The 57,671-nt window shown below is 41.1% G+C and carries 53 protein-coding genes and 1 tRNA gene (2 of these 54 cut by a window edge); 32 read left to right on the top strand and 22 right to left on the bottom strand.

The genetic code is table 11. The features are described from left to right. A protein-coding gene (locus B9N78_RS10030; RefSeq protein ID WP_085101808.1) for a hypothetical protein crosses the window boundary here: on the bottom strand, nt 1-1,685 show its 5' portion. Its footprint begins 961 nt before the window's first position; 1,685 of the gene's 2,646 nt are visible here — the first part of the coding sequence; the start codon lies at nt 1,683-1,685; the stop codon falls past the left edge of the window. Between the two features lie 385 nt (nt 1,686-2,070). Between B9N78_RS10030 and B9N78_RS10025 the strand changes: the two genes are divergently transcribed. The 10 genes from B9N78_RS10025 to B9N78_RS09980 all read left to right on the top strand — a co-directional run bounded on the left by B9N78_RS10025 (nt 2,071) and on the right by B9N78_RS09980 (nt 11,423). Beyond that, on the top strand, nt 2,071-2,607 hold the full coding sequence (locus B9N78_RS10025; RefSeq protein ID WP_085101806.1) for a metal-dependent phosphohydrolase: 537 nt from the start codon (nt 2,071-2,073) through the stop codon (nt 2,605-2,607). A 313-nt stretch (nt 2,608-2,920) separates the two neighbouring features. Continuing rightward, entirely contained in the window at nt 2,921-3,451 is a 531-nt protein-coding gene (locus B9N78_RS10020; RefSeq protein ID WP_085101804.1) for a GAK system XXXCH domain-containing protein, read from the top strand. A gap of 11 nt (nt 3,452-3,462) precedes the next feature. Continuing rightward, nucleotides 3,463-4,605, top strand: a complete 1,143-nt coding sequence (locus B9N78_RS10015; RefSeq protein WP_085101802.1) for a PHP domain-containing protein — start codon at nt 3,463-3,465, stop codon at nt 4,603-4,605. 152 nt (nt 4,606-4,757) lie between these two features. Continuing rightward, a complete protein-coding gene (locus B9N78_RS10010; RefSeq protein WP_085101800.1) occupies nt 4,758-5,030 on the top strand; it encodes an amphi-Trp domain-containing protein in 273 nt (90 codons plus the stop codon). A 2-nt stretch (nt 5,031-5,032) separates the two neighbouring features. Continuing rightward, a complete protein-coding gene (locus B9N78_RS10005; RefSeq protein ID WP_085101797.1) occupies nt 5,033-6,685 on the top strand; it encodes a PhoU domain-containing protein in 1,653 nt (550 codons plus the stop codon). A gap of 20 nt (nt 6,686-6,705) precedes the next feature. Beyond that, nucleotides 6,706-7,578: a GAK system ATP-grasp enzyme gene (locus tag B9N78_RS10000; RefSeq protein ID WP_085101795.1), complete on the top strand. Its 873-nt coding sequence runs from the start codon at nt 6,706-6,708 to the stop codon at nt 7,576-7,578. After that, on the top strand, nt 7,578-8,666 hold the full coding sequence (locus B9N78_RS09995) for an HprK-related kinase B (RefSeq protein ID WP_085101793.1): 1,089 nt from the start codon (nt 7,578-7,580) through the stop codon (nt 8,664-8,666). The genes B9N78_RS10000 and B9N78_RS09995 overlap by 1 nt, the downstream gene beginning before the upstream one ends. A 58-nt stretch (nt 8,667-8,724) precedes the next feature. After that, on the top strand, nt 8,725-9,912 hold the full coding sequence (locus tag B9N78_RS09990; RefSeq protein ID WP_085101791.1) for a GAK system CofD-like protein: 1,188 nt from the start codon (nt 8,725-8,727) through the stop codon (nt 9,910-9,912). A gap of 32 nt (nt 9,913-9,944) precedes the next feature. After that, nucleotides 9,945-10,250, top strand: coding sequence for an amphi-Trp domain-containing protein (locus B9N78_RS09985; RefSeq protein ID WP_085101789.1), 306 nt, complete (start codon nt 9,945-9,947; stop codon nt 10,248-10,250). 306 nt (nt 10,251-10,556) lie between these two features. Further along, nucleotides 10,557-11,423 carry a nitroreductase family protein gene (locus tag B9N78_RS09980; protein ID WP_085101787.1) on the top strand — a complete coding sequence of 289 codons (867 nt, stop codon included), beginning with the start codon at nt 10,557-10,559 and terminating at the stop codon, nt 11,421-11,423. 34 nt (nt 11,424-11,457) lie between these two features. Here B9N78_RS09980 and B9N78_RS09975 read toward each other — a convergent pair whose 3' ends face one another. After that, nucleotides 11,458-11,958 carry a hypothetical protein gene (locus B9N78_RS09975; protein WP_085101785.1) on the bottom strand — a complete coding sequence of 167 codons (501 nt, stop codon included), beginning with the start codon at nt 11,956-11,958 and terminating at the stop codon, nt 11,458-11,460. A gap of 22 nt (nt 11,959-11,980) precedes the next feature. Continuing rightward, a complete protein-coding gene (locus B9N78_RS09970) occupies nt 11,981-15,106 on the bottom strand; it encodes a PAS domain-containing hybrid sensor histidine kinase/response regulator (protein ID WP_085101782.1) in 3,126 nt (1,041 codons plus the stop codon). A gap of 277 nt (nt 15,107-15,383) precedes the next feature. Between B9N78_RS09970 and B9N78_RS09965 the strand changes: the two genes are divergently transcribed. Then, nucleotides 15,384-15,659, top strand: a complete 276-nt coding sequence (locus B9N78_RS09965; RefSeq protein WP_085101780.1) for a DUF2325 domain-containing protein — start codon at nt 15,384-15,386, stop codon at nt 15,657-15,659. A gap of 8 nt (nt 15,660-15,667) precedes the next feature. Here the strand turns inward: B9N78_RS09965 and B9N78_RS09960 are convergent, their stop codons facing one another. Together B9N78_RS09960 and B9N78_RS09955 are read right to left on the bottom strand one after the other, a co-directional pair. Then, a complete protein-coding gene (locus tag B9N78_RS09960; RefSeq protein WP_085101778.1) occupies nt 15,668-16,522 on the bottom strand; it encodes a deoxyribonuclease IV in 855 nt (284 codons plus the stop codon). Nucleotides 16,523-16,579: 57 nt separating this feature from the next. Beyond that, nucleotides 16,580-17,719: a GAK system CofD-like protein gene (locus tag B9N78_RS09955; RefSeq protein WP_085101776.1), complete on the bottom strand. Its 1,140-nt coding sequence runs from the start codon at nt 17,717-17,719 to the stop codon at nt 16,580-16,582. A gap of 235 nt (nt 17,720-17,954) precedes the next feature. Here B9N78_RS09955 and B9N78_RS09950 point away from each other — a divergent pair, with 235 nt between their 5' ends. Then, nucleotides 17,955-18,554 carry a YqiA/YcfP family alpha/beta fold hydrolase gene (locus B9N78_RS09950; protein WP_085101774.1) on the top strand — a complete coding sequence of 200 codons (600 nt, stop codon included), beginning with the start codon at nt 17,955-17,957 and terminating at the stop codon, nt 18,552-18,554. Here the strand turns inward: B9N78_RS09950 and B9N78_RS09945 are convergent. Together B9N78_RS09945 and B9N78_RS09940 are read right to left on the bottom strand one after the other, a co-directional pair. Further along, nucleotides 18,551-19,720 carry a GNAT family N-acetyltransferase gene (locus B9N78_RS09945; RefSeq protein ID WP_085101772.1) on the bottom strand — a complete coding sequence of 390 codons (1,170 nt, stop codon included), beginning with the start codon at nt 19,718-19,720 and terminating at the stop codon, nt 18,551-18,553. The genes B9N78_RS09950 and B9N78_RS09945 overlap by 4 nt on opposite strands. Nucleotides 19,721-19,769: 49 nt before the next feature. Then, on the bottom strand, nt 19,770-20,666 hold the full coding sequence (locus B9N78_RS09940) for a LysR family transcriptional regulator (RefSeq protein WP_085101770.1): 897 nt from the start codon (nt 20,664-20,666) through the stop codon (nt 19,770-19,772). A gap of 229 nt (nt 20,667-20,895) precedes the next feature. On the opposite strand from B9N78_RS09940, the gene B9N78_RS09935 reads away from it, so the two are divergent. Then, nucleotides 20,896-21,342 (top strand): iron-sulfur cluster assembly scaffold protein, encoded by a 447-nt coding sequence (locus tag B9N78_RS09935; RefSeq protein WP_085101768.1) that lies wholly within the window; start codon nt 20,896-20,898, stop codon nt 21,340-21,342. 73 nt (nt 21,343-21,415) lie between these two features. Here B9N78_RS09935 and B9N78_RS09930 read toward each other — a convergent pair whose 3' ends face one another. The 3 genes from B9N78_RS09930 to B9N78_RS09920 form a co-directional block, all read right to left on the bottom strand. Then, complete coding sequence (locus tag B9N78_RS09930; RefSeq protein ID WP_085101766.1) at nt 21,416-24,394, bottom strand: hybrid sensor histidine kinase/response regulator; 2,979 nt, start codon at nt 24,392-24,394, stop codon at nt 21,416-21,418. Between the two features lie 61 nt (nt 24,395-24,455). Continuing rightward, nucleotides 24,456-25,520 (bottom strand): ABC transporter substrate-binding protein, encoded by a 1,065-nt coding sequence (locus B9N78_RS09925; RefSeq protein WP_085101765.1) that lies wholly within the window; start codon nt 25,518-25,520, stop codon nt 24,456-24,458. A gap of 142 nt (nt 25,521-25,662) precedes the next feature. Continuing rightward, nucleotides 25,663-26,715, bottom strand: coding sequence for an endonuclease/exonuclease/phosphatase family protein (locus B9N78_RS09920; protein ID WP_085101763.1), 1,053 nt, complete (start codon nt 26,713-26,715; stop codon nt 25,663-25,665). A gap of 35 nt (nt 26,716-26,750) precedes the next feature. Between B9N78_RS09920 and B9N78_RS09915 the strand changes: the two genes are divergently transcribed. After that, complete coding sequence (locus tag B9N78_RS09915) at nt 26,751-27,533, top strand: substrate-binding periplasmic protein (RefSeq protein ID WP_085101761.1); 783 nt, start codon at nt 26,751-26,753, stop codon at nt 27,531-27,533. Between the two features lie 27 nt (nt 27,534-27,560). Here B9N78_RS09915 and B9N78_RS18155 read toward each other — a convergent pair whose 3' ends face one another. Continuing rightward, the gene (locus B9N78_RS18155) at nt 27,561-27,731 is read right to left on the bottom strand and encodes a hypothetical protein (protein ID WP_170921408.1); all 171 of its coding nucleotides are present in this window, start codon (nt 27,729-27,731) and stop codon (nt 27,561-27,563) included. An 80-nt stretch (nt 27,732-27,811) separates the two neighbouring features. Next, nucleotides 27,812-28,309, bottom strand: a complete 498-nt coding sequence (locus B9N78_RS09910) for a hypothetical protein (RefSeq protein WP_085101759.1) — start codon at nt 28,307-28,309, stop codon at nt 27,812-27,814. 83 nt (nt 28,310-28,392) lie between these two features. On the opposite strand from B9N78_RS09910, the gene B9N78_RS09905 reads away from it, so the two are divergent. Beyond that, the gene (locus tag B9N78_RS09905; protein WP_085101757.1) at nt 28,393-28,956 is read left to right on the top strand and encodes a hypothetical protein; all 564 of its coding nucleotides are present in this window, start codon (nt 28,393-28,395) and stop codon (nt 28,954-28,956) included. A gap of 113 nt (nt 28,957-29,069) precedes the next feature. Continuing rightward, nucleotides 29,070-29,408: a hypothetical protein gene (locus B9N78_RS09900; protein ID WP_085101755.1), complete on the top strand. Its 339-nt coding sequence runs from the start codon at nt 29,070-29,072 to the stop codon at nt 29,406-29,408. Here B9N78_RS09900 and B9N78_RS09895 read toward each other — a convergent pair. Further along, nucleotides 29,405-30,115 carry a peptide arginase family protein gene (locus B9N78_RS09895; protein WP_085102354.1) on the bottom strand — a complete coding sequence of 237 codons (711 nt, stop codon included), beginning with the start codon at nt 30,113-30,115 and terminating at the stop codon, nt 29,405-29,407. The genes B9N78_RS09900 and B9N78_RS09895 overlap by 4 nt on opposite strands. A gap of 425 nt (nt 30,116-30,540) precedes the next feature. Here B9N78_RS09895 and B9N78_RS18150 point away from each other — a divergent pair, with 425 nt between their 5' ends. Beyond that, a complete protein-coding gene (locus tag B9N78_RS18150) occupies nt 30,541-30,735 on the top strand; it encodes a hypothetical protein (protein ID WP_170921407.1) in 195 nt (64 codons plus the stop codon). A 166-nt stretch (nt 30,736-30,901) separates the two neighbouring features. Here the strand turns inward: B9N78_RS18150 and B9N78_RS09890 are convergent, their stop codons facing one another. Then, the gene (locus B9N78_RS09890) at nt 30,902-31,558 is read right to left on the bottom strand and encodes a LexA family transcriptional regulator (protein ID WP_085101753.1); all 657 of its coding nucleotides are present in this window, start codon (nt 31,556-31,558) and stop codon (nt 30,902-30,904) included. A gap of 162 nt (nt 31,559-31,720) precedes the next feature. Here B9N78_RS09890 and B9N78_RS09885 point away from each other — a divergent pair, with 162 nt between their 5' ends. Then, complete coding sequence (locus tag B9N78_RS09885; RefSeq protein ID WP_085101751.1) at nt 31,721-32,020, top strand: hypothetical protein; 300 nt, start codon at nt 31,721-31,723, stop codon at nt 32,018-32,020. Here the strand turns inward: B9N78_RS09885 and rnr are convergent. The 3 genes from rnr to B9N78_RS09870 all read right to left on the bottom strand — a co-directional run bounded on the left by rnr (nt 32,017) and on the right by B9N78_RS09870 (nt 36,324). Next, nucleotides 32,017-34,284 carry a ribonuclease R gene (rnr, locus tag B9N78_RS09880; RefSeq protein WP_085101749.1) on the bottom strand — a complete coding sequence of 756 codons (2,268 nt, stop codon included), beginning with the start codon at nt 34,282-34,284 and terminating at the stop codon, nt 32,017-32,019. The two genes, B9N78_RS09885 and rnr, sit on opposite strands and share 4 nt — an antisense overlap. A gap of 96 nt (nt 34,285-34,380) precedes the next feature. After that, nucleotides 34,381-35,487, bottom strand: a complete 1,107-nt coding sequence (lpxK, locus tag B9N78_RS09875; protein WP_085101747.1) for a tetraacyldisaccharide 4'-kinase — start codon at nt 35,485-35,487, stop codon at nt 34,381-34,383. A 102-nt stretch (nt 35,488-35,589) separates the two neighbouring features. Then, entirely contained in the window at nt 35,590-36,324 is a 735-nt protein-coding gene (locus tag B9N78_RS09870; RefSeq protein WP_085101745.1) for a Bax inhibitor-1/YccA family protein, read from the bottom strand. 555 nt (nt 36,325-36,879) lie between these two features. Between B9N78_RS09870 and B9N78_RS09865 the strand changes: the two genes are divergently transcribed. Then, nucleotides 36,880-37,089 (top strand): TOBE domain-containing protein, encoded by a 210-nt coding sequence (locus B9N78_RS09865; protein WP_085101743.1) that lies wholly within the window; start codon nt 36,880-36,882, stop codon nt 37,087-37,089. A gap of 111 nt (nt 37,090-37,200) precedes the next feature. On the opposite strand, the gene B9N78_RS09860 is transcribed toward B9N78_RS09865, so the two are convergent. Beyond that, entirely contained in the window at nt 37,201-38,142 is a 942-nt protein-coding gene (locus tag B9N78_RS09860) for a calcium/sodium antiporter (RefSeq protein WP_085101741.1), read from the bottom strand. 41 nt (nt 38,143-38,183) lie between these two features. Next, complete coding sequence (locus B9N78_RS09855) at nt 38,184-39,296, bottom strand: DUF814 domain-containing protein (protein ID WP_085101739.1); 1,113 nt, start codon at nt 39,294-39,296, stop codon at nt 38,184-38,186. 293 nt (nt 39,297-39,589) lie between these two features. Between B9N78_RS09855 and recA the strand changes: the two genes are divergently transcribed. From recA to B9N78_RS09810, 9 genes are all read left to right on the top strand, one after another. After that, nucleotides 39,590-40,645, top strand: a complete 1,056-nt coding sequence (gene recA, locus B9N78_RS09850) for a recombinase RecA (protein WP_085101737.1) — start codon at nt 39,590-39,592, stop codon at nt 40,643-40,645. A gap of 100 nt (nt 40,646-40,745) precedes the next feature. Continuing rightward, entirely contained in the window at nt 40,746-43,388 is a 2,643-nt protein-coding gene (alaS, locus tag B9N78_RS09845; protein ID WP_085101735.1) for an alanine--tRNA ligase, read from the top strand. 93 nt (nt 43,389-43,481) lie between these two features. Further along, on the top strand, nt 43,482-43,910 hold the full coding sequence (gene rplM / locus B9N78_RS09840) for a 50S ribosomal protein L13 (protein WP_085101733.1): 429 nt from the start codon (nt 43,482-43,484) through the stop codon (nt 43,908-43,910). A 20-nt stretch (nt 43,911-43,930) separates the two neighbouring features. Then, nucleotides 43,931-44,323 (top strand): 30S ribosomal protein S9, encoded by a 393-nt coding sequence (gene rpsI / locus B9N78_RS09835; RefSeq protein ID WP_085101731.1) that lies wholly within the window; start codon nt 43,931-43,933, stop codon nt 44,321-44,323. Between the two features lie 256 nt (nt 44,324-44,579). Beyond that, complete coding sequence (locus B9N78_RS09830) at nt 44,580-45,827, top strand: EAL and HDOD domain-containing protein (RefSeq protein WP_245805518.1); 1,248 nt, start codon at nt 44,580-44,582, stop codon at nt 45,825-45,827. Between the two features lie 24 nt (nt 45,828-45,851). Then, nucleotides 45,852-47,279, top strand: coding sequence for a sensor histidine kinase (locus B9N78_RS09825; RefSeq protein ID WP_085101730.1), 1,428 nt, complete (start codon nt 45,852-45,854; stop codon nt 47,277-47,279). 4 nt (nt 47,280-47,283) lie between these two features. Beyond that, complete coding sequence (locus B9N78_RS09820) at nt 47,284-48,552, top strand: radical SAM protein (RefSeq protein WP_085101728.1); 1,269 nt, start codon at nt 47,284-47,286, stop codon at nt 48,550-48,552. Between the two features lie 175 nt (nt 48,553-48,727). Further along, entirely contained in the window at nt 48,728-50,842 is a 2,115-nt protein-coding gene (locus B9N78_RS09815; RefSeq protein WP_085101726.1) for a translocation/assembly module TamB domain-containing protein, read from the top strand. 21 nt (nt 50,843-50,863) lie between these two features. Next, nucleotides 50,864-51,466 (top strand): DUF1318 domain-containing protein, encoded by a 603-nt coding sequence (locus B9N78_RS09810; protein WP_085101724.1) that lies wholly within the window; start codon nt 50,864-50,866, stop codon nt 51,464-51,466. Between the two features lie 80 nt (nt 51,467-51,546). Here B9N78_RS09810 and purM read toward each other — a convergent pair whose 3' ends face one another. Further along, nucleotides 51,547-52,593 (bottom strand): phosphoribosylformylglycinamidine cyclo-ligase, encoded by a 1,047-nt coding sequence (gene purM / locus B9N78_RS09805; protein ID WP_085101722.1) that lies wholly within the window; start codon nt 52,591-52,593, stop codon nt 51,547-51,549. Between the two features lie 300 nt (nt 52,594-52,893). Here purM and B9N78_RS09800 point away from each other — a divergent pair, with 300 nt between their 5' ends. The 3 genes from B9N78_RS09800 (at nt 52,894) to B9N78_RS09790 (ending at nt 54,438) form a co-directional block, all read left to right on the top strand. Then, entirely contained in the window at nt 52,894-53,160 is a 267-nt protein-coding gene (locus B9N78_RS09800) for a hypothetical protein (protein WP_085101720.1), read from the top strand. 12 nt (nt 53,161-53,172) lie between these two features. Beyond that, the gene (gene amrS / locus B9N78_RS09795; RefSeq protein WP_085101718.1) at nt 53,173-54,201 is read left to right on the top strand and encodes an AmmeMemoRadiSam system radical SAM enzyme; all 1,029 of its coding nucleotides are present in this window, start codon (nt 53,173-53,175) and stop codon (nt 54,199-54,201) included. A 160-nt stretch (nt 54,202-54,361) separates the two neighbouring features. Next, a tRNA-Pro gene (locus B9N78_RS09790) sits at nt 54,362-54,438 on the top strand. An 88-nt stretch (nt 54,439-54,526) separates the two neighbouring features. On the opposite strand, the gene B9N78_RS09785 is transcribed toward B9N78_RS09790, so the two are convergent. Continuing rightward, entirely contained in the window at nt 54,527-55,261 is a 735-nt protein-coding gene (locus B9N78_RS09785) for a hypothetical protein (protein WP_085101717.1), read from the bottom strand. A 397-nt stretch (nt 55,262-55,658) separates the two neighbouring features. Between B9N78_RS09785 and B9N78_RS09775 the strand changes: the two genes are divergently transcribed. Next, entirely contained in the window at nt 55,659-56,588 is a 930-nt protein-coding gene (locus B9N78_RS09775) for an ornithine cyclodeaminase family protein (protein WP_085101713.1), read from the top strand. Here the strand turns inward: B9N78_RS09775 and B9N78_RS09770 are convergent. Continuing rightward, nucleotides 56,572-57,671, bottom strand: partial view of a PocR ligand-binding domain-containing protein gene (locus tag B9N78_RS09770; protein ID WP_085101711.1) — the 3' end only. The gene runs 1,132 nt beyond the window's last position; the window shows 1,100 of its 2,232 coding nt (coding positions 1,133-2,232); the start codon falls outside the window, past its right edge; its stop codon occupies nt 56,572-56,574. The genes B9N78_RS09775 and B9N78_RS09770 overlap by 17 nt on opposite strands.

The raw sequence follows: 57,671 nt of genomic DNA, 5'->3' as shown, positions 1-57,671 counted from the left end.
TGTGAGCTTATTGTTATTCCCTTTGGAATATCCCGGGCGGTCAATTTTACTCTGCTCTTATCCTGAACATTAGATAAATTCACAGAAACTGAAGCCACTTCTTTTGGTGTATCACAAAATTTATACAGGACATTCACAGTTGAAGGATAGAGAGTTGCGGTAACATTGCGCGAGCGTTTTTCTGCTTTAATTTTAAATACATCTGATTTCAAATCAAAATATCCATGTGATACAGCTCTGATTGAAATCTCTTTTAGATCGAGAGGCCCTTTTATAGCTGAAACCTTTTGCCAATTTGAAATAAACTCACTTGCTCGATTGTCATAAGCAAATGATTCTCCGATCTTTTTCATATCACTATCGAGAACGTGAACATCGATCTTACCAGCTTGATCCTCATTAAAATTCAATGTCTGGTTACTTTTATAATCTGAAAATTTTACATGAAGCCTTATTTCATCATCTCTGCACAAATCATAACCACTATTATTCTCATTTTCTTCTTTAATTCCGACACCTTTAACCTCCAGAACAGGTTGAAAGTTTATTGATGTTTCAATCAGAAGATTCTTAACTGTATAATCTGTAAAATTACCCGGGCAGTATATTTGATAAATTCCAGCTCCCATAACTTTTTCATTGCTGCCGGCGGTAGAAATAATTCCCGTTATATCTCGCGCTTCACGGTTATCCAGCTTCTGCCCGAATAATGTGGTTATTTCAGTTTTATGAGGACTTTCAACTTCAAAATGGCTAAAAGGCGTTTCGCTTCCGTCCGGCAACCTAAGGATAGAAGGGGTGGAAAAATTCTTAATCCCTTCAATTTGCTGCTGAACACTGACACGGCGCAGTGGATATGGTGATTCAAAGTCAAATGTATCACCGCAGAAATTAGGTCTGAACTTATCCTCACCTGCATCACGACCTTCAATTATAGCTGCAACTTTTTTCATTGCATCAAGAATATCTTTACCGCCTTCTGCAGCCTGAACAGTTATTAACTCTTCCACATGCCCACCAACGGATTGCCTCCATTTACTGTAAAGACTTTCATCCGGTTTTGCGCCGATAAGTAAAAAAATTACCCTGCTATCTTTTCCTGCTTTTTCTTTATATTTCTCAATGTCTTCAGCTTTTGCCTTAGCCGATCCATCAGACATTCCGTCAAATGACCCATCAGTAATAATTATCAACCAATCCTTACGCTTCTCTTTAACTCTTCTCAGCTGATTATCATTGAACTTGCCGTGATTATTCATTTTATCTGTAGCATTAAGAAAACAATCCACCGCAAAGCTAACGGATCCATACGGAGTAGTTTTTCCGCAGCCATAGCTCATAATATCGCGCAGAGCCTTTGACACTTCAGTCCCAAGATATTTTACAACCTTTGCGGACTTTTCTTCAGATTCTGAGACCTCATTAAAGGCATTCATCCTTACGACATATAATTTGTCTTCCTTGTGCATAAGGGCTGCAAGAGTTTGAAGGGCATAATTGGCATATACCCATCGATCGGTGGGATTAGCATGGATTTTTTTATTTTTTATATTAAGAGTAAAACCGCCAAACATACTCTTAGAATCATCATAAACAACAGTAACAACTCGCGCCTGTACGGGACATGCAAATCCTAAAAAAATTATGAGCAAGAACAAACATGCATGATATTTGCTTGAATTCATCTTTCTCTCCATACAATCCCTTTATAACGTTAAGCCTATATGAAATTTCTAAAAAACATTAAGCATGTTGAAATCATAATTTAATTAACTAATGCATTATTTGTATAGCGTAATATTATCAATTAAACCTCAGGTCAACTTAAAACAACCAATTTTATTATATAGAAAAAGGTATATAATTGAAAACAAATATTAGGACAGTCAAAAATTATCCATATCTAGCCCATAAATTACGATTAATTAATCAAAAACTATCAACTCAATCTAAAGTTAATCCTTCTAATCCGGCATGTTATCGGATATTAGTTTCATAATGACTGAATTTGCTTGATAGCAGTCAATAATTCTGAGATTCTGCCACCAATCAAAAAACTAAAGGTGGAACATGAATAAAAATATCCCGAATGCAGAAGAATGCGAAAGATTGCTGACAGAAGTTTTTAAACTTCCGGCAGATCAGCTTATAAATGCCGAACTTATTTGTAAGGTAGCTTTGCGAATAGGACGCGACCTGAAATGGTTACGTGACAGCGGCCCCTACATTGCCTTGATCAGGGCCGGCGCATTGCTGAGCCACGTTGCCGGTCATGGTCCTGATCATGAGCAACTTGCCGGGGCAGCACTTAGAAAACTAGGATACTCCGAAGTAGCCACGATTGTTGAAGCACACCGGGACCTCGACTTTTCAGGAGAACAGCCGGTTTCTGAAAAAGAAATCGTTTTTATTGCAACCAAACTGGTTGAAAAGGACCAGATTATCAGTGTTGCTTATAAATATGATTTTAAAATTGAAGAGGCTAAAGACAACCCGCAAGAAGTGGCTGATCTTAAGCGCAAAAAAGAAATTGCCATGAAAATTAAAACCGCACTTGAGCACGAAACAGAAAAAAATCTGGAAGAATTAGCTATCGCAGACAACTAAACATTTTTAATCATAACATACTTAATTTATAGCTCTAAACATACCTTCAACGACCTGAATCTTCCCATAAGAATCAGGTCGTTTTTATTTACTATACTGTCATAATTAAAGCTGCCCGCCACAATATTAGGGATAGCAAACCAAGCCTTTTTCTGTGTAATATTATCGGAATTGCTTTCTGCCCCCAAATTTAAGCAGTTGCACGATTGTAACATTCCCGAAACATTTACTGAATAATGTTACCCTATAATCTATAAGATTGTAGGCAATTATCATACAAGATTACCCCGCTATCAAAAACTGGAGAATACACATGGGCAACGAAAGCAAGATTGAAAAATTTATCAAACCGGATGAACTTCCAGACTTTCTGCGCAAGATGGCAGAAGCAATTGAAACCGGAAAATCGGAAGACATGCCCTATTTCGGAGTTATAGCCGGATTTAAAAAGCTTAAAATAAATATCAGCCATAATCAGGAACAGACAACTATCAAAATTAAGGCAAAACCCGCAAAACAGTCTGAAGAACAGGAAACTCCTGACGGTCTTCCGCAAAAAATTAAATACTCCAGCTTAAAAAAAAGGATGAAAGATACTTTCAAGATCATATTCAAAGACGTTCACGCAGGGACACTCCCCCCGAAAGAAGTTGTCAGCCTGTTTCTTGAAGACTCAAAATTAATGGTAACGTATGAAGGTTACGGCGACGAATATTATGAAGAATATATTACAGCCTGTGAAGAGTTTAAAATGGCACTGGATAGCAATAACATTGAAGAAATCCATAAAACATGTGACAATTTAAACAGTATTAAAGCCCACTGCCATTCTCAACATAAATAGAGAAGATTAAAATGAAAACAAACCGTGTTTGCCTTGAAGAATTTGAAGTCACCCCGGAAATAACAGATGAAGATCGTGCTATATTCTCTGCAGTTACTTCTATTGAATTAGCTGACTGGCAAATTGAACAAATCGTAAATCCTTCTCAAATCTGCCATAGACAGGAAAAAGTTCTTGCAGTGCACTGGCATCCTGAATTTATTCCCATGGATCTTATCTCAAAGCGGATAGATATCATGTTTCCTAACAGAGAAGATGAATTATTGATCCCCACGCAGCACAATGAACTCATGAGTTACGGACCATACACAGGTGTTGAAGTTGATTGCTATGCCAGCGGTTTCAACCAGAAAATTCAACTGCTTCTTCATTTTGAAAATGAAAAGGTTGAAAAGGCCCATGTTTTGAAATCAATGCTGGCTCACACGTTCAAGTATCGCACATCACAGTTATTCGAATTTATGGATTCCATCACTAAGCCGGATGAAAAAAGGGTCCATGAGGCTGCACGCGAAACAGGAGCGGATGAGAATCTGGTTGAAATGGTAAAAGTGTATGTAACCAAAATTCAAACAATGCTTGATGAAAACTGGTCAGATATTCCAAAGGATTCAGTTAAAAACAAGCTTATCAAAAACTTCTTTGATGCACTGCGGCCTAAATACGGAGACACCTCCATAAATAGAATTCAAGCTTATCTAAAAGCGGTTAAGTCGCTTGTTAAAAAAGATTTTTCCTTGAAATTTTTCTATAGGGCCACTGAAGTAATCGAAGAAGCACGAGCTCTCGGCGGATGCGTAGTAATACCGCATCCTGAAGAATTCTGGCCCATACTGCTGGCTAAATATGATGTGGACGGAATTGAGGTATGGAATCCTCAGTCTCAGCGTTATACGGAATTTCTGATTTCAGTTGTAAACGAGCAGAACATCAACCGCCGCCCCGGTAATAAAGAAATTTTGATCTTCATGGGAGACGACTGCCACATGAGTGAAAAGACTAAATCAATCGAAACACAGGATCCGGCAAAAGCAGCTCGTGAAATTGGTATGCAACCAGCTTGGAACGACCTTAATATCAGGAAAAAACTGATCATAGCCGGAATAAACAGACAGTCTGTAATTGATGAATACAGAACAAGGCTTGCTGGGTAATTATTTTCATCTTCGTAACGGGATCATCATATAATTGCAAAGAAATGCTTACTCATCATTGATACAGTGCACCACTGTTAAAGCAATATATAATTTTATCCTGATATCTTAATAAACAATACTCACTGCACGCGGCAGAACGGAGCCAATAAATGACAGCTGAAAAAAAATTTTTGTTCGAATCGCTGCAAGATTCTGAAACAATCGGCAATTTTTTAAAATCACTTATAGAAGGATTTGAATCCGGTAAAATAAACCTTTCAACCAACGGTGATGAAATTCAATTGAGTCCACATGGACTTTTAAATTTTGCAGTTAAAGCCAAAACAAAAGGCGAAAGCAACAAAATTACTATAAAAATTGAATGGAAAGAAACAGAACCTTCTGAAGAAGCTTCTACTAAAACATTAAACATAAACTCTTAATTATGCTGACATTTGAAGGTTTAGACGAAAATTTTAAATTTCTCGTGCTCGAAGTCAAAAATCAGATTTCTGCGACTCGAAAGTTTGTCAATTCCCCATCACGCTCACTCTTTCGTAAGATAACCTCGCGTGACGATTACATTGATAACCTGAAAACAATCATCGAAAACAAAACTTATTCCCGTATAAACAAAGATACTCAACTGGACGATAAAACTCTCAATAAAATCAGAGCAATCCAGCTGGCTTCAGTCAATCTTGAAAGAATCGGTGATTACTGCGTCAACATCGTCAACCAGATGGCTTACCTTGAAGACAAGGGATTTGTTAACAGATTCGAGTGCCCGGAAGCTTTTGACATCATAGAAACAACGACCGCCTCGATTGAGAAAGGATTCGATGACAAGGATATGCCTTTAGCACTTGCAATTTGTAAGTCTGAATACAATCTAGATTCCCTTTATAAAGACAATTTCAACCGTATTATGGCTGAGATGGGAAGCGGAAAGAACATACCTGACTTAGTTACAGTCCTCTTTATATTCCGCTATCTTGAAAGAATCGGCGACTCGCTTCTTAATATAGGCGAGGCAATCATTTTCTCAATCCTCGGCGAACGCATCAAGATTGAACAATTTGAATCACTGCAACATACACTCACGGTCTCCGGGTTTGACGGTTCCTTTTCAGATATCGATTTTCAAGGAATATGGGGGTCTCGCTCAGGATGCCGAATAGGCCATGTGCAGGCAAAAGACAAAGAGAACGGTCCTCCGGTTGCACAAGGAAGTATTTATAAAGAAGGTAATCTGGCAAAGATTAAAGCTGAACGCGACAACCTTAAGCTTTGGAATAAAATGTTCCCCGGCAGAGTTCCTGACATTTTCGGCTACCATGAAACCCCTGCGGAAAATAAAGCCTCAATGCTGGTAGAATTTTTACCGGGCTGCACATTAGATACAATGATTCTAACCTCTGACGATATAAATCTTGAAAACGGCCTTTTTACACTTGAGCAGACGCTGCGCCATATCTGGACAACGACCATCAAAACAGGTCCGTTTGTAACCAATTATATGGAACAATTAAAATCCCGTCAGCCCGGAGTTTTACAGGTTCACCCTGAATTCAACCGCCATGCACGATCACTCGGAGCGGAAGAAATCACATCCTCAGCAGAGCTGATTACTGAAGCAATGTCTGTAGAGCATAGTCTGCCAGCTCCTTTCACTGTGTTCATCCATGGCGACTTCAACTGCAATAATGTTGTTTACAGCAACGCAGATGAACGGATCAGATTCATCGACCTCTACAGATCACGCAACTTTGACTACATTCAGGATGTTTCTGTTTTTCTCGTATCATGCTTCCGCATGCCTATATTCGACAGGCCGATACGGAATAAAATAAATGGGGTAATATCCAGATTTTACAACTTTGCAGAAGAGTTTGCGATGGAAAAGAACGATCCCACGTGGAAGGCAAGACTGACTCTCGCACTGGCGCGGTCATTCTACACTTCAACGCGTTTTGAATTTAATTATGGATTTGCAAAAGAGATGTTTAATCGCTCTATGTTCCTCCTTGAAAAAGTTAACCGTTACAGCGACAGCTGGGATGACTTTATTCTTCCTGAAGACATTCTTCATTATTAATGCAACATAAAGGATATACTATGAAAATAGGAGTAATCGGGCTTAAGAAAGCGTGGTCTTCCGAACAACTTGCTGATGCTGTAGCCCGCAAAACAGGTCAGAAAAAAATGCTCTTCGAGATGAAGGATGTTCGACTTGATCTTCCTTCCGGAAAAGCTGTTGTTGACGGAGTCAACCTCTCTGAACTCGACGGGATCATCATAAAAAAAATCGGCAGACAATATTCACCTGATCTGCTTGATCGCCTTGAAATGCTCCGCATGCTCGAAGGACGCGGAGTTAGAATATTCTCATCCCCTTACAGCATCTTAAGAGTACTGGACAGACTGACCTGCACAATATCATTGCAACTTGGCGATATTCCAATGCCCCCTACAACCATAACCGAAGATGTAGATCACGCACTTGCCGCAGTAGAAGAATACGGTGAAGCTGTTTTTAAACCACTGTACAGCACCAAGGCTCGCGGCATGTTTGTGCTTAAACCGAACCCGCAGGCCCGCGAGACTATCGAAAAATACAGCAAAAAATATAAAACCATGTACATCCAGAAAACTATCGATCTCAAAGACAGTGATCTCGGGATAGCTTTCTTAGGCGGAGAATATGTAACAACATATGCACGCTGTAAAACAAACAATGCATGGAATACCACTACGATAAACGGCGGAAAATACGCACCATTTGATCCTCCGCAAGAAATAATTGAACTTGCCCGCAAGGCACAGTCGCTGTTCGATCTGGACTTTACCTGCGTAGATGTGGCCTTAACTGATGAAGGCCCTTTCATCTTTGAAGTTTCAGCCTTCGGCGGATTCAGAGGACTGCTTGATGCGCGCGGGATAGACGCTGCATCCATGTACGCGGATTATGTAATTGAGAAGGTAAAATAATGAATAAAAATAGTATCACACAAGCTGAAATAGTTGAAAAATACCGCAAAGAGTTTCCAGCGGAAAAATCTCTTTTCATTGATTTCGGCGGCTGCGTTATTGAAACAAAAGTTAACAGCGAAGATCTGCTTGCAGACCTCAAAAATTATTTTAAAGAATTCCTTATTTCCAGTACAAATGGTGATATTCTTATCACTGCACACGAATGCCCTCCCGCAGATTTTGGAATTGAATATATCGTTAAACAGCCTGACCCGGGCAAAACAAAGATCAAAGAAGAGCACGCAGATCTTGCAGACGGACGAGTTGTCTACAAACGATTGACTGGAATGCTCTTCGCTTTCGGACACGGCGGAAACATCGCCATCGGTCCATGCGTTGAAAATTCCAATCAGGTCATCAACTTCATCAATAACCGCTTTATTGAATATAAACTCAATCAGGGATGTCTGCTCGGTCACGCTGCCGGAGTTATCAAAAATGGTCGGGGAATTGCCATCGCAGGATTCTCAGGAATGGGAAAATCCACTCTGGCCCTCCACTTAATGAGTAAGGGAACTACTTTTATCAGCAATGACAGAGTTATGATCGAAGACAATAATTCTGAAATAACTGTCTACGGAGTTGCAAAGCAGCCCAGAATCAATCCCGGAACGGCCTTAAACAATCCTGACCTAGCGCGCATTATTGCGGAGAGTGATAAAGAAAAATTCCTGTCCCTTACGCAAACAGAATTATGGAACCTTGAACATAAGTACGATGCTCTGATTGATGAATGTTACGGCAAGAATAAGTTTATTTTGCGCGGACCTCTGAACGGGTTAGTCATTTTAAACTGGCAGAGGAATAACAGCGAAACTGTCATCAAGATTGTCGATCCTATAGAACGTAAAGACCTGCTCCCGGCTTTCATGAAAAATACAGGGTTATTCTACCTGCCGGATTCGCCTGATAAAATGGAAGACCCTGACATTGATAACTACGCAGCAATACTTTCTAAAACAAAACTCATAGAAATCAGCGGCGGTGTGGATTTTGATAAAGCGGCTGACGCATGCCTCAAATTCATGCAGCTGGGAACACTTTAAAAACAATTTAACCACATTTTATCTTAAACAGTTTACTGTATTTCTATAGAGAAATTTGATGCGTATAAAAATTGAAAAAGAAGTAAGCCTCCCAGACGGCATAAAGCTTGAAAGGTATAGAAGAACACCGGATTTAGGGCCGAGAATTCTCTTCTTCAGCGGGGGCACAGCCTTAAAACAGGTGTCCTCAGAGCTTACGCAGTACACTCACAATTCAATTCATATTATCACTACGTTTGATTCAGGAGGCAGTTCAGCTGTTATCCGTAAAAAGTTCAAAATGCCTGCTGTCGGAGACATTCGCAACAGACTCATGGCTCTTGCGGATCAATCTGTACTGGGTAACCCTCAAATTTACACACTTTTTGCTTACAGGCTTCCCAAAGAGAGCACTGATGAGTATCTGAAGGATGAACTTTACCAGCTTGAATCAGGTAAGCATCCACTGATTATGAATATTCCTGCGCCGATGCGTAAGATTATCCGTAATCATTTCCGCCAGTTCTCAGATATCATGGATGACTTTGATTTACGTGGCGCAAGCATAGGAAATATTATCCTGACAGCCGGATATCTTACAAACAGACGGCACTTAGACCCGGTAATTTTCCTATTTTCCAAACTTGTAGAAGTACGCGGCGTTGTGCGCCCGTCCATAAACAAGGACCTCCACCTTGCAGCAAGGCTTGAAGACGGAACAATAATTGTCGGTCAACACCTGCTGACCGGAAAAGAAGAAAAACCCATAACATCTCCTATTAAAGACATCTGGTTAACAGATAATTTAAACTGTAATGAGCCATGCAAAGCAAAGATTCGAACTAAGCTGAGCGATTTAATACAAAGTGCTGAATTAATTTGTTATCCACTTGGAAGTTTTTATTCAAGTGTAGTTGCAAATCTTCTTCCGCACGGAGTGGGAACGGCCGTTATGAAAACCAGATGCCCCAAAATTTTCACTCCTAACACAGGGGTGGATTTAGAGCTGAAAGGGCATACATTAACTCAGCAAGTAGAGCGTCTTTTACACTATCTGCGAAAGGACGATCCTGATAATATCAAAGTGGACGATGTATTAAATTTCATTCTTGTAGATTCAGATAGTGGAATTTACCCGGGCGGCGTTGATAAAGAAGAAATAAACAAACTGGGAATTCAGATCATCGACTGTAACCTTATCAGCGAAGAAAGCACTCCACATCTGGATGCATCTCTCCTGTCTAAAGCGTTACTGTCACTTACCTGATCAAATATTTCCGCAAACCCAGGCAGGCAATTATGAGCAAAGAGAAAAAAAATAAAGTCAGTGTTAAACAGACTCTGACCCACGATGGAGTTGTGACCTATCTTGAAGATCTCCTTAAAAGTTTTAAATCCGGACAGCTCATTATAAACAGCGCGGAAGACAGTGTGACCCTTAATCCATCTGATGAGATTAATTTTGAACTTAAAGCAGGCAGCAAGAAAGGTAAGACTAAATTCAGCATGAAGTTTTCATGGAAAGACGAACAGCCTGAAAATGACGAGCTGAGCATCAGCACAGAGGAAGCAGATAACGATTCAGACAACGCTGACAAATCCTGATAAAGTTAATCTTTTTCTGCGTACTAATCTTTTCGCAATTTCTATTACCGCTACCGCGGAATGTTCATTGAGAGCTTCAGGATTTAAGCATTAACGTAGGTTGAAAAATAACAGCATTACACATTCATGGTCGCTCATAGAAATGGGCGGCCATTCTTTTTTAGCTATTGGCACTAGTCAACCGGCAATAATGTGTTACTATTTACAATAACCATTCTAACATTCACTTAATGCTCAACTGAACTTGCAAGTTGTCCAGCTCGATGACACATCTCAGAGCATTTAACTAACTGTACAGGAAACAAGATGATTCCATTAACTATTGATACTGATCTTTGTAAATTTGACGAACTTTGCGTTCGAGAATGCCCGCTAGGGGTTCTTAAAATGGTCGAAAAAGGCCAAACTCCGATCGTAAGCCCTAGAAAAGCAAAATACTGTATTAACTGCGGTCACTGTATGGCCGTCTGTCCGACAAATGCTATAACCCTGACAGCACTTGCAGATCAAAATTCTTCTCCGCTTAAATCTGATAAAACTGCTGACTATGAATCAATTGAGATGTTTTTAAAAACCAGACGTTCTATTCGCAAGTTCAAAAAAAAACCTCTTTCAATTGACGAAATCTCTGAACTGATCCACCTGTCGGCTTATGCTCCTTCAGGACATAATGCTCAGCCTGTTTCATGGACTGTTCTGGATCAGCCTGAAAAAGTTCAAGAACTTGCTTCACTTGTAGTGGACTGGATGAACGAACTTGTGGCTAAAGAGAATCCTCTGGCGGAAAAATTATTTCTAGCTGGAATTACAAGAGCCTTCAAAGGCGGAATAGACCTGATCTGCCGCGAAGCTCCGGCTCTGGCTGTGAACTGGGCTCCAGGCATCGGAATCACCCCTGAGGCAGATTCAATCATTTCAGCAGCTCACTTTGAACTGGCAGCGCACGCTAAAGGTCTTGGAGTCTGCTGGGCCGGATATGTGATGGCAGCAGCCAAGTACAGTGAGCCGATCAGAACCTTTTTGAACATTCCTGAACAGCATATCATTCACGGAGCCTTGCTTCTTGGACACCCGGCAGTAAAATACCGTAACATACCGCCTAGGCATAAAGCTGTCGGCGAAAAAATCGGCGCAGGATTTATTTTCCCTGCACGCAAAAACGGTCATAGCTAAAAAAAGATCCTCCGGTTTAATAAACCGGAGGATCTTAACCGTTCACTTTTGATTTTTTGCCGGGACGAAACGCTGTCCACAGGAAAGACGGAGTGAAAATACGAAATGGATTTTTTACCAGAACATCCGGCATAACATGATACCAACGATACCCTAGACGGTGGTAAACTTTTTTTGCCAACGAGCCGTACCCGGACTGCTTGGCCGCCCATATTGCCGCATCTCTCTGACAGCGGGAGGAGGCGACAGCCTTAAATATTTTGTCGCTGTACCCCTTATCTGCAAGCATTGCCTTTATCCGCAAATACTCTCTATATCTGCTGACAATATCCGCCACAGAGAAAAACGCTCCTGTTACCCAGCTCAAAGCAATTGCAACGGAGGTTGCAAATCCCAGATGATGTCCATCCCTATAAAATTCTGCGGCCAGCCAGCAGAGAGTAACTATCATGCCGAGACACAGCCCAAGAACAAAGTGCGGCAAAGGAGCCACTCGCAAATAATTATTATGTCGTAAAGCGAAAGTCCTCAGCATCAAACTTTTCCGGAAACCATAATCAGGAAACCTTCTTAAGTTCAGCAAGAAGGTCCTCAATGTTGAATGGCTTAGTGATGCGGGTATCCATGCCGCAATCCTGACACAACTGCCAATACTCTAAGTCACTGTTTGCCGTAAGCGCTACAATTCTTACAGGCGAATGAAGTTTACGAATAGCCCTAGCCGCCTCGAATCCATCCATAATCGGCATCTGAATATCCATAAAAACTATGTCAAAATCTTCCGATTCAGTAAAAGTGTCTACCGCCTCTATTCCGTTTCCTACAATAACAAAATTTTTCAGTTCGATCTTTTCAAAAATTTTGCGCAGCAGAATCTGATTCATCTTGCTGTCTTCTGCAACAAGCACTTTAATTTTTGAAAAATCGTAGCTTGTATCGATATCACCTGTAGCTGGTTCCACATGATCATTGCTACCACCGACACGACATTCCAATACAGGCAAAACAAAAGAAAATACAGCTCCTCCATCAGGATTATTGCCGCCTTTAAGCTCGCCGCCCATTAGCTTTATAAGTCTGTGGCAAATAGCCAATCCCAACCCTGTTCCGCCGTATTTACGTGTAATCGAAGCATCTGCCTGAACAAATGACTTAAAAAGACTCTCTGCTCCATCTTCCGGAAGCCCTATACCGGTATCAGAAACTTCAAAATAAATTTTCTTTTTCCTTCCAGGACCTATATCAGGCACTAATTCAGCTGAAAGTATAACTTTACCGGAACTTGTAAACTTAACGGCATTTCCAAGTAAATTAACAAGTATCTGCCTAAGCCTCATGCTATCAACTTCAACGCAAACCGGAATATTCTCGGTTTTAAGAACAACTTCCAGATTCTTATTCATTGCGCCTATGTCCATAACATCCCGAATCTCTTTCAAAAACAGTGGCAGATCAAGAACGTCAGTCTGCAACTCCATATGTCCGGAATCAATTTTAGAAAAATCTAAAATATCATTTGCAATGATAAGCAGACTGTCTACTGAAGACTTGATGAGTCGTAAATTTTCATTCTGCTCAGCAGTTAATTCTGTTGCCTGAATCAGCTGAACCATGCCCTTGATCGCATTCATAGGAGTTCTGAATTCATGACTCATATTAGCAAGAAACTGCCCTTTTGCCGCATTAGCTTTTTGAGCCTCATCCTTGCTGATCCGTAATTCTTTTTCAATTCTTTTGAGTTCGGAAATGTCTTCAACAGTGGCTAAGACTCTTCCCCATGAACCTTCCATGTCAGGTGCAATGGTGCAATTAACAATAAAAAACTGTTCCTTCCCGTCTTCACGAACAAAGTGGAATTCACTCCTATGACGCAACGAACCTGAGACAAAATCCAGAAGAATAGATCTGAAATATTTCCATGATTTCTTCAGAACATATGAAGAGAATCCCAAAGCAATAAGTTCTTCACGAGATTTAGCTCCTATGAAATCCACGGCAAGATTATTTGCAGCGATAATCTTGATCAACTCAACGCATTCATGAGTTTTTTCCTGATTTTTCAGAGCATTTTCTCGAAGATTAGCAGTGGTAGTATCATCGTAAGAATCAAACTTCTTCTTCAAAAGAGAGAAATCCAGTTCCCACAATGCAACAGGAGAATTTTCAAAAATAGAGCTCAATCGTTTTTGATTGCTGAGCAGCTTTTCTTCAGCTTTTCTGCGGGCTGTAATATCAATTACAAATCCTTCAATATAACTTTGGACGCCAAATTCAGAACTAACAAGTCGAAATTCTCGGCGGGTCCACACGAGTACCCCGTCTTTACGCACACACAACACTTCACACCCTGACACTCTTCCTGAAACCCGCAGGTGATTCAGGATATCAGTTATGTCATCGTGATTATAATAAATTCCATTTTGGGCTTGTGTACCTAAAGCAATCAACTCTTCTGCATCTGCATAGCCTAAAAGGGAAGCATACGCGGCGTTGGCCGTTATATAGGTGCCACTCATATTTATTTGAAAAATTCCCACAGGAGCATTATCAAAAATATCTCTATACCGACTTTCCGCTTTAATTCTCAAATAATCTGCTAACTTTCTTTCCTCGATTTCACGCTCAAGTTCCAGACGCTGACTGTTTATTGCATCTTCACGCCTTGCAGCAGCAGCTATGTCAGTCTCGTAGACTTGCTGCATAATTGTAGATCTGACTAAGTAATAGCATCCGGCAATAACAACTAAAAATAATAAAATTGAAAAAAACAGCAGTAATTGCGGCCCTAGCAAACCAAAAAGTTTTTGTTCTTCAACCAGACTTATTATATGCAGCGAAGTTCCTTTAACTGGCGAAGAGAGTGCTAAATAATCAACTTTTCGGCCGGATTTACCCGCTTTGAGAAGAGTTACTCCGTTCCATTCTCCCCCGAGAACATCCATAAGCAATAATTGCCCGCTTTCACTGGCTGAATTATCGGTAAGTGCAAGAACTGTATGCCCGAGTACAAGAAAATCATTACCGACCGAAGGCAACGCGGTGATGTCACTAAGGCTCTCAAACAGACTATCAGGACTCACCCACCCAAGAATGGTTCCGGAATCTCCGCCAGTTCCAACGCACGGGACCCCGATAATTATAGAAAAAACTCCGCTTGAATGCCTGACACTGAACTGAGGACCATTTTCCTTTACCGCATAGTTTGCGTACGAATCATTGCCTCTGTGCAATGCACATTCACTGTCGGTATCGGCAAGCAGATCACCTTTGCTGTCCAGAACAGCTATTCTTGAAAATGACTGGTCCTGCCCTTGATATTTAGTGGAAACAGCATCTGATATCGCGCGGTAGATATTATTAAATGCAGACGAACAACTCTGATCTTGAAGATTAAAATCCGGGGAACCCTGCATTGATATAAAAGACTGCATAGCAGCACTTGAACCAAGCCTGTTAAGCTCGCGCAGCCTGCCGGAAAAGAAAAAACTGACCGCCATAGCTCTCTTTGTTGATTCCCCGATAAAAAAAGAGCGGGCAGTCTTTCTGACCTGCAACTGTGAACAATAGCTGGTCCAAAGGACGTATCCGATAACAGTTGCAAAAACTATGACCGCACTGATAAAAATCAGGCGAAATTGAAAGGTATTAGGAGAATTATCTCCGTGAGTTAGATCTTGATCCATATTTTAAAATAAGCTCATCGCTTTTATTTAGAAAGACACAGTTAAAATATATATATCGAATCAATAGCCACTGTATCAGCCTTCTTTGATATTTCAAAGTAGGTAGAAATCATTGTCTCAATATTAAAGTCCGGCGGCAGACGCGCCTTTACAGTGCCCCTAATTCATCATTTTATTTGTATACCAAATAGATTAATTAATCTAAAAAAATTATTGACAATGATTTTCATTTTCAATAGTAATTATTTAACAGAAAACAACCCTTAAGGAGAACATTATGTGCGCAGCTCTTATAGGTGGAATGGACAGGCTCAAACAAAATTATATTACATCGGCAAAGAAAAAAGGGGTCAAACTTAAAGTTTTTACAGGCAAGGAAAACAAAGTATCTGCGATGCTTGGCAGTGCTGATCACGTAATTATTTTTACTAACCAGATATCACACGCAGCTAAAATTGACATAGTAAAATATACAAAGGCGAACAACATCCCCCTGCACATGTTTCACTCATGCGGAGTTTCAACTTTAAAAAACTGTCTTGAAAAGCTATGAATTTATCGTCAAACGTTATGAAGTGACCGGAGAAGATCTATATTAAATTTATCTGATTCAAAATTTAAATCGTCCCCTTTCGGGGTTTCAATCACTTTAGGAACAGTTGAAAAGCGTGTATCGTTAATCAAACTTCTAAAGCCTTCAATACCGATTTTGCCTTTGCCGATATTTTCATGACGATCTTTGTGTGATCCGAAATCTTCTTTACAATCGTTCAGGTGAAAAAAACGGATAGAATCAAGCCCGATAAGCTGATTAAACCTTTCAAAAACCTGATTGTAAGTTTCGGGAGTGCGCAGGTCATAACCAGCGGCAAAAGCATGACAGGTATCAAAGCAAACGCCTAGTCTGTCGGAATAGCCGGAATTTTCCAGAATAGCGGCAAGCTCGACGAACCTGCTGCCTAAATTTGTACCTTGCCCGGCAGTATTTTCAATAAGGACATGAACCGCTTCTGTTTCAGACATGGATATAGCAAGGTCAAGGTTTGCCACATAACGTTCCAAGCCTTCAGCTTTACCTGCCCCTAAATGAGAGCCTGGATGAGTCACAACATACTCAATGCCGAGTTCTTCAGTTCTAGCTAACTCCTGCGCAAAGGCTTTTACAGACTTTGAAGCACTATCCGACTTTGGTGACGCTAAATTTATTAAATATGAATCATGCACAGAAACCGGATAATTACCCCACTCCTGCCGACATTTTTTGAAAGCATCTATAGTCTCAGTGTCTAAAGGATTGACCTTCCACTGCCTCTGGTTATGAGTAAAAATCTGCAAGGCAGTCCCGCGTATAGACATTATTCTTTCTACAGCTTTATCAATCCCTCCGGTAATGGGCATGTGAGCACCTATATACATAAAAACGTAATCCTTATTTATGAAAATTCAATTGGATAAAACAAATAGTTTTTTAATCTAAAGATCTTTCTGTCCGGCAAGCTTCATGAGTATCGGAGCCAGTAGATCAGGATCAATAAGCCCATCATACTTTTCGGATACAAGTTTACAATCAAGTATCTTAATGCCCAGAGTTTTAAGGACATCTAAATTCAGACCATCCTGATAATCACCGTTAGCTGAATCAATCAAGACAGCACTTAAAACAGATTCTTTTTTTATCTCTGCAGGATTATCCATTCGCAAAACTTCTAAAAGTTTTTCAATCTGCAACGGAACATCATGCCCGAGAAGTTCAGGATCATACCCCAGATTCGGAATAAAAATTTTCGGGCATGAATTTCTTGAAACAGCTTGTCCCATGCCTTTTGGAATCAGCGAAGCAAGGATGCTGGAATAAAAACTTCCCATTGGATAAACAATTAAATCCGCTTCCTTAATAAGCATCATAGCCAGTGAGGAGGCGTGAACGGAACGCGGCCAAGGATCATCAATATCCGAGCAAGACCACATACCGTCGATAGGCGATGGGACAGGCGGAACTTCTTTACCTGTAAAAAGATGTTGCCCGGCTATGATTTCGCCATTTTGCAGCCGCACTGCCAAATGTCCGCTGTCAAGTGAGGCGGCACGGACAATCCCTCTAGCCCGGACAAGTCTGGAAAATTGAGCTATAGGAGGAGCAAGCACACGCTTATGAACCATAAATCCGGCAGCAAGAATGATATTCCCCAGACAGGCTTTTGCCGGATCGAACTCATCTGCGGACAACTCAAGGAAAACAGCAAAAAGGTTCGAAAGGATATTGCGCACGACATCAGAAAGATCTTCCATAAGAGGATGAGTGCCATTGGCTAGATGTTGCAATTCCCCTGTTAAATCCTTTTTATCACCATATGGTGAAAAACGGGTATTCAGCAGTTTTACAATATTCGCTTTTTCCGGTTCACTGGTATCGGCAATGGATATCAGCCTGTTTCTAATATCACCGACAGCAGGCATATCAAAAATACTTCTAAGCTTTGCGGAACTACCACCTGAATCAAAAGTAGTTATAATATATGAACATTCAGGGTTAACCTTAGCGAGTTGCCCCGAAAGACCGGCAAGAGCTGTCCCTCCGCTGAAAAAAACTATTCCAGGATGATCCTTCTCCACTCCGGTCTCCTTGTAACGAAATAATATAAAGCCATACAGGCTGAAAAGGGACTTTTTGCATGAATTTATTTACCTGTAAAGAAGTATGCCTTCAAATCAAATCCCCGTCTACAGCCATAAAAATACGTTATTCAAATTATCCTTTGGCCTTAAAAGACGCCTTGTCATAATTGCATTCATGGCTTAGAAAAATATATATTCAACCACTTACACATATACTTCTGATAGCAATACAATGAAAAATATTTTTTTGAACATCCACGGCTTCGGATCATCCGGGGAAAACTCAAAGGCAGCTGCTCTTGCAGGATCTTTTCCAGACCACAAGCTTATCAGCCCTGATTTTCCGGTAGATCCGGAAGAATGTCTTGATCTCCTTGAAAAAATAATCACAGAAAATTCCGACTTCCCGCTGGTAATGCAAGGCTCTTCGATGGGCGGACTTTATGCCCTGGTTATGCATATTCGCCACAACATACCGGCTTTGCTTATCAATCCAGCCCTTAACCCTGCATCCCTTGTGCAAAAACGTCTAGGCGAAGTGTACGACTTCGGGAATGGGAAAACGATTCTGATCACAGCCCAGCATGTTGAAAAGTTTGCTGAAGTTGAAAAAGAAATAGAAAAAGCTATTCACGACGGCTTCATTGCGAAAGGTAAAGTGCTGGCTCTTCTAGGCGAGCAGGATGAAGTGCTTGATCAAACAGAAATGAAAAAAATACTTGCAAAATTGAAAGTTGAAGTTGTTTCGTTTGAAACAGACCACCACTTTGAAGGGTACGACAAAGTTACAAAAACCAATCAGAAAGTGCGGGATTTCCTGCTTGGAAATTAACTTTTAACGATCGGCATCATATCATTCATCTCATTTATATAGCCATTCTCAAGGGTATTAACTTCAAGAATATAAGTCTTAAAAGTTAGGTCCATAGAAGAATCACTAAATCTATGCAGACTATAACATGGAGACGAAAAAAATCCACGGCGGGCTTTGTGTTCACCGCCCATTCCAGGATCATAAAAATTGAGATTATGGGCTATAGCCCACTCTATCGGGGCATAGTAGCAAAGTTCAAAATGTAAAAAACGGACCTCTTCGAAGCATCCCCAATATCTTCCCCAAAGCTGATCACCCGAAAAAACAAACATCGACATGGCAATAGGCTCTTCGTGACCTTCTTTAAAAGCAACGGAAAAAAGTAAATTCTTACGCATCGATTTACTTAATCCATTAAAAAAAGTTTCATTAAGATACTTACAACTCCAGACCCCGAATTTATCATTAGTTGACACGTAGCATTTATACATCAAAGGAAAGTATTCTTCAGGTATCTCATCACCCACTAAAATTTCAACCCTTACTTTTTCTGCTTTCAACGTCTTACGTTCGCGCCGGATAGTTTTTCTACGGTTCCCGTTAAGTGTCCCTATCCATTGCTCGAAATCTTTATAATCATGATTTTCCCAGATATATCCCTGATGCTGCCATGTTGCATAACCGTAAGTTTCCATTTCTGCTGTCCAGGCGGGATCAACAAAATTAAACGCACTGCTCCCAAGGTTATTAACCGCGCAAAATCTATCCAGAGTCTGACAGACAAGACGCACAACATTTCCGGCATTAACATCAGGCGCGATCAAAAAACGATATCCTGAAGCCGGTGTATAAGGGCTCATCCCCACTAATTTAGGATAATAAGTTATGCCGCCTTTCTGAGCAACTTCAAACCAGACTCGGTCAAAAATAAACTCTCCGTCACTTTGATCACGGACATATAAAGGAACCGCCGCAACCAGCCGCCCTTCGTAGCGTACAAGCATATGAGCAGTAAGCCAGCCAGTAGCAAGGCAAACACATCCACTTTCTTCAAGAAGACGCAGCCAGTCCCACTCCAGAAATGGGAAATTTATCTGACTCGCAAGCTTATTCCATTCTTCTTTATCAACCCGCAAAATGGATTCAGCCCACGAGACTTCATAGCCGTTAAGAATATCAGTCATTATTTGACCTTTAGCGCAACCCGTACCCTTAGTTTATTAGTTTAATACATTAAATGTCGCTAGATACCGCAAAATATCCCGCAACGCTTTCCATAAATATCTTAGCTGTATTAGAACAGGAATCCTTATTCCATACCATATAAATATCCATAAGAGGAAAATCTTCCTCTAACGGGATCAGAGTGATCCCTTTACGTGAGACATGGCTGTTATCCGGTAAAAACGCTACTCCCATTCCTGAAGAAATCAATGCAGCAGCCCCGGAAAGACCGGCAACCTCCTGACTTATTATCGGCACTAATCCTCTTTTACTGAAGGCTTCCATCATAGAATCATATAAATCAGGCTGACCTGTACGCGGAAACATTATCAGCTTCTCCTTCGCAATATCCTTAAGAGTCAGCTTCTTCTTATGCGTAAAAAAATGATCATCAGGAACGGCAAGTACATGCTTTTTAGAAAACAATCTTAATGACTCAAGCCCTTCCATACCGCGCATAAACACTGTAGAAAAACCCACATCAAGATCTCCTGAGCGTATACGTTTGAGCTGAACCGTGGCCCCAAGCTGGCTTATAAGGACCGATACCCCCGAGTATTTGTTGCGGAAAGCTCTGATAGCTTCTGGAACCAGACTATCCATGGCAATCTCCATAAAACCGACTTTAACTCTTCCGGTTTCACCTTTAGCCATTCTCCCGACAGTTGAGGCGGCCAGATCTACACGCTCTAAAATTAAAACAGCCTGCTCATAAAAATATTGACCTTCTACGGTTAACCGAACGTTACGGCTGTTCCTTTCAAGAAGCTTTGCGCCGACTTCTTCTTCAAGTGATTTAATCTGCTGAGAAAAAGGCGGTTGCGCAATGTGAGCACGCTTGGCAGCCCGCCCGAAGTGGAGCTCTTCAGCAACTGCTACAAAATATTTTAACTGTCTTAATTCCATCTATTTATACACCCGGTAAGAAATATTCAGTTTAAAATATAAAATAAATTTCGATAGTTTTCTTAGGCAGATAACTGATACACTGTTTCCATTTCGCCTTCACACACTAAGACTGCTGCTGATATTATCAAATAGAATTCATAAGCGAAAGAACGCAAATTTAGCCCAGTCCCGATAATGGATATTACTGTTTTTTTTTGCTAACAAGCAAGCAAACACGGAGAACAAAATGATTGATCCTTTAGACAGTTTACTTTCAGATATACAGCATGAATGTGACAATGCCGCTGTAGATATGTTCGGCGCGGAGACCACTGCCAGATGGAAAAGCCCTTCATTCGCAGCAATCATGGAACATCCTGATTCCGTTGGAGAAATGACAGGAAGTTGCAATGACAGTATAAAAATATTTCTTAAATTTGATGGCAACAGAATATGTAAAGCATCATTTTATACAACAGGTTGCGGAGCCAGCATCGTAAGCGCGGACGCGGTTTGTGAGTTGTCATCTGGAAAAACAATTGATGAAGCGTCTGAAATTGACGGCGAAGACATTATCAGAACTCTAGGCAAAGTCCCGGAAGACAAGAAACACTGCGCTCACCTTGCATCATCAGCTTTGCAGGAAGCTTTGGGAACATGGCTGGAGATGAATAAAAAGAATAATCCTTTATAAATTTAAGCCTCATTTAAAGTTAAACCCCGCTTTTTTTAAAATGCGGGGTTTATTCATTTTCTTGCGGGAACACCTAAGAAGTAAATTTTAAGATATTTTTAACAAGTGTGATCTTCTTAATCGGCTTGGACAGATGCCCGCTGCATCCGGCGTCAAGGCTGAGCTGAGAATCATGCGCTGACTCATTTGCAGTCAAAGCAACTACAGGAGTTTCAGGATACCCGTTCATTTTTTCATAAGCCCGTATTTCTCTAGTTGCTTCATATCCATTAAGATTAGGCATCTGAATATCCATCAAAACCAAATCGTAATTATGCTTTTTATACATTGCAACGGCTTCTGCACCATCCTCTGCGCAAGTAATCCTGAACGGAGTATCTTTAAGGAAAAATTCGATCAGAGTCCTATTTGCTTCCGAATCTTCAGCAAGCAATATCCTCGTCGGCAGGAGTTCTTTTTCTACCGCTGAATCTGCAAATTCCGGATCGACAGGTTCAAAAAGATTAAGCATAGCATTCAGCAGAACTCCGCGGGTAAGAGGCCAGCGGGCACTGCCGCGTACACCGAAAAGTTTATTTATTTCAGGCCTATTACTGCTGTCTCCAGGGGAAGATGAAAGTAAACAAACTGCCGGAGACGGTAATTTCAACCCTTCCTTAATGGCTTCGACTTCACCGAGTCCATCTTCATCACCAAGCTTTTCAGAAATAATTACAAGATCTATTTTCTCGCTGGCTTTAATCGAATCTAAAGCTAAAAAACTGTTTTCAACATGAATACAATTTCCACCCCAACTAGATAAACATTTACAAATATAATTACGAACAACAAAAATTTTATCAACCACCAGAACATTTCGTCCCTGCATTACTTTTCTGATTCTGCTATCAAGCGGATTATCTTCTTCAGCTTTTTCAACAGTAATTTCAGCTGTGAAAAGGGCCCCGCCGGACTCAATATTTTGAGCTTTAATATTACCATTCATAAGTGTTACAAGATTCTTAGTAATCGCAAGGCCAAGTCCGGTCCCACCGTATTTACGGGTTGTAGAAGAATCGGCCTGTGTAAAATTCTCAAAAATAACTTCAGCTTTATCTTCTGCTATTCCAATACCGGTATCAGCAACCTTGATAGACAGAACAATGATACCATCACTCTCAGCACGGCTTGATATATCCAGACATACAGTTCCTTCAGTGGTAAACTTAATCGCATTGCCTAAAAGATTAACTATAATCTGTTTGATCCTGGTAGAATCACCAATCAAAATCGCAGGGGTGTCAGGATCAATGTGACAAGCGAGTATAAGGTCCTTTTTCCACGCAGTAACAGACATAATTCCGGAAACTTCATCAACCAGCGTATCTAAATTGAACGGAGCTTTTTCTAAAGTCAATTTACCGGACTCTATCTTTGACAAGTCAAGAATGCCGTCTATCAGCGCCAAAAGAGCTTTGCCGGAATCACGGAAAATCGTGACATAACTTTTCTGTTCAGAAGAAAGAGCCGTGTCTCTGAGCATATCTGCCATGCCTAGAATTGAGTTCATAGGAGTACGGATTTCATGACTCATCTGCGCAAGAAATTCACTTTTTGTCTGATTAGCAACTTCCACACGTGCAATAGCTTCTTCAAGCTGCTTCAATGTTTCAGAAAGATGCGCCGAATTACGTTCTTCAACTTCTTTTGCCCCGAGTAATTCTGCAGCATATCGTTGCAATTCTTCTTCATCTAACTTTCGGTCAGTAACATCACGCACTACGCTGAGAAGAACGTCTGCTCCGCGATATACAATTTTCCGCGAGCGGACTTCACAATGGATAGTAAGTCCGGCTTTAGTCACCATAGGACACTCAAAACTGTCAATTAATCCGCCACTGAGGATATCATGCAGAACAGTCCGCAAAGCTGATCGCTCATGAGCAGGAATAAGCTCAAAAAAAGTTTTCCCTAATAATTCTTCGCGCGAGTATCCCAGCAGTGTAACAACTTGGCAATTTGTTTCCCAAAAAAGACCGTCTAGATCAGTAATGCAGACAAGGTCTCCGACGTTATCAAAAAAGAACTGATACTCTTCCAGATCTTTGGTTTTCCGTAAACTTTCGAGCATTGAAGATAAGGATTTCTCAAGAGCATTGATTTCATAAATGCAGCTACCCTTGGCCTGAATATCTAAATCCAACCCTTTTGAAATATCCTCAGCAGCATCACTGATGACACGCAGAGGTTTACCCAGCTTATTACTGAGAATTAAAACAATAAGAAGACAAAGAAATGTCACGATGGCTAAAAGAGGCAGAGAAAGCAAAAAAGCTCTTGTTATGGATCTGTTAAGCCTAGTATCAGATGTAAAATAAGAAAGTCCCGGCACGAGAGCACTACGGTAAAGCACCCCTCCAAGATTGCGGTCAAGGCGGACAAGCAGCATTTTGTCTGAAATAATATTGCCCATTTTTAATTCTTGCTCTTTACCTGACATCAAATCAAAAGCTTTGCCGGAAGTAAATAAAAAGAGTTTTCCGCCGCCGCTTGATTGAAGAGCAGAATCAATACCTGATCTGGAAAGATCCACAACGCAGGCAGCACTACCTACAATTTGAGATCTGCTGCGAATGGGAACGGAAAAGACGGTAATGAACTTACCACTCGAAGAACGGCATAAAATACTGCGAGAAGGAGAATGATTAAGGGCTTCTCTGACAATTTTTTCATCATACTTTTGTGATGTGGAAGAAAATATTTTATCATCACCTTTACGCAGAATAAAATAATCCACGCCAGGCGGAACCTGATCATATTCGGTCAGCTTTTCGGCAAGGGGATAGTCAACCCCGAGCATCATGGTAACCCTGATTGAATTATCTCTGCCGAGTTCGCTGAGACGGGCCATAGCCCTATTCAAAAAGCTGTAAACCTCTATACTATGCCCTTCCCCCTCAGCACTGACACGGTCATAAAACTCTACCCTTAAGCTCTTAATATAACTGTAAGAAAGCACACCGCCAAACGAAAGAGCTGAAATAAGAGCAATACCGCAAATAGATGCAACCATTAGAGTAGACAATCTGTAACAATTTCTACCTTCTATATTGTTAACCAAGTTAAACAATTAATTACCTGTAAATGGCATCTGAAGCCATTAAAATATCACTGGGAATATTTATCCCCAACTCTTTAGCTCTGCTGAGGTTAAAAACAAAGGCATAACGCTTAGCATCTTCGATTGGAAGATCCCCGGCTTTATGTCCGTTTAAAATTAAAGCGACAAGAGTCCCTGCCTGCCGCCCCATTGAAATAAAGTCCACTCCTGCCCCGCCAAGCATACCAAGCTGCGCAAAGGAATAATTTATCGGAATTTCCGGCTTACGGCTATTTTTAACAGTCCACCTGATAATTTCGGCAGTATCATGTGTAACACCGTTCTTATCTTTTAATAGAGTAGCTGCAGGATATATTGTTCCAACACTTGGGTCAGAAGAAATTTTCAAAATAAGTTTCTTATAACTCTCCCATGACGATGAGACCTTAAATTCAAAAGCAATATCAACAGACTCTTCAGACAATTCGCGATGAATCTGCTTTATCACTGCCTTACCTGTAAAAGAATCATCTGAAATAATAACAGCTTTAGTCAACCCCGGCATTATTTTTTTCTGAACTTTAAAAGCTTCGACAAAATGGAGTTTTTCGATAACGCCTGTTATATTATGTCCCGGCTTTTGCCTTGAATCCATCCACTTTATGGTATCATTATAATCTTCAGGCTGTCCGTTTAGGCCGGAAAAAACTATTTGAACATCAGAATCTACAAGCTTAAGAGCAACTGCGCCAAAAGCATTGTCATCCACAACAACTACTACATCAGGATGGACATCTTTGATTTTAGCTAAAACAATTTCACCCTGCGATTTAATCAAGGAAGGAGTATTATTAGTTTTTTTTGAATCCATGGCATAAGTATGAATTATTATATTTTCACCGTCTTTGAATCCAGCCTTGGCGACGGCTTCAAGCACGCCATGATACTGCGGAAAGCCGCAAAGATCATCGCTGTCATAACTGCTGACAATGAAGATAGTCTTTGGCTGCTCGCTTGCCGCAAGGGCAATAAAGGGAGAAAAACTCATACAAAGCAAAAAACCACATACCGTTAGATAAAAAACAAATAGTTTCCCCATGTCCGCTCCACATTCCAGAATTGAGTGGAAATCACCTTCACCCGATGCCATATTGCGTATACAGTGTAGCATTTTTCAGGACATTAAAAAGACAAACATGTAGCGCAATAAATTATTCAATCAATAATTAAATTCCAGACAGCTATTTTTGCAGTATTTTAAAAACTCCTACAAGTGGAAGATGATCAGAAGACTGCAAATCATGCACAATTTCGACATCTTCTATATTAAACTCTTTTGAATAAAACAGAAAATCGTAACGATGCTTTCTTTCTGGAAATGTAAAATGCTTATGAATATCTTCTGTACTTGACGATTTATCAATAATTGATTCTCTCATTTCATGTAAATCATCCCATAGTGCTCTAAGTACAGGAGGCTTAAGCATATCATCTGAAGGAACAGGTGTACCTCTTATGTATGCCTGAAAATTGAAATCACCTCCAATGATGAAACTATCAGAATTATCGGAATTTTTTATCCATTTAGATAAATATCTAATCTGTTCAAGTCTTGCAGTCCTGTTCCACACACAGAGGTGAACATTATAGAATGAGATTGTACGGTTCCCGGCAAGCACTTTAACTTGCTGCATCGTAGACTTCCACAGTAATGGATAATAAAAGATATCTACCAACTTATTTTCAAAATTAGGTTTGCAAGAAGTAAGAGTATATTTGTTAGAAATTATAGGAAATTTAGAAATAACAACTGTAGATTTAACAATTTGATGTTCTTTCCGAAGCGGAAAATAAAAATTCCAATCTATGACTGGAGCGGCATAATTCCAACCAAGTCGATTCATTATGTATTCAAGCTGATTGACATAGCCAGATCGTTTTGAATTTAGATCGACTTCTTGCAACAATAGAATGTCCGCATTTTTCTCTTTAACCAAGCTGATAAAGTTATCAAGATTTTGTGAATAAAAAGATAAAGGATGCTCATCAGCCAATGTGTTCTGCATAGATCCTGCGGCAAAACCTAGATTGTAGCTTATAACTGTGAGCGACTTATTTTTTAAATCTACACTTCCTGCGCTTTCATTTAAATTCAGCACAACACCATCTTGAACATTACTGATTTTATACTCAGGATCACTAATCCATCTGTAGAGAAACCATAAAATTACAGCGCACAATAGAATGATTAAAATAATTACAAAAGGTTTTAGAAAAGTATAAAAGATCTTCATTACAACCCCTTAACCTGTATTATAAATTAGGTCATATGCCCACATTTAGTATAAAAATGTTCAGACTAATTAATAAAGTTATTTTATTTACAGCAATATTATCGGTGAGTTACATAGGATGTCTTTCTGCCCAAGAAATTCATAAAGAAAAAATTACCATTCTGTTTGGTCATCGGTTTCCGCCATTCTACTCAATTATCAACAAAAGCGAAATTCATCCTCAGTTTAAAGGGCTTTTCATAGATATATTAGAAAAGTTTGCAAAGAGCCATCCACAATATGAAATTGAATACAAATGTCTTCCAAGAGAACGAATTAACAAAGTATTAACTGAAGAAAAAGCAGACTGCTTCGCATTATCCGATCCGATGTTTTTATCCAAAGAAATACAAAGTAAATTTGTTCACTCTGTTCCTTTATGGAAATTAAGTGATCATTTATTAGTAAGGGTAAATTCAGATATTACGGAATCAAATATTGAAAAACTCAGTGGCAAAAAAATAGCAGTGCTGCATGGCAATAGTTATGGCCCATTAGATGAATATTTTTCTAAAGGGATAATACATAAGCAGGCTGTATACCGCACATCGCAATTCTTTAAACTGCTAATGGCGGGAAGAGTTGATGGAGCAATCTGTAATAAAAAGACCTTACCAGCACTGATAAGTAGGTCCAAGTACTCGAAAGATGCTTTCAGACTTATTGAAAACCCTCTTTACGAGTATAATCTACATTTGCTGATAACACGGAACAAGCTAGATTTCTTAGCTGATTTCAACGCTTTTATAATAGAAAACAAAATTCCTGCATTGAATTAAAAATCACAACATAAATTACGATTTTTTTTATTCCTTAGGGAAATACAATGGGCAATATTGACCTTCAATCCTATCAAGTTTAACGACCTGCGGTTCTTCAATTTTTTTTGAATTCATGGAGTAATAAACTTCCATACCAGACTGAAACAGCATAACGCCGCTTATAATAACTAAAACCAAAGCCAGAATCTTCTGCATCGACAATCTCCAATAGGGATTAATTTTCTCATCCGTATTTCAATGCAAAAAACGAGCCCGACGAAGGGGATTTTCCCCCTTTAAGGACACTTCAGTTTCATAATTTCAGTCTGAGTATTTTTAGCCCTTTTCAGTTTGTCTCCGCATGAATATTCCACATATAAATATTTGCCTTTTCCCGGATATGGATCTCCGCAAATCTGACTTCCTACAATAATTTTACATCCATCAGCACCTTCGCACATTTCGGTTAATGCCTCTTTTGCATCACAAAAATATTGCTTGTATCCCAGTTCATTTCCAAGTTCAAAGCTGACATTTCCATACTTTGCACTCTCGATTCTGATAGAATCTTCACGGTAAACGACCTGCGTTTTATTGTTACCGGAAAGAGTTACCTCATCAGGATCAACAGGCTTACTGTATTCAATAGATTCGACATTCTCACGAGAAACAGGAACGGTTAGAACCTTTCCATCTTTCAAAGTAATTTTCATGTCTGCTGATAAATCTTGCACATAAACAAAAGCAGATAAAATTAACACCAAAGGAAACATTTTCCTGACAAGGTTATTCATGCTACGCTCCTTTCAAAATCCATTTTTTATGTATATATATTAATCGGAAACATCATACCAGCAAAACGAGCAGGTCTCTACCCATGCAAAAAATAATACTTCTGACACTGACAATAATAGCACTGTCGGTTTCAACGACTTCCGGTAAAGACAGTTCTGCGCTTAATGATCTTAAAAGACCTGAATTCAATTTTAGGCTGTCTGATACAGCACCGGAGCAGCCTGCTGCTAACACTGCTAAAAAAATCAACAACTCACGTTTTGCAGGAGTATTTCAAGGAACTGTTACCGTTCACTATACAAAAAAAATGGTTACGACTACAGCCGAGATGACAATCGATACTGACATTAAAAACATAAGCAAAAGCCACTATAACTACTACGTCATACCGGCCGAAGACTTCTATAAGGAATACGCGTGGGTACTGGATGGAATGAAAATACTTAGAACTGTGACCATATCAGATAATACAATTTATATTACAGACATTATTAATTATGAAGAAGACGGTGGCAATTCTCAGATACGGACATTAGTATTCAGCCCGGATTTATCAGCTCTTACATTCTTAAAAACAGAATTTGATGACGAAAAAACAATGCCTGCCACAGGACATATAATAGGTAGATTTAAACGAATTAAATAGTTACCGAGATTTATAAAAACACTATAACCGACTCTAACTTCTTGTGAATTATTATTTTTTAGGAGATACTGAAATACACGCCTAATCGTTATTTCAAAATCGGAGCTTAACTGATGTATATATTAAAAAAAGGACAGGATAATAAATTTCAAGACCTTATCCCACTTGGTGAGACCAATTGGCCTGAAAATGTAAAAGCGGAAATCTGCGAATTTTTCAAAGACGCAGGTGTCGATGACCCCATGAAACAAAAATTAGTCGAACCGGGGCTTGAAGGATTCAGACGCAAAGAAAGCGGAGACGAAATAGACTGGGAAGACGTTGTCGCTTACTTTAAATATGAAGCTCTAAGTGTTTTGGTTATGCATGATAAAAAATTCAAAGAAAAAGCTGAAAAACTTTACAATGAATTTTTCGCTAACCATAAGTTTAAAGTTTGGAATAAAGACTAAGCAGGCAAATTAAAATCAATTCCGAGTCCCTCAGTTACCAACTGGAGAACGGACTCGGCTCCTTGCCATCCGCCTGTGCATTCAGGGCTTAGGCTCACCGTCAGTGAAACAATTACACCTGAATCAAGGCAGGTACGTATCCCCTTTACAAAATTAATAATATACATGTCGGTAAACAGTTTTTCCATCTGCCCGCTGCTCATTCTGCTGAAGAAATAATCAAGATCAAGATTAAAAATCCATTTTCCTTTTAATTCAACAAGAGCAGCAGGAAACTCCCATGGTTCATATGCTGCGTAACGGATATCTTTTGGTGCTGAACCTTTGCCATGTGTTGCAAAAGCCCATTCTTTAACTTGTTTACGATACTTTTCAATAAACAATCCAAGGTAATTATCCCACCTGAATAGCGGAGTTACCGAAAAATAGTCATTATCATATCCGCAAGAAAGATATTCTTCGATGGATAGCGAACTGAACTCCTTATGAGGGAAATGAGAGTAGTCTTTATCAGAGAATAAAGCGTCATAGTGCCTATCAACGTGAAATAATCCTACATCAGAGTTTTGCTTTAAACTTGGAATCCAACACCAAAGCGCAGCCCGATGGTTATCCATTATAAAAACATTCTGCTCTTTCCACAAAAAATTAAGATTAATTGCAGTTGAATGATTACGACCCTTAAAATCAACTATCCACTCGCCCATACTTCCTCCACGCTGATAATTGCCAGCGATCTGCTTATACATTCGGTAAATTGAAAAGGAAAGGGATTGATTTTTTATGACTGATATCAAAGCGCGAAACATCATCAGCCTGCGGGCCAATTAATATGCCGCCAATACGACGGCATATTAATCAGAAAGACAGTAAAACAGATGTGTAAAGAAGTGTGTAATGAGAAGTCACTTTCCCGGCAAACGACAGGGGAGACATTTACCGAAATTTTTAAAAATTATTTACTTTTAAGATTAGACCTTAACTGCCCATCAACATTAATGTTAATGAAACTGTCCTAAAACCTAATCAGTTGAAGACTGATAAAATCATATCTGAATTTTACAATTCAACAGATTCTGATTTTATAAAGAAAATATTATTTTAAGCTGTCAATATTCAGGGGACTGCCACAGTGCGGGCAAACTCTTACGGTCTTGCCGAAAGTCGCTCCCATTATCCAGAACCGCGTAAACCAATCATCCGATCTTTTATTGGAATACTGGACGATAACCTGATTTCCGCACTTGCAATATCTTTCCTGCATGACAGTTCTCCTGACCTTGATCTTTTTAAATGGAAGGAATCACCTTCCCGCCAAACCTCTTGACATGTGACAACTTAAATCAATCATAACACAACACCTATGTCAATTAAAAATAAACATTATGGTTAAAAAAATAAACTACTCTTAAAAAATACCTAAAAAAAAGGCGAGATTACAACTCTAATGTTGTGCAATCTCGCCTAAACAAATATCCAAAAATTATGTTTATCTAATGATACTCACGGGAAACCCATACGACCTGACCAAGAACTCTCACGTTGGCAAGCTCATCTCCGCCAAGAAAAATTGGCGAATAATCTGTGTTGTCACTGTGAAGAACCACTTGTCCGGGACGTTTTTCAACACGCTTGACCATGACGGTATCTTCAACGCCGATTGCGTAAATCCCGCCGGCCAGAATACTGTCTTTGGACTGATCAACCAGTACGATATCCCCTGCTTTAAGCTCAGGTTCCATGCTGTTCCCGTAGACTTCCATCAAAACCATATTTGCCGGATTCCCTTTAGAACTTATCCAGCTTTTTTGAAAAGCGTAATAACTTTCTATAGTTCCACCAGTTTCAAACGACCCACCGCCAGCTGACAGCCTAGCCGCAACTTTGGGAATTCGTGTAAAATCATCAGCAAAAGCTTCTGCGCTTTCTTCTGGATGAGGCAGTCCGAGACCGGACTCAAGCCATGTTGAATCGATGTCGTAGCGAACTGATAAATCCAGAATCCAACGCGGAGGAACAGCCCCTTTCTTTTTAACTAATGAAATAGCCGCACGCCCGACACCAAGTTCACGAGCTAACTGGGCCTGAGTTGAAATATCTGTCTGCTCGCATAGCCTTTTAAAAAAGGAATCAAAATCTTTCGTTTGCATTACGCCCTCAAATCAATCAAAGTTTAACATACAAGTTCACTTATAGTTAACTTAGGCGAGGCAATATCGCAACCATTTTATAACAATAGAGCTCTTTTCAAATATCTTGGCTTGTAGTAAAGTATTTTTCTATTAAAAAGACACTTATTTGGAGCTTATTTCATGACAGATGAGAATGACTTGCAAGAGCTTGCAGCAGAATACGCAAGCTGTTTCGACTTTGACTTCGGAGATTCAGGAATTGCCCTGACTCTATCCGAAGATGCTCCGCCGGAATTAGTGAGCATGATCAAAGACGTACTCGGCGATTATACTCAAGAATCTCTTGTTAAGGTATACGAAAGCTTAAACATTATATCCGAAGCTGAAGATGTATTCAGCTGCGAAATAGATGAAAAAGTCTGCCCGCTATCAATTTTCTGCCGCATAGCCAGATGGTTAGATAAAACTAATGCTCGCTAAACATATTTCTTAAAATCTTCCCCGCCATCAACTACAGACAAGTTGGCTTCAAGCATATCAAGGCTTACCGAGTCAAGTTTAACCACAATCTTCTGTCCCAGCCTAAAGGCTTTACCGGTACGTTCACCGACAATCATCTGACGATCAGCCCAGAAAGTATAATAATCATCAGTCAAGTTAGCCAACCTGATCATACCTTCAGCCATAACTTCCTGAAATTCTACCCAGAATCCAAATTCCGCCATTGAGGAAATAATTCCGGTAAACTGCTCACCTACTTTATCTTTAAGGAATATAATAGTCAGCCGTTTGAGTATTTCACGTTCAGCTTCCATTGCAACACGCTCGCGACCGCTTAGATGACCACCGAGTCCGACAAGCTGCTTTTCTGCATGCATGGCCTGATGTTCATCACCGAGCGCAACCTTTAGAGCTCTATGGACAGTAAGGTCGGCGTAGCGTCTGATAGGTGAAGTAAAATGGCAGTAACACTCTGAGGCCAGTCCGAAATGACCTTCATTTTCAGGTTCATACTTAGCCTGTTTCATAGACCTGATCAGCATCCTGTTGACAAGAAATTCCTGATCTGCTCCTTCAGCACTGTTAAGAACCTGCTGCAATGATTGCGGGGTGACAGGATCAGGAACTTCACCGGCAATACCCATTTTCTTAAGTACCTTAAAGAAATTAGTGAGCTTCATCGAATCTGGACCGGGATGCACTCGGTAGAGGCAAGGCATTTCACGCGCAGTCAAAAATTCAGCTACAGCCTCGTTGGCTGCTATCATAAACTCTTCAATCATCTGATGTGCAAAATTGCGGATTCTAGGGCAGATATCTGTAGTTTCTCCCTGCAAATTGAACATAATTTCCGGCTCCGGCAGATCAAAATTCAGACTGCCCCGATCTTCTCTCCGAGCATTGATTTGACGGGCCAGTTTTTCCGCAATTTCAAGCATAGGAACAACGTCCTTAATCTTTGCACGCTCTTCTGCATCACCCTGAATAATTGCTTTGTAAACCTGATTATAGGTCAAGCGGGCATGGCTGCGGATGACCACCGGAGCAAACTTAGATGATAAAGGCTCACCGGATTTATTAAACTCAATGGTTGCGTTCATAGCAAGCCGTTCAACGTCAGGATTAAGACTGCAAAGCCCGTTACTGAGAGCTTCGGGGAACATCGGTTCAACAGATTTGGGGAAATAATATGAATTCCCACGTTTTCCGGCTTCACGATCCATAGGAGAATTCATTGCAACATAATGACTTACGTCCGCAATGGCGACTCTTAATCTGTATCCTTTCGGAGTTGTTTCAACATGGATTGCATCATCAAAATCTTTTGCAGTCTCACCATCGATGGTAACAAACTGAATTTCGCGCATATCTTCGCGAGATTTGAAATCATCTTCGCTTGGACGGTCAGGTAAAGCGGCCGCTTCCTCAAGCGCATTTTCAGGGAATTCCGTAGGAACTCCGTTATTAGCCTTAACTATAGCTTCCTGCACAAGGACGTCATCTTCCCGTCCAAGATACTTAAGAATTTTACCTTTCCACAAGTTAGGATTAATTCGATCACCGGGAGCAACTAATAATATATCCCCGCTGGAAACCTTTGAATAATCAAAAGCAACTTCAGTTGATCCAGATACGGAGGAGTCAACATTAGCTTTTTTAAAGTCTGATTTTTTTAACTTTCCACCAGCTGAAGAAGGAATTTGTACGGCCTCACTAGGTTCAACGACAATTCCGAAATCCAGTTTCGGTTCTGTGGGAGTACAAAGCAAAGCAGTTGCACCTGTAGGCCGGATAACTCTCACAGGAAAGACCTGCTTTCCTCTTTCAAGCACACTGAGAATGCGCCCTTCAGGATTTTTGCCGTTACTGCTGTTACCCAAAAGTGCAACGGAAACCCTGTCGCCGTGCCATGCTTCATTCATTGACCGTGGACGAATGAAAATATCTTTACGCCCTTTATCGTCAGGCAGAACAAACGCCGCACCTGATCTCTGAACTTGAAGCTTACCGGTAATCATATTCAGCTTTTCGAGAAGGCCGTACGCGCTTCCGGCCTTAACTATTTTTCCTTCACTTACCAGTTCAACCAGTAATTCTTTTACAAACTTGCGATGGCGTTTGGTTAAGCCAAGTCTTTTCTGAATTTCGCCGCCTGAAAGAGGCGTGGCACTGGAGCGCAAAATTTTTAGTACTTCATACGCCTTAATTACGCCGGGATTTTTGGAATGTTTCTTTTTACCCATGATAAATTTATCCTGATTCTAAATTGTTATGATTTAATTGTGCAGCTCATTCGGCTGCTGTTTTGAGATTGATTTGTTAAGTTAATTAATAAATTATTATTTGGAATTTTTATTTTCTTTCTTTCTACTTTCATAGGCCGGAGCAACCCTGTCCAGACTCCACCAGAGCTCGAAATTGCAAGGCTCTGTTTCATCAAAAAAGATGGACTCTTTAAATTCTACGCGCAGATCAATTGTATAGAAATCGTCACAACCGAGCCTGCGAAGTTTTACTGCATCTTTGGGAGTACATATTATTTTAGCAGCGCCGGTCTTTTCACTCTTAGCCCTGATCAACCGGACATCTTGCACGTTATAGGGATGATGATCTTTAAAGATCATATGCTCACATGGTTCTTGCCCGATAAATTTGAGACTGTCGCGGTAAAACTGTTCCGGCTTTCCTATACCTGAAACCAACATATATTTTTCGTCACCGAAAGGAAGAGATTCTCCTCCCCTCAAAAATTTAAGTCCCTCAGCTTTCAAATTGAATTGGAAAACAGGTTTTTTATATTTGCCGAGTCTATCTTCTATAACATCTTTCATGGAATTAAAATCATCCGCCGGACTTTTAACAAAAAAGACATCTGCCCGTTTAAGTCCGTTTTTACCTTCGCGCCATGTTCCGCGCGGAATGACCTTATTCCAGCCATCGGTAAAATCATCAGGAGTCATTAAAACAAAGTCCAGATCACGCCGTACAGCCATGTGCTGAAATCCGTCATCAAGCACTATTAAATCCGGTTTAAACTGCTTAGTAGCCCAATTACCTGAACGCTTCCGCACTGGATCAACAACGATCCGTGCATACGGATTTTCAGTTGCGAGCATCAAAGGTTCATCTCCGGATTCTTCTACAGGACTTGCAGCAGTAACCAGATAAGGAAGCTTTGGAGGGTGAACACCGTAACCGCGACTTAGAAGAACAGACTGCATCCCCTGTCTCTCGGCCCAGGCTAAGAGCCAACCGGACAAAGGAGTCTTACCGCTTCCACCGGACCCTATATTACCCACAGAGATGCAGGGACATACAGGTTCAAAACGGGTGAAAGAATTCCTATTGTAAAGCTTAGCGCGACAAGCCATCACCGAGCTGTAGACATAACCGGCAGGGGTAAGAACAGGACTTAAAATATTTTGCGCGGTGCGTAACAGAGCCATTATTTCATCACCTGAAAAATCAAGGGGAACCTGACGGCTCCCCTTGATAATATTATTGATCCAAGCAAGCTGTAAACAGCTACATTCATAAAGGATTCACGATTAATCGCGGGCAGCTCCCATGAATCTCAAAAGGAAAAGGAACAAGTTGATAAAATCAAGATAGAGAGTCAGCGCACCCATGATTGTTCCGCGTCTAAGCGCAGTTTCATCACCTGATGGCACCATTTCACCCATATCTTTGAGTTTCTGAGAATCGTGAGCAGTCAATCCTGCAAAAACGATTACACCGATAACTGAAATTACAAATTCCATTGCGGAACTGTGCATGAACATGTTCACGACAGAAGCGATAATAATACCGATAAGTCCCATGAACATGAAAGAGCCCATTCCGGTAAGATCTTTTTTAGTAGTCAGACCGTAAAGACTCAAAGCAGCAAACATCCCTGCGGTGACAAGGAAAGTCTGGAAGATGGAAGAAGCTGTGTAAGCCATCAAAAGTACAGATAAAGTCAGACCGTTAAGCCCGCTGTAAGCCATAAAAAGACCAGTCGCCGCACTTGCAGAAAGGGATCTGATACGCGCACTTAGATAAAAAACAAGGCCGACTTCACCGACAAGAGCAATCCAGAATAACATGGTCGGTCCGTATGCTCCGGTTTCCATATTCTGCGCGAAAACCAGATTCATGACAGCAGGAGTTGATGTGGCAAACCACGCAACAGCGGCTGTCATCAAAAGGCCCAGACTCATCCAGTTATAAACTCCACGCATGAAGGCATTAAGGATTTCCGGTTTAGATCTAACTGCACCGGCAGAACCAAATTTACTCATAATTTTTTCCTCACAATTATTTTTCATCTACTAAGTCAAAGCAGAGAGTCTTAATCTACAGCCTTTTAGCACTGCTCTTAAAAAACTCCGCTCATATTCAACGGGCTTCGTTCTCCTAAAGATAGTCACCTTCTGCTAAACAGGCAAGACTTTTAGGAGAGTACTTTTATATCACACTTTAATAATGATTATTTTTTGATATTTACTTTCAGAACAGTCCCTTAACTAGGCATAACTCTATATAGCGCCAACAGCTTAGATAGATTCATATTTTTACAGAAAAAAAATGAATCTAAAGTATCACCAAAAAATTTGAAACAATTTGTATATCCGACAATTTTAAAATTGCATGTCCTGTTATAATAGTAAAAATAAGATGTTACCACAAATAGCAATTTTACAAGCTAAAATCACAGGTTTTATTTTTTTAAGCATAATACAATGCTCTTGACTTTTAAAATAATACAACCCTATTTATTGCCAGACGAAATTACAAAGTCATTGCGCGGCAATGACATCATTACCTTATAACTTAAATATTAAAAGGAAAATACTATGCAACTTAGCGCACGTAATCTTATCCCCGGAACAATCAAAGAAATCACTGTCGGTATGGTTAACGCTGAAGTCGTTATTGAAATTTCAGCAGGCGTAGAAGTCGTTTCTGTCATCACAAAAAGTTCCGTCGACAGAATGGGTCTTAAAAAAGGCGACAAAATCAGCGCTATGATCAAAGCAACCAGCGTTATGGTAGCTAAAGACTAACACACATTATCGTTTAGCTATACAGCTAAGTAATAATTAAAAAAATCCTCCGCCAGAGTATTCCGGCAGAGGATTTTTTTATTAACTTAGACTTTATTTTGAAAGACATGGTCAGCTCATAAAATCCTGAACCCAGCGCAGTATGCTCAGCATAATAAGAATTGCCCCCTCTGTGCGGGAGACTTTCCAGCCGGTACGGATAAATAGAAGAACTAATGCTACCATAGCAACAAGTATAGTGAGACCGGACATTGCCTCAGGTGAAACATTCAGCGGCTTCATAATACAGGTCAGCCCGAGCACCCCTGCAAAATTAAAGAAATCACTGCCGATAAGATTACCAAGCAGCATTTCGTTACGTCCTTTCAATGATGCGGCAAGACATGTTGCCAGTTCCGGCAAAGATGTTCCGGCAGCAACAATAGTCATACCGATAACCCAGTTGGACACGCCGAAATGAGTTGCAATTGCGGAAGCTGAATCAACCATAAAATCACCGCCAATCGCAATTCCTACAAATCCTGCAACCAATTTAGCCCAATCCATCTTGCTGATTTCACAAACTTCTTTCTCCGCATGTGGAATACCTGAAAGAGCTCTGGAAGCTCTTTTACTGTGCACAATCAGATAAACAATATATCCGATCAGAATTGTTACCAGCAAGACTCCGGCTCCGCGCCCTAAATTACCGAAATAAGCAAGCCCCAGAATAAGAGCTGTGGTTGCAAGCAATAGCGGAGTATCACGCAAAGCCAGTGCCCGCGTTGTAGGAAGAGGCTTAATCAGAGCCATAATCCCTAAAATAAAACCAAGATTAAAAATATTTGAACCGACTACATTGGATAATGATAAATCGGAAAGCCCTTTAAATGCAGCAGTGGCCGTAACCAGGAACTCAGGAGCGGATGTCCCGAAGGCAACTATGGTAAGACCGATTATAAGATCGGAAACTTCATATTTTTTAGCAATTTTGGATGCAGACTCCACAATCCAGTCAGCACCGAACCAAAGCAAAAAAATACTGATAATGAAATATATAGCATTAGAAACCATTAGAGCCTCCGGTATTGGAATAAGTATTTACCATACTCAGGTTAATCATTTTTTTCCAGCACCGAATCATCTGTTTCAAAACTTTCACGTTCAATTCTTTCAAGTCTGAAATTTGCGCGCTCAATTTTCCATTCTTTAAGCCCGTCAAGGCTCGGCCCTGCAAATCCTGTCTGTGTCTCACGCGATGGAAGAACACAAACTTCTCTTTCACCGTCAGGACCTGTGACCTTAACAATCACTTCAGTACCAAGGTTGCGAGCTTTGGGCGAAAACGATGCGGTCATAGCTGCGCCGTCCGTAATTTCCTGTTCATTCCAGTCTTCAGAGTCAAGAGAGCGCCCCAGACTGAACGGACCGGGAAAATCTTTTATCTCAAAAACATAATCCCCGTCCCTGAATATTTTTTCAATATTTTCATTATCGGCCTGATTTCTACCGATTGCGAGCAACTTGTTCCCAGCCCAGTATTGGCGTCCTACAGTTGCAAGCTTGAAAAAATTAACATCCGGCTCTTTAAGATTACGTAGAAGAGGCAGAAAACGGGCGGCATTTTCATGTTCGGTCAGTTTGCATCCTCCGGCAGGAGTGGGAATGACTTTAAAGCCGTATGCTCTGGCCATTGAAAGCTGCTCTTTGCGTCCGCGACCACTGATGTGCGGAAGTTTTTCCCTATCTACAAGGCCGGATTCTTCGCAAGGAGTAATTAATTGAGTTTTAGCGCATAAAGGACGCAGCAAAACATCTTTAACCTCAGCATCATTTCGTATTGAATTGAGTGACTCCTGACGCTGTGACATTGGTCTTTGCCCCAGAACTTCACCGGAAATAATAAATGTTGCTCCGAATTCTTCCATCATGCCGCGCGCGTGCCGAAGCATCATAATCTTGCAATCCACACAGGGATTAACAAGTTTACCAATACCATGAGCGGGTACATCTAGCATCATTTTTATATATTCACGACTTATATCAACGGGAAGAATATCTACTCCGTAAAGCTCCTGCCATTCTTCAATCTTTTCCGGATTGCCGAAAAAAGGCGTGATAAAATGTAGCCCAAGAACCTTAAGTCCTTGATCCTGGATAACCTTGCATGCCAGTATACTGTCTAGGCCCCCTGAAAAAAGGGCTAAAGCGTCATATCTATTGTTCATCGGGCGGCTGTAACCTCATTTTAATTAAACTGCAACCGGCGAATAAACGCTATAAGCGGAGACAAAATCGTTCAAATAACTGATTCATCATTTTTTCTTACCTAAATTTAAGAATCTAACAATAAATAATATGAACGTTAGAGATTGCGTTATTACGTACTATTTGGTATCGGAAGCAGTTGCTTGATTCGTCTGGACGGAGACCACCGCATCCCGCCGTAAAGGCTTCTTGTGCATGTGACAATCACTGGAGAAAAATGCGTTGAAACGTCCAACATCAAACTGGAGAATACATGAGCAAAAAATCAGCTAGCCCCGAAGACCTTCGCAAAGAAGCCCTGAGCACAGCCCTTACCACAATTGAACGTAAGTTCGGTAAAGGTTCGATCATGCGCCTTGACTCAGGAGCTATACAAGCTATTCCTGTCATTCCGACAGGTTCTATAAGCCTTGACTTAGCTTTGGGTATCGGTGGTATTCCTAAAGGAAGAGTCACTGAAATATATGGACCGGAATCATCCGGTAAGACCACACTGGCCCTGCATGTTATTGCAGAATGCCAGAAAATGGGCGGAACCGCAGCCTTTGTAGATGCTGAGCACGCCCTTGATATGAAATACGCACAGCGACTCGGTGTAAACACCGATGAGCTGCTTATTTCCCAGCCGGATTACGGCGAACAGGCTCTGGAAATAACAGACCTGCTGGTCCGTTCTGGAGCTGTCGATATAGTTATAGTCGACTCCGTTGCCGCGCTCATTCCTCAGGCCGAGCTTGAAGGAAACATGGGCGAAACTCAGGTCGGCGGACAGGCTAGACTTATGTCTCATGCTCTTAGAAAACTGACAGGAACAATACATAAATCGAATGCGGTTGTTTTATTCATCAACCAGATTCGTATGAAAATCGGTATGACCGGATACGGCAACCCCGAAACGACATCCGGCGGTAATGCCCTTAAATTCTATGCTTCAATACGTTTTGATATCCGCAAAATCCAGACCCTCAAAGACAAAGAGGAAGTATATGGTTCACGGACACGTATCAAAATTGTAAAAAATAAAGTTGCACCGCCTTTCAGAGAAGCTCTTGTGGACATCCTTTACGGAACAGGAATGTCTCGCGAAGGCGAAATTATCGATCTGGGTGTAGATTTCGGAGTTATTGATAAAAGTGGTGCATGGTATGCCTACGGCTCTGAAAGACTGGGACAGGGTAAAGAAAATGTCCGCCAGTTCCTGATTGATACCCCTGAATTACGTCAGGAAATTGAAGACAAAATACTCGTTCATCTCGGCATGAAAGAAGGCCCTGTGGCTGAGGTTGACGCTTTGCCTTCTGACGAGTAGAGCCAAATGTCCTGATGATTGACAGCCTCGGCCGACCGGGGTTTTAAGCATAAGCACATAGAATATTCACGCTACTAGAGTTTTTTTACGGAGACAGCCCATGAAGGCCAGTGAAATCAGAGAAAGATTCCTCAAGTTTTTCAAAAATAACGGACATGAAATTGTCACAAGTTCATCCTTAGTTCCTAAAGATGACCCTTCCCTGCTGTTCACAAACGCAGGTATGGTTCAGTTCAAAAAGACTTTTCTTGGACAGGAACAGCGGGCGTATAACCGCGCGACAACTTCGCAGAAATGTTTACGCGTAGGCGGAAAGCATAACGACCTCGAAAATGTTGGCCGCACTGCCCGTCATCACACTTTTTTTGAAATGCTCGGAAACTTTTCATTTGGTGACTACTTTAAAGAAGATGCCATCAAATTCTGCTGGAAATTCCTGACGGAAGAGCTGAAACTTCCTAAAGAAAAACTTTATATTACAATATATAAAGATGATGATGAAGCAGGAGAACTCTGGAAGAAAGTTGCAAATATCCCGGCTGAGAGAATTTTCAAGCTCGGTGAAAAAGACAACTTCTGGTCCATGGGTGATACAGGTCCATGCGGCCCGTGCTCCGAAGTACATATAGATCAAGGCGAGAACATGACTTGCGGACCCAATTGCGGGATAGGCAAGTGCGATTGTGACCGTTTCCTTGAAATATGGAACCTCGTCTTCATGCAGTATGACCAAAGTCAAGACGGTACTCGCGTTCCGCTTCCGCGACCTTCCATTGACACCGGAATGGGACTGGAAAGAATTGCCGCAGTATGTCAGGGCGTACAGTCAAACTATGAAACAGATTTGTTTCAGCCGATGATTCAGGCCATCGCCAAAAAAGCCGGCGTAACATATCAGGAAGACGGAGAAATCGACACAGCCTTACAGGTTATTGCCGACCACTCCCGTTCCATAGCATTCCTGATCACCGATCAGATTCTTCCTTCAAACGAAGGTCGCGGTTATGTGCTGCGCCGTTTGATAAGAAGAGCTTTCCGCTTCGGCCGCTTAATCGGCCTGACCGATCCTTTCCTTCATGAAACAGTCAAAATGGTTGTTTCAGAAATGGGCGGACAGTTCCCTGAACTTAAAGATAACGCAGACTTCATGGCCCGTATGGTCCGTGAAGAAGAAGAAAGATTCAGCCAGACCCTTGATAAAGGACTGATCATTCTCGAAGACGAAATGGCAGGACTTAAAGAAGAAGGTAAGAATACAATTTCCGGCGAGCTGGCTTTCAAACTTTATGACACTTTCGGATTCCCGCTCGATATCGTTAACGATGTTACTGAAAAGCACGGATTCACTGTTGATGAAGAAGGCTTTAAAGCCGCCATGCAGGAACAGAAAACACGCGCTAAAAAGGCGTGGAAAGGCTCCGGTGAAAAAGATACCGCAGCCATCTTCCGTACCGTTCTTGAAGCAGGACTCAAAAACCGCTTCACAGGGTATGGCGAACTTACAACTGAATCCAGAATTGTAAATCTTCTATCTGAAAGCGGTGAACATGTTGATCGCATTTCTCAGGGATCAGGAGGATGGCTTATTACGGCCGCTACTCCATTTTACGGAGAATCAGGCGGACAGACCGGTGACTCCGGTTCAGTAGGAACCATGACAGGAAATGCCGATATTCTTGAGTCGGTAAAAGCCTCTCCGGAACTCACCGCTTGCAAAATTTTTGTCAACGAAGGCGAACTTCTTCTAGATCAGGAAGCCAAGCTGGAAGTTGATGACGAAATAAGATTAGCCACTGAGCGCAACCACACGTCTACACACCTGCTTCATGCTGCGCTGAGAAAAGTTCTCGGCAACCATGTCAAGCAGTCCGGATCACTGGTTGGACCCAACAGACTCAGATTTGACTTCACTCACATTGCAGCCATGACTCCTGATGAAATCAGGCAGGTTGAGAATGAAGTGAACAGGGCTATCCTGACAGCTACATTGATTGACGTTCAAGAGTTAAGCAGCAAAGAAGCTGCGGAAAAAGGCGCGACCGCATTGTTCGGTGAAAAATACGGAGATATTGTAAGAGTTGTCGATATCCCCGGTGAAAGCATGGAACTTTGCGGCGGTACTCATCTGAGATCCACAGGAGAGGCCGGAACCTTTGTAATCTTGTCCGAATCAGGCGTTGCGGCAGGTATTCGCCGCATTGAAGCGGCAACCGGATTGAATGCTCTTGCATTCCTGCAAAAACAACGCGACGAAATAAGCAAATCACAAGATCTGCTTAGGGCTGCCCCCGGTCAGGTTACTGACAAAATTGCAGCACTCATAGCTCAGACTAAAGAGCTGACTCGCCAAAATGAACACCTTCAAGCCAAGCTTGCTTCTGGCACAGGAGCAGACCTGATGAACTCTATCGAAGAGATCGCAGGAATAAAAGTTCTTGCTGCCAAGCTTGACATGACCAATGTGAAAGCATTGCGCGATCAGACAGACGCACTAAAATCCAAACTGGATTCAGGAATCATCTGTCTGATAGCTGAGGTTGAAGATAATAAAGTTTCCTTGATCATCGCAGTGACTAAGGACCTGACAAACAGGTTCAAAGCCGGTGCGCTTATCAAACCCGTTGCAGCTGAGGTAGGAGGCGGTGGCGGCGGCAGGCCAGATATGGCTCAAGCCGGCGGTACCGACCCCAAAGGAATTGACAAGGCTTTGGCAACCCTGAAAAAGATAGTTGCTGAGTCGTAATAAAAACAAGAAATGGGCGATTTGCTCTTGACAGCAAATCAACATTATATGTATAAGTCCCATTCTCAGATTCTACGTAAGGAGCATTTCAAAATGAAAACATATATCCCAAAAGATGAGGACATCAACCGCGAATGGTACGTAGTTGATGCAACCGACATGGTACTTGGTCGCTTGGCAACAAGAATCGCCACAAAGCTCAGAGGTAAGGACAAAGCTATGTTCACACCTCATAATGACACAGGCGATTTCGTCATCGTTTTGAACGCTGACAAAATTAGAGTTACCGGCAATAAGCTGGAACAGAAGACTTACTACAAGCACACCAACCACCCTGGCGGTATCAAATCCAGGACTTTGAAAGTTATGCTTGAAAAGAAACCTGAAGCTGTTATCGAAATAGCTGTACGCGGCATGCTTCCTAAAAGCAGCCTTGGCAGACAGATGATCAGAAAGCTGAAAATATACACAGGCACAGATCATCCGCATGAAGCACAGCAGCCTAAGACTTTCGAATTTTAATTACAGGGTGGAGCACTAAAATGAGCCAAGATTTCAATTACGGTACTGGCAAAAGAAAGAATGCTGTAGCACGTACTCGCCTTTATCCAGGCACAGGCGTGATCACAGTCAACGGCAGAGCTTACGAAGATTATTTTCCTCGTAAAACTCTCCAGATGATTGTTCAGCAGCCTCTTAAACTTACTAAAAACGTTGGTAAGTTTGATATTAAAGTAACCGCAGACGGTGGCGGAGTAGCTGGTCAGGCACAGGCTGTCAGACACGGTATTTCTCGCGCACTTCTCGCTATGGATCCAGAACTTCGCACTCTTCTTAAACGCGCAGGTCTTTTGACTCGTGACGCTCGTAAGAAAGAACGTAAAAAACCTGGTCAGCCAGGCGCACGCGCAAAGTTCCAGTATTCAAAACGTTAAGTCGAATTTACGACTTATATCTGGATTTATTCAGGCGGAATCGTTTTTGCGATTCCGCCTTTTCTTTTGCACCGCAAAAAACATCTATCATTATTTATAATCTTCCTTCCTGCATACTTAAGCGTTTATATTTTATTTATAATTATTTATTTTTATTGAAGATAATTAATAATATGCATCATTAAGCACTGGTCAATCTCCAAGAAAAAATATATTTACTTTGAAAGACTTTAGAATACTAAACCAGCAGCAGTGAATGATGAGCATAATACACACCCCCTTATACGATAATATTTTCTTTGCACGGCAGCCTATTTTGCTGCCGGATCAATCTTTATGGGGATACGAGCTCTTTTTCCGTAACAGCAGTTCTGCGACAACCGCCATCATAACTGATGACTATCAGGCGACTTTAATCGTTGCGGCAGACTCCTGCTCAATTCAGGGGGAAAAGCTTTCCCGTGATGTAAAGCTTGTTATCAATTTTTCTCATAAATCCATCATTGAAAAAATACCCTACTCTCTGCAGCCCAGAAATACTGTAGTTCAAATCCCTGAGATGACTCCGCCTACTCCGAACCTTATAACTGAACTTCAAGAACTTTCTAAAGAGGGCTATACCATTGCCATCGACGATTTTACAGGAAGTAAGCAAGGTGCTATTTTACTGGAGTATGCCGATCTCTTAATTGTTGATATTAAAGATACAAATGAAGATGACCTTGAACAGATAAAGTGCACTGCAAAAGCAGCCGGGGTTAAGCTGCTTGCAAAACGAGTAGAAGACATGAGCCATTTTAAATTGGCTCAAAAATCAGGATTTGATTTTTTCCAAGGTTTTTATTTTAAACGACCTGAAAACATATCCGGTAGAAAACTACGCCCAAGCGAAATTGTTAAACTTAAACTTTTCAAGCTTATTGAAGACCCTTCACAGGATTTCGAAGCTTTAGCTGACTCTCTGCAAAATGACGTTTCAATTTGCTACAGACTGCTTACATTGCTGAACTCTCCGACATTCGGATTCTCGCAAAAAATAACTTCAATAAAGCAGGCAATTGTTCTTGCAGGCTGGAGGCTCACAAAAAACTGGCTGCGAGTTATACTTTTAACAGATTTAGCGTCAGACTCAAAAAGCTCTGAACTGCCTCAACTTGCAACGCAGCGCGCAAAATTTCTTGAACTTATTACTCTAGACTCAAAACATAACCTTAGCCCGCAATCAATGTTCTTATTCGGCTTGTTCTCACTTTTAGATGCGATGTTCGACATGCCTATGGCATCCGTCACCCAATATCTGCCTATTGATAAAGAACTGAGAGCTGCATTATGCGGTGAAGATAATATCTATAAAAAACATCTTGATCTGATTAATTATTTTGAAGAAGCACAATGGGATCAACTCGAACAAACAATCCTTGAGCTTGGACTCACTCCGGTGTCAGTATCACGCAACTATTATGATTCAATGCGCTGGACAAACAGTTTTTTCCAAACACCATGATCAGTTTAGAAAATTGGAGGAAATATGAGAGAAGATTGTTATGACGAGTACCGGAAAAGACTGAACATACTTATCACCGGGAATAGTCCGCTACTGCATTCTGTAATGCTTGAACTTCATAACCTCGGTCATTCAATTTCTATTACTAAAATTCCACATGAGACCCTTTTTGTATACGCCAGCCAGCAGCCTGACCTGATAATATTCTCAAATTTTGAAAATGCTTACAATACCTTCTCATCTATCCGCGAAATTAATCCTGATGCGGAAGCTCTCTTTGTTATCGATATCAATAACCCTGAATCATTCGAAAATTTTTTTGATTTTCATAATGTCTCGTTTATATCATCCACGGCAACAACAGAAAGTATCATTTCAAAAATATCTGAATTTCATAAAGCGATCATCCGTAATAAACAATCCGCCCAGAACTCAAAACTCTACGATTTGATTCTTCAAGGGCTTCCGTTTCCCGCTATTTTAGTTTGCGCCTGCAACGGTGAAACAATTTTAGCAAATAAAGCGGCTCTTGAAATTTTACCTATTACAGGTTCAGAATCACGCATACCTTTTACATCTTTTCTTCCTGAAGATGTTCGCAATAACCTTTTCACCGATCAGAAAACTTACCGCACCCATTCGCTTAAATCAGTTTGTGCATATGACAAATTCTGGGATCTGACTTTTGAACAAGTCGCTCCTTCTGTTTTCTTACTACTGGCAGTTGATGTGACAGAACAGCGCAAACAACTACAGCTCAGAGAAGAAATGGAACGCATTGCGAGACATGACCTGAGATCTCCTACAGCTACAATTGTCGGTATGTCACGCATTCTCGAAACGGAAGCAAACCTTGATAGTGATTACAAACAACTTGCAGAAATTATCCGTAAAACAAGCGAAAGGATGATCCGTCAGATTGATACATCTTTAACACTCATCAGACTTGAAACAGGTTCCCTTGTTACAGACTCACACCCATTCAATCTTTTTGGAGCAATCACAGCCGCTATAGGTGATGTGAGTCAGTTGGTTGAAGAAAAAGAACTTGAAATTCAATGTTTTTTAGAGGATGAACCTATTCAGGACGAATGCCCGCTTGTTTGCTATGGTGAAGCTTCTCTGATTATAACCATGTTCTCCAATTTGGTTAAGAACGCTGCTGAAGCAGCTCCTGAATGTTCGACAATAACAGTCCGCCTTAGCGACACTGAGCAGTCAATAATCACAGAAATTCATAATTTAGGTGAAGTGCCGAACTCTATTAAAAACAGCTTTTTTGATCGTTATGCAACCCACGGCAAGCGAAATGGAACAGGGCTCGGCACATATAGCGCAAAACTCATCGCTAAAGTCTCGGGCGGAGATATCTCTTTTACAAGTTCTTGGAATCAGGGAACATCTCTGATCACAACTCTCCCAAAACCTTCTGAAAATTTGAACAGGAATTAATTTAATGCCTTCTAAAAAAAAGCCGCGCCCTCTCCTTGTATACGCGGATAAAGACGGTCAAATATTCGACCATCCGGAATTTGAAATGATCTGCCGCAGAGGGGATGAGCTTGCTCAGCCTAAACCGGAAGAATATATCCCGCTTCCTCCTGACAGCGAATTTTTCTTACTACCAGGAAGAGTTCCCCTTGGACTCAACTCCGAGACAGGTGAAGTTGAAGAGGTTGAAGGGATAGCTGTAGCGGCTTTTGCATGCCCCGGCCATACATTAACCGGACTTGCAGCCTACGGAAATACTGAAGGGGCTCCGGTTTTACCGATGTTCGCTTACGGAGCTGTAGGTTACGCCAACGGTAAATTCTGGATCACAGCCAAAGTTGTTGATGAAGACAAACGCCAGATCTTCACTAAAATTCCGCAACAGAAAATTGATGCCGGTGCCAAAAGAGTTATGAAGGAAATGCCTGAAAACCGCCTAGTAAGACACCTTGCAACCTGTGCGCTTACTTACGGCTGTCCGGCAGCAAAAAACTTTGCCCTCGGCAGATTTGAAGCACCTCTTCCTACCGCGCAAACCTGCAATGCTCGCTGTATCGGTTGTATTTCAGAACAACCGGAAGAGTCCGCATTTCCTTCCACGCAGGAACGCATTAAATTTACACCTACTGCAAAAGAAATTACGGAAATCATGCATTACCACGCCAAGCGTGAGCAAAAACCTATTTTCTCTTTCGGGCAGGGCTGTGAAGGCGAACCGCTGACTGAAGCAAAACTGATTTGCGAAGCTGTACAGAAATATCGCAGCGAAGGCGGCAAAGGAACTGTTAATATAAACACCAACGGCTCCTTAACAGCGACAATGAAGCCTCTGCGCGAAGCGGGACTTACATCTATCAGAGTAAGTATGAACAGCTTCCTTGAACCTGTATACAACGCATATTACAACCCCAAGGGGTATAAGTTTGAGGATGTCATCGCTACCATCAAGACAGCAAAAGAGCTTGGACTTCATGTCTCGCTCAACTACCTGTTTTTCCCGGGCGTAAATGACACTGAGAATGAAGTAACTGCGCTTATTAAAGTCGCCACCGAATCAAAACTGGACTTTATTCAGCTTCGCAATCTGAACATCGACCCGGACCTTTATATGGAACTGGTTGAAGGATACGATTTCGGCCCATCCATGGGATTCATCAACTTCCGCAAAAGAGTTCAGACAGAATGCCCTTGGATCGGCTTCGGCTACTTCAATCCATATCTTGGCGAATCGTAAACTCTTAAAAAAATCAATTCTCCGGACATACCAGCCGTCAAAAGACAAATCGTTTTTTGACGGCTTCTTAATTATTAAAAACTTGTTAAATTAATTTTTGTTCAGTCAAAAATTAATCATCGAATCTGACGCTGCGTCCCTTTCCACTAATCCAGCTGAAGTGTATAAGAGATAAATGAACCGCCGCCTACTACCACTGATAATCGTCGCACTACTGGTGATGGCAACAGCCTTACCAAACAATGCTTATGCCGATAAATTACGCACATTCGGCGTTCATTGGCAGTTCGCAGTGAATATGGTGCAAGCGGGTCTATCCGGTATTTTAACAGGCAATCTAGAGCATGTTAAAAATAATAATTTCCGGTTCAGCGGTGAGTTTGTAGCGGAAAAAAGTCCGCTGAAAGTCGGAAAAATTAAAATTATCACGGATATCCGTTTAGGCGATGGAAGTGTTTACTTTAATGATTCACAGATTAGGATTACCAAACTTGGAATAAGCGTACCCGCACTCGAAATTCTAAATCCCGACATTTCAATTAAAGGAAGCGGTAGATTCATCACCGGAACAGGGGCTGCTGAGTTTAAAAATTTATCTATCGCAGTCGGCAACCTTCCGCTCATAAACACAGACTTAAATTACTTACCTGACTCTGATGGAACTCTTTCGTTAAAGATCATCGACCCGCTTCCGCTGCTGCAAATCATAGCGGCTAAGTTTCTCAAAGGAGTCGGAACGGACTGGGAAAAACAAGGACAAGTTGATCTTTCACTTATACTGCGCAAAATCAACTCTACCCCGGAATCCATAGCTCTGCTTGATTTTAAAGAACTTTCCGTGGCCTCGCCTGACGGATTATATTTAATAGACAAGTTTTCAGGATCACTAGAAGGTTCTGCCCCGATCGGCAAATCGCAAATAAAGGCAGCCTTACAAATTGATTCAGGTGAAGCACTTTTCAACACTGTATATTTAAATATGAATAAGCATCCACTGAAAGCAACCCTGCTTTCAACCATGGCTGATAAATCAGGAAAAATATCTTCGCAAATAGATACACAGTGGGCAGGAATGGGAAATTTAGCAGCAACAGCACTTATTAAAAAAACTGAAAAAACATTTGCTTATTCCGGCAATGCAAATATTCAAATTCCGGTTTTGGCTGCACCTTTTAAAACTTTTGCAGTTGAACCTTTTTCACTTGGAAAACTTTCCGCAAACGGTTCACTCGGAGTTGCATGCAGCTTTAAAGGGAACTCAGCGAACACTGTTTTAACCGGAAAAATAAATCTGGCAAATGGCGAATTTAATTCCCCTTCCATTACTTCAAAATCAATAACAGCAAACCTTCCTTTTTCCGCATCGCTGGACCAAAATATGCTTCCGAAAATAGACAAGGACTTGGCAAATCCACAGCAAGGTTTAATCAGCATCGGCAGTTTAAATACGGATAAACTGACGTTATCAGATTTCAACATTCCGCTGACTCTCTCTTCAAATAAAGCTGTTTTCGACCGCTTAAGCACAATACCGCTTGGAGGCGGAACAATTCAGCTTTCCGATCTTGTTGTCGAGAATCCTTTTTCCAGCGACTTCACTCTCCACGGTAAAATGAATGCTCATGAAATAAATATGTTACCGCTTTCACCGCCATCTCTACCTGTAGACGGAAAAATCGGTGGTAAGCTTGAATTCTGGCTTCTAAAAAAATATCTTTCCACAAGCGGAAATTTATCCGGCGAAGTTTACGGTGGTAAAATTACCATATCAGAAATATTTGCGGATAATCCGTTTGCTAAATCACGGCAATACGGTGCTGATTTCAAAATCAGAAATCTTAAAATTCAGCCACTCAGCGAAGCACTTGATATCGGACGGATTACGGGCAGAATAAACCTAGATCTTAAAGATCTCGTAATCGCTTATGATCAGCCTGCAAAATTTAAACTTCGTATTATTACCATTCCTGATCCTGATTCAAATCAGGCCATCAGTCTCAAAGCTGTGAATACTTTGTCCGTCATCGGAACCGGATCAGGACTTACAGGGGTCGGCGTCGGCATGTTTTCAGAGTTTTTCAAAGAATTCAGCTATGACGGAATAGGTCTTGAATGTACTCTGGATCACGATTTGTTTATAATACGGGGCTTGATAAGAGAGGACGGAATCGAGTACATAATAAAGAAACCGCTATTATTCGGTATAAATGTTATCAACAGCAACCCTAAAAATCTTATCAGTTTTTCTGACATGCTAAAAAGATTGAAAAGAATTTCAGGGTCGCGCTAAATTCCATAACAGGAGATAATTATGTTTAAAAAAACCGCTCAGGTTTTATCATTGATGACTTTTTTGGCAGTTGCCGCCTGTGTTACCGTTAATATTTATTTTCCTGCAGCACAGGTCGAAAAAGCTGCGGAAAATATAGTTGACGATATTTACGGAACGGATGCTCAGCAACCGGCGAAGACAAGCAAAGACAGCTCTTCACTGGCCCATTTTTTAGCGTTTATGACGCCTTGCGAGGCAAATGCTCAGGGTGTTACAGAATCTGACATTGAAGGTCTTAAACAATCCAATTCCGCAATACGAGGCTTAAAGCAAACCATTGCAACCGACCACCAGCAGCTGATTCCATATTATGAATCAGGAAATATCGGCATCAACAAAAGCGGTTTGGTGGAACTTAGAAACAACGACGGTATGGACATTGCGGCAACGGCAAAAGTACGCAGACTTATAGCGCAGGATAACAAGACAAGAGAAAAGCTGTACGAAGAAGTGGCCGCGTCCATGAACATTCCCGGAAGTGAAATTCAAAAGGTCGTAACGATATTCACTGAAGTGTGGCAGAAAAAAGCTCCGGCAGGATGGTGGATTCAGGACGGGGCCGGCAACTGGAAGAAGAAATAATTAACCACTAAGTTTTTACCAACAAAAAACCCCTGAAATTTAAATTTCAGGGGTTTTTAATTCCGGATTATATTCAAGCTTTAGAAGTTAACAGTTACCTGTTCGGAATCGTCCTCTCTGGCGACAATTTCTCCGATTTTCCAAGATTTAATGTCCATGCCATTAAGTCTGTTGATAACATCTTCTTCTTTATCTTTCTTAACAATCATGATGTAGCCGATACCGCAGTTGAAAATCTGCAACATTTCAGGCCAGCTGAGATTACCCTGCTCTTTCATCCAGTTAAACACAGGAAGAACTTCCCATGAACCGAAATCAATGTTTGCAGTTACCTGATCAGGCAGGATTCTAGGCAGGTTGTCATAAAATCCGCCGCCGGTAACATGAACCATACCTTTAACATCAATTTCGCGGATGATATTGCGCACAGCGTCTGCATAAATTTTAGTCGGAGCGATAAGAACATCTCCGATCTTTTCATCCGTACCGGGTAGAAGATCATCCGCAGCAAGACCGGACTCTTCATACAGCTTGCGTACAAGAGAATATCCGTTTGAATGCACTCCGGACGATGCCAGACCGATAATTGAATCACCGTATGTAATGGAAGATCCATCAACAATATTTGCGTTATCAACTATGCCGACACAGAAGCCGGACAGGTCATATTCGCCATCAGCATAAAAACCGGGCATTTCTGCGGTTTCTCCGCCGAGGAGTGCGCATGCTGACATTTTACAACCTTCAACTATTCCGGAAAGAACTGTCTCAGCTACGCCGACTTCCAGTTTTCCTGTTGCAAAATAATCAAGGAAAAATAAAGGCTTTGCGCCCTGAACCAGTATATCATTCACGCTCATAGCTACGAGATCAATACCGATTGTATCGTGCTTGTTTAACGCGAAAGCCAGTTTTAATTTTGTTCCCACGCCGTCTGTTCCTGATACAAGAACTGGCTCTTCCATCTGGGTAAGGTCAAGCTTGAAAAGCCCGCCGAAACCACCGATGTCTGTGACCACACCTTTGGTAAAAGTGGAGCCCACCATACCTTTAATGCGACCTATAAAATCATTTGCCGCTTCGATATTAACACCGGCGGCCTTATAAGCATCTGAACGACTTGCCATATATTTATCTCCTAACAATCTCTAAGAAGGGACTGTATATGCTGAAATCGGCAAGAGTTCAAGGAACATAATTGCACCTTTTGCCGATGGTTGAACTGTTTAGGACCGCAGCTTGCATTGATCATTAAGAGCCGACGTAAAAGCATCGGTAATTCTCAATACTTAAAAATCAAATAAGGCCCAGCTGTAAAAAGTCAAAAGATAATAACAGTTAATATGTTAGGCACGTTCGCTTTTAGAAGTTACTGAGAAGGTGTCATTTTCTAAACAATCTGATACAGTATGCCACGGAGAAATACCATGTACAAGAAAACTTTAATATTCGGATTAATTATTTCAGGAATTCTTTTCGCAGGCTCAGCTTTGGCAGGAACTAAGTTCATTAATAAAGATACTGCCAAACACCGCGAAGACACCATTATCAGTACGGAAACTGATGGGAATAGTAATGTTACAATTGAGTCGGGAAAGGATGCTACAATAATAAGCACTCAGCCGAAAAAGAAAGACCAAAACCAACAACAGGAAATTGGTCCGATTCTTTTTGTTCCTGAAATCAAAAGATAAGGATCAACCATAATGTTATATCCTGCCAGGCTTTGGGAAAATCTAAAAGACGGCAAAGTCCAGTGTCGCCTTTGTAATCACTTTTGTATTATTGAATCAGGCCAGCACGGAGTATGCGGAGTCAGGCAGAACATTGACGGATCGCTTATGACCAAAACCTATGATCTGGTTGCGGCTATCAACGTTGATCCTGTCGAAAAAAAACCGCTCTACCACTTCCTGCCCGGAACCAAAACATTTTCATTAGGAACGCAAGGATGTAACTTCGGTTGCGAATTCTGCCAGAATGCCACTCTGTCACAGCACCCGAAATCAGGCCGTGAAATAACAGGACAAAAAGTAACACCGGAAATACTTGTGGAGCTAGCCATAGCCCATGAGTGCAAATCCATATCCTACACTTATTCCGAGCCGACAATTTTCTTTGAACTGATGCAGGACACCGCAAGGCTTGCCCACGACAACGGTCTAAAAAACATCATGGTTTCAAATGGATTTCAGAGTCCTGAATGTCTTAAAGAACTTGCTCCACTGATTGATGCGGCCAACATCGACCTTAAAAGCTTTAATGACACGTTCTATGAAGATATATGCAAAGGCAGATTAAACCCTGTGCTTGAAACACTTAAGCATATTAAAAAGTTCGGCTGGTGGCTGGAAGTAACAACCCTGCTTATTCCCGGTAAGAATGATGATATGCCCGAGCTGCGACAATTAGCAAAATTCATTGCCACTGAACTTGGCGAAGAAGTCCCGTGGCACATCTCCCGCTTTCACCCTGACTATATGATGCAGGATTGTCCGGTTACGCCCATGAAATCGCTGAATCTTGCCAGACAAGCCGGAACCGATGCCGGACTTAAATATGTATATGTAGGCAACGTTCCAGAAAATGACGGTTCTTCAACCTTCTGTCCGTCCTGCAATACAGAAATTATACGTAGGTTTGGATTTTCTTTGGATAATTTAGGGGTGGAAAACGGCATGTGCAAGTACTGCGGATGCCAAGCAAATGGTGTTTTTGAAGATAGTCACGATTAATTGTGATATAATCAAAAATTATTAAGTTGCTGTAATTAATTAATAAAGTATAAAGAGCCTAAAAATATATTCACTTTTATAAAAAAAACACTTGCCAAGCACATGCGTTTCAACTATCCCCTCTCTTGTGCACAGCGCAAGTGCAGCAAATCAGTTCAGTCGGGGCGTGGCGCAGTTTGGTAGCGCGCCTGCTTTGGGAGCAGGATGCCGGGAGTTCGAATCTCTTCGCCCCGACCACAGAAATTACAGGGTTAACTAAGAAATTAGTTAACCCTTTTTTTTTGGGTATACATGCCCTTCTTTAAGGTAGAGCCCAATTATCCTTTCAAAACTTTTCTACAAGATACTGACGCTCACCAACCTTAACCCAATATTTATAACTCCAAAAAGAATATACAGCTTCTTTAAATTTTTTAAAATGCTCAAATGTTGGGTGAATAGCTATCCTTAGCATTGACATATCACCTGAAATCAAATTTGATTCAAAGTCTAAATTCCTGCTGAAAGAAAATTTTGGATGGCAACGGTCCTCGAGCTTGATTAAAGTATCAGAATTCATACGTTTCAACTTCTCATAACTCCCCCCTTCTCCATGCTTTATTGCGTTTGCAACAAGTCTAAGCTCATACAATGCAGGAAATTTTGTTTCACTGATATCCACACCAAACAACTTGAAATAATTTTCTGCAAGTTTGTAACTATTGACCTTTGGTTCATTTTCAAACTTGTAATGCTTCAACTCTTTATTCAGAAAACAGATAACTTGTTTTTCCCAGAGATGCGACAGACCAACTATTGACATCCCGAGCATATAAGCATTTATCTCTGCCAACTGAGAACAAAATATACCTGCATCATCTGCAATATCTGCTTCCCCTCCTTCATATTGATATCTATCATTTTCAGCCAACCTTTCAGCTTCACGAACAAATTCATTGTTCCAGTTCCCAAAGGAAGGAACTAAACGTTCTTCTACCCACCTTGCGTACCCCATAATTTCTGTTTGAAATGCTTCACATTTATAGGGATCAAACCATAAGAAAACATCTTCTTTATTCATAACGCTCAATCTTATTTTAAGAAGTCAAAAAACTACAAAGCCAAAGCTGATTCAGATTTTCTCTGACATTACCCGCACAACACTACAAAATATTACAGCCAGCATCAGACAGAGATATAAGATATTCTTTGTTGATCCACTCATCTCCTTCCTCTTCGCTAAGATCCTCAAGTTTATTCCGTTGTAAGTTTATAAATTCCATGGAATACTTTTCTACATAGGAATCCACTTCAAGACCCTTCTCTTTACTCAGCTTTTTAAAAATAGAAACTTGAATGATATTTAACTTCATATTATTTAAAATTTGGTTAGTGATTAATTTTTTTAAAAACTTGCATTTCCCTTTATTTTATATCCTGCAATATAAAAAATCTAGGGATATTCATGGGAGAAAATCTTGAACATCCCCCTCATTACCTATGATGAAACAATAAATAAATTAACATGGCTTGGCGCAATTGAAGCATTGCGGTCAGGACATCTTTTCCCGAAGGCGCAGGTGAATGATATCTTTCTTGGTCCGGCAGAAGGCACTCTGCTGAGCCGTGGTGCTTATATCGAAGGGCTGGGATATGGAGTAAAATCTACTACGGTATTTGCGGGTAATTCAAAAATAGGCCTGCCGTCAGTGCAAGGGGCTATGCTTGTTTTCAGTCACGAACATGGACAACTGACCGCCATAATCGAAAGTAAGCTTATTACGGAATTTAAAACAGCCGCGGACTCTGTTCTCGGAGCATCTCTTCTTGCCCGTCCAGACAGCGAAACATTGCTGATAGTAGGGGCCGGAACAGTTGCCCGCAGTTTGATAAAAGCTTACGGAGCCGCATTTCCGAATCTTAAAAATATTATTGTGTGGGCTCGACGCGCCGAAAAAGCAGAGCAACTCGCACAGGAATTCATAGACAACGATATCAACGTATCATTTGCCGCAGACTTGCCTTCCGCGGCCCGAAAAGCGGATATAATTTCGACTGCGACTATGGCTCGCGAACCTATATTGAAATATGACTGGATTAAACCGGGGGCGCATGTGGACCTGATTGGCGCATACAAGGCCGACATGCGTGAGGCTGACGATAAATTGATATCTACCGGATCACTGTTTGTAGACAGCCGTAAAACTACTATCAACCATATTGGCGAACTGACTATTCCTATTGCAAACGGAACAATTACGGCCGAGTCAATCAAAGGCGACTTGTACGATATGATCAATGATTCATCGCTCGGAAGAAAATCTGAAACAGAGATTACCATTTTCAAAAACGGCGGCGGAGCGCATCTCGACCTTATGATGGCTAACTATATTATAGCGAAAGCTTAATGGTAAAACGAGTCCATTCTCCAAGAACGGAGTCAACTTCCAAACGTCCATGATGAAGGTCAGTGATAATGAAATAAGATACTGACAAACCTAGCCCTGTGCCCTGCCCTACATCCTTTGTTGTATAAAAAGGCTCAAAAATGCGTTTGCGGACAGCGTCATCAACGCCTGTTCCGTTATCTTCAATTTCCACTAGAACAGCATCGCCGCGCTGTTTCACACGGCAGATAAAACGCGGATGTCCGTTTTCATATACCTTCCCCATCATAGCTTCTGCGCCGTTTCTAAACAGATTCAAAAAAACTTGCTGCATCTCACTCTTTTCGCAATACACTGCCGGAACATGCTCATCATACTCGCGCACTATCTCAATATTTCTGAAATCATATTTCTTTTCCAGATTATAATCATTGGCAGCCAGATCAAGTGTCGTATCCAGCAGCTCAATAATATCATGAGGCTTCAGCTCCTTTTCACTTTTTCTGCTGAAGCTGAGCATATTGTGCACAATGGCTCCTGCACGTAAACCGGACTCGTGAATACCCTCAAGCATTCTTGGAATATCTCTGTGCTCCAGATATTTACGAATGTCTTCCAGCGAAACACCGCACTCAGATGCCACTGTTTCGTTTTTCGGAATGTCCCCGAAAATTCGCCTTTGAATGTTAAGTACGTACCCGAGAATACTTGCCAGAGGATTGTTTATCTCATGCGCTATTCCGGCTGCTAGCCCGCCGATGGATAACATTTTCTCAGATTGAACCATCATCTGTTGTAATTTCACAAGATTCGTAACATCATCAATGCGCACAACCGCGCCGTCTACACCGTTGGCTACTAACGGATAAATAGTTATATTCTCGTGTATTACATCACCTCCGGGAGTGTTTGTCCGCAGCGAATCTGAACATGGAGTTCTAGTGCGTATGGCCTCATCAACGCGGGCCATTTCAAAGGCAATGCGCGGCAAAACTTTTCCAAGCGACTGACCAAGAGCCTCTTGCGCTGAAAGAGAAGTGACCTTTGCAGCCTCTATATTCCACTGAGTGACTTGGCAGTTTGTATCAACGCCGATGAGCAGGG

Origin of the sequence: Desulfovibrio gilichinskyi (assembly GCF_900177375.1) — a bacterium.
In the GTDB taxonomy this organism is placed as follows: Bacteria; Desulfobacterota; Desulfovibrionia; order Desulfovibrionales; family Desulfovibrionaceae; genus Maridesulfovibrio; species Maridesulfovibrio gilichinskyi.
The sequence above is the reverse complement of the archived record's forward strand: the minus strand, read 5'-3'. Positions and strand labels throughout refer to the sequence as shown.

Coding starts and splice junctions, on each gene's coding strand:
- B9N78_RS10025 (WP_085101806.1), top strand. CDS start 2,071: ATGAATAAAAATATCCCGAATGCAGAAGAATGCGAAAGATTGCTGACA.
- B9N78_RS10020 (WP_085101804.1), top strand. CDS start 2,921: ATGGGCAACGAAAGCAAGATTGAAAAATTTATCAAACCGGATGAACTT.
- B9N78_RS10015 (WP_085101802.1), top strand. CDS start 3,463: ATGAAAACAAACCGTGTTTGCCTTGAAGAATTTGAAGTCACCCCGGAA.
- B9N78_RS10010 (WP_085101800.1), top strand. CDS start 4,758: ATGACAGCTGAAAAAAAATTTTTGTTCGAATCGCTGCAAGATTCTGAA.
- B9N78_RS10005 (WP_085101797.1), top strand. CDS start 5,033: ATGCTGACATTTGAAGGTTTAGACGAAAATTTTAAATTTCTCGTGCTC.
- B9N78_RS10000 (WP_085101795.1), top strand. CDS start 6,706: ATGAAAATAGGAGTAATCGGGCTTAAGAAAGCGTGGTCTTCCGAACAA.
- B9N78_RS09995 (WP_085101793.1), top strand. CDS start 7,578: ATGAATAAAAATAGTATCACACAAGCTGAAATAGTTGAAAAATACCGC.
- B9N78_RS09990 (WP_085101791.1), top strand. CDS start 8,725: ATGCGTATAAAAATTGAAAAAGAAGTAAGCCTCCCAGACGGCATAAAG.
- B9N78_RS09985 (WP_085101789.1), top strand. CDS start 9,945: ATGAGCAAAGAGAAAAAAAATAAAGTCAGTGTTAAACAGACTCTGACC.
- B9N78_RS09980 (WP_085101787.1), top strand. CDS start 10,557: ATGATTCCATTAACTATTGATACTGATCTTTGTAAATTTGACGAACTT.
- B9N78_RS09975 (WP_085101785.1), bottom strand. CDS start 11,958: ATGCTGAGGACTTTCGCTTTACGACATAATAATTATTTGCGAGTGGCT.
- B9N78_RS09970 (WP_085101782.1), bottom strand. CDS start 15,106: ATGGATCAAGATCTAACTCACGGAGATAATTCTCCTAATACCTTTCAA.
- B9N78_RS09965 (WP_085101780.1), top strand. CDS start 15,384: ATGTGCGCAGCTCTTATAGGTGGAATGGACAGGCTCAAACAAAATTAT.
- B9N78_RS09960 (WP_085101778.1), bottom strand. CDS start 16,522: ATGTATATAGGTGCTCACATGCCCATTACCGGAGGGATTGATAAAGCT.
- B9N78_RS09950 (WP_085101774.1), top strand. CDS start 17,955: ATGAAAAATATTTTTTTGAACATCCACGGCTTCGGATCATCCGGGGAA.
- B9N78_RS09945 (WP_085101772.1), bottom strand. CDS start 19,720: ATGACTGATATTCTTAACGGCTATGAAGTCTCGTGGGCTGAATCCATT.
- B9N78_RS09940 (WP_085101770.1), bottom strand. CDS start 20,666: ATGGAATTAAGACAGTTAAAATATTTTGTAGCAGTTGCTGAAGAGCTC.
- B9N78_RS09935 (WP_085101768.1), top strand. CDS start 20,896: ATGATTGATCCTTTAGACAGTTTACTTTCAGATATACAGCATGAATGT.
- B9N78_RS09930 (WP_085101766.1), bottom strand. CDS start 24,394: ATGGTTGCATCTATTTGCGGTATTGCTCTTATTTCAGCTCTTTCGTTT.
- B9N78_RS09925 (WP_085101765.1), bottom strand. CDS start 25,520: ATGGGGAAACTATTTGTTTTTTATCTAACGGTATGTGGTTTTTTGCTT.
- B9N78_RS09920 (WP_085101763.1), bottom strand. CDS start 26,715: ATGAAGATCTTTTATACTTTTCTAAAACCTTTTGTAATTATTTTAATC.
- B9N78_RS09915 (WP_085101761.1), top strand. CDS start 26,751: ATGCCCACATTTAGTATAAAAATGTTCAGACTAATTAATAAAGTTATT.
- B9N78_RS18155 (WP_170921408.1), bottom strand. CDS start 27,731: ATGCAGAAGATTCTGGCTTTGGTTTTAGTTATTATAAGCGGCGTTATG.
- B9N78_RS09910 (WP_085101759.1), bottom strand. CDS start 28,309: ATGAATAACCTTGTCAGGAAAATGTTTCCTTTGGTGTTAATTTTATCT.
- B9N78_RS09905 (WP_085101757.1), top strand. CDS start 28,393: ATGCAAAAAATAATACTTCTGACACTGACAATAATAGCACTGTCGGTT.
- B9N78_RS09900 (WP_085101755.1), top strand. CDS start 29,070: ATGTATATATTAAAAAAAGGACAGGATAATAAATTTCAAGACCTTATC.
- B9N78_RS09895 (WP_085102354.1), bottom strand. CDS start 30,115: ATGGGCGAGTGGATAGTTGATTTTAAGGGTCGTAATCATTCAACTGCA.
- B9N78_RS09890 (WP_085101753.1), bottom strand. CDS start 31,558: ATGCAAACGAAAGATTTTGATTCCTTTTTTAAAAGGCTATGCGAGCAG.
- B9N78_RS09885 (WP_085101751.1), top strand. CDS start 31,721: ATGACAGATGAGAATGACTTGCAAGAGCTTGCAGCAGAATACGCAAGC.
- rnr (WP_085101749.1), bottom strand. CDS start 34,284: ATGGGTAAAAAGAAACATTCCAAAAATCCCGGCGTAATTAAGGCGTAT.
- lpxK (WP_085101747.1), bottom strand. CDS start 35,487: ATGGCTCTGTTACGCACCGCGCAAAATATTTTAAGTCCTGTTCTTACC.
- B9N78_RS09870 (WP_085101745.1), bottom strand. CDS start 36,324: ATGAGTAAATTTGGTTCTGCCGGTGCAGTTAGATCTAAACCGGAAATC.
- B9N78_RS09865 (WP_085101743.1), top strand. CDS start 36,880: ATGCAACTTAGCGCACGTAATCTTATCCCCGGAACAATCAAAGAAATC.
- B9N78_RS09860 (WP_085101741.1), bottom strand. CDS start 38,142: ATGGTTTCTAATGCTATATATTTCATTATCAGTATTTTTTTGCTTTGG.
- B9N78_RS09855 (WP_085101739.1), bottom strand. CDS start 39,296: ATGAACAATAGATATGACGCTTTAGCCCTTTTTTCAGGGGGCCTAGAC.
- recA (WP_085101737.1), top strand. CDS start 39,590: ATGAGCAAAAAATCAGCTAGCCCCGAAGACCTTCGCAAAGAAGCCCTG.
- alaS (WP_085101735.1), top strand. CDS start 40,746: ATGAAGGCCAGTGAAATCAGAGAAAGATTCCTCAAGTTTTTCAAAAAT.
- rplM (WP_085101733.1), top strand. CDS start 43,482: ATGAAAACATATATCCCAAAAGATGAGGACATCAACCGCGAATGGTAC.
- rpsI (WP_085101731.1), top strand. CDS start 43,931: ATGAGCCAAGATTTCAATTACGGTACTGGCAAAAGAAAGAATGCTGTA.
- B9N78_RS09830 (WP_245805518.1), top strand. CDS start 44,580: ATGATGAGCATAATACACACCCCCTTATACGATAATATTTTCTTTGCA.
- B9N78_RS09825 (WP_085101730.1), top strand. CDS start 45,852: ATGAGAGAAGATTGTTATGACGAGTACCGGAAAAGACTGAACATACTT.
- B9N78_RS09820 (WP_085101728.1), top strand. CDS start 47,284: ATGCCTTCTAAAAAAAAGCCGCGCCCTCTCCTTGTATACGCGGATAAA.
- B9N78_RS09815 (WP_085101726.1), top strand. CDS start 48,728: ATGAACCGCCGCCTACTACCACTGATAATCGTCGCACTACTGGTGATG.
- B9N78_RS09810 (WP_085101724.1), top strand. CDS start 50,864: ATGTTTAAAAAAACCGCTCAGGTTTTATCATTGATGACTTTTTTGGCA.
- purM (WP_085101722.1), bottom strand. CDS start 52,593: ATGGCAAGTCGTTCAGATGCTTATAAGGCCGCCGGTGTTAATATCGAA.
- B9N78_RS09800 (WP_085101720.1), top strand. CDS start 52,894: ATGTACAAGAAAACTTTAATATTCGGATTAATTATTTCAGGAATTCTT.
- amrS (WP_085101718.1), top strand. CDS start 53,173: ATGTTATATCCTGCCAGGCTTTGGGAAAATCTAAAAGACGGCAAAGTC.
- B9N78_RS09785 (WP_085101717.1), bottom strand. CDS start 55,261: ATGAATAAAGAAGATGTTTTCTTATGGTTTGATCCCTATAAATGTGAA.